Origin of the sequence: Acinetobacter sp. YH12227, from assembly GCF_013417785.1 — a bacterium.
In the GTDB taxonomy this organism is placed as follows: Bacteria; Pseudomonadota; Gammaproteobacteria; order Pseudomonadales; family Moraxellaceae; genus Acinetobacter; species Acinetobacter gandensis.
Genome location: NZ_VPDH01000012.1, coordinates 1 through 57,344 on the forward strand (window position 1 = coordinate 1; position 57,344 = coordinate 57,344).

Annotated in this window: 61 protein-coding genes (1 of these 61 running past the window's edge); 31 read left to right on the forward strand and 30 right to left on the reverse strand. The window is 39.9% G+C overall.

Annotation, left to right across the window (positions count from 1 at the left end; all coding sequences use genetic code 11):
• Positions 1-151 precede the first annotated feature (151 nt).
• The 12 genes from FTV09_RS04140 to FTV09_RS04195 form a co-directional block, all read right to left on the reverse strand.
• Complete coding sequence (locus FTV09_RS04140; protein WP_180056890.1) at positions 152-976, reverse strand: DUF4198 domain-containing protein; 825 nt, start codon at positions 974-976, stop codon at positions 152-154.
• A 145-nt stretch (positions 977-1,121) separates the two neighbouring features.
• Positions 1,122-1,775, reverse strand: coding sequence for a tRNA-(ms[2]io[6]A)-hydroxylase (locus FTV09_RS04145; RefSeq protein WP_067765127.1), 654 nt, complete (start codon positions 1,773-1,775; stop codon positions 1,122-1,124).
• 14 nt (positions 1,776-1,789) lie between these two features.
• Positions 1,790-2,515: a pyridoxine 5'-phosphate synthase gene (pdxJ, locus tag FTV09_RS04150; protein WP_180056892.1), complete on the reverse strand. Its 726-nt coding sequence runs from the start codon at positions 2,513-2,515 to the stop codon at positions 1,790-1,792.
• A 9-nt stretch (positions 2,516-2,524) separates the two neighbouring features.
• Entirely contained in the window at positions 2,525-3,241 is a 717-nt protein-coding gene (locus tag FTV09_RS04155; RefSeq protein ID WP_180056971.1) for a DNA repair protein RecO C-terminal domain-containing protein, read from the reverse strand.
• An 8-nt stretch (positions 3,242-3,249) separates the two neighbouring features.
• Positions 3,250-3,450: an NF038104 family lipoprotein gene (locus FTV09_RS04160; RefSeq protein WP_067765136.1), complete on the reverse strand. Its 201-nt coding sequence runs from the start codon at positions 3,448-3,450 to the stop codon at positions 3,250-3,252.
• Between the two features lie 32 nt (positions 3,451-3,482).
• Positions 3,483-4,511, reverse strand: a complete 1,029-nt coding sequence (era, locus tag FTV09_RS04165; protein ID WP_067765139.1) for a GTPase Era — start codon at positions 4,509-4,511, stop codon at positions 3,483-3,485.
• Complete coding sequence (gene rnc / locus FTV09_RS04170) at positions 4,511-5,209, reverse strand: ribonuclease III (RefSeq protein WP_180056894.1); 699 nt, start codon at positions 5,207-5,209, stop codon at positions 4,511-4,513. The genes era and rnc overlap by 1 nt, the downstream gene beginning before the upstream one ends.
• Entirely contained in the window at positions 5,181-5,552 is a 372-nt protein-coding gene (locus tag FTV09_RS04175; protein ID WP_180056896.1) for a DUF4845 domain-containing protein, read from the reverse strand. The genes rnc and FTV09_RS04175 overlap by 29 nt, the downstream gene beginning before the upstream one ends.
• A gap of 20 nt (positions 5,553-5,572) precedes the next feature.
• Positions 5,573-6,400 (reverse strand): signal peptidase I, encoded by an 828-nt coding sequence (gene lepB, locus FTV09_RS04180; protein WP_180056897.1) that lies wholly within the window; start codon positions 6,398-6,400, stop codon positions 5,573-5,575.
• A gap of 21 nt (positions 6,401-6,421) precedes the next feature.
• Complete coding sequence (gene lepA / locus FTV09_RS04185; protein ID WP_067765150.1) at positions 6,422-8,239, reverse strand: translation elongation factor 4; 1,818 nt, start codon at positions 8,237-8,239, stop codon at positions 6,422-6,424.
• A 178-nt stretch (positions 8,240-8,417) separates the two neighbouring features.
• Positions 8,418-8,885 (reverse strand): thioesterase family protein, encoded by a 468-nt coding sequence (locus tag FTV09_RS04190; protein ID WP_180056899.1) that lies wholly within the window; start codon positions 8,883-8,885, stop codon positions 8,418-8,420.
• A 120-nt stretch (positions 8,886-9,005) separates the two neighbouring features.
• Entirely contained in the window at positions 9,006-10,388 is a 1,383-nt protein-coding gene (locus tag FTV09_RS04195; protein ID WP_180056901.1) for a Do family serine endopeptidase, read from the reverse strand.
• A gap of 227 nt (positions 10,389-10,615) precedes the next feature.
• Here FTV09_RS04195 and nadB point away from each other — a divergent pair, with 227 nt between their 5' ends.
• Positions 10,616-12,262, forward strand: a complete 1,647-nt coding sequence (gene nadB, locus FTV09_RS04200) for an L-aspartate oxidase (protein WP_067765154.1) — start codon at positions 10,616-10,618, stop codon at positions 12,260-12,262.
• 53 nt (positions 12,263-12,315) lie between these two features.
• Here the strand turns inward: nadB and FTV09_RS04205 are convergent, their stop codons facing one another.
• The 6 genes from FTV09_RS04205 to pabC form a co-directional block, all read right to left on the reverse strand.
• The gene (locus tag FTV09_RS04205; RefSeq protein WP_180056903.1) at positions 12,316-13,182 is read right to left on the reverse strand and encodes a histone deacetylase; all 867 of its coding nucleotides are present in this window, start codon (positions 13,180-13,182) and stop codon (positions 12,316-12,318) included.
• Between the two features lie 11 nt (positions 13,183-13,193).
• Positions 13,194-14,159, reverse strand: a complete 966-nt coding sequence (locus FTV09_RS04210; RefSeq protein WP_180056905.1) for a hypothetical protein — start codon at positions 14,157-14,159, stop codon at positions 13,194-13,196.
• A 195-nt stretch (positions 14,160-14,354) separates the two neighbouring features.
• Entirely contained in the window at positions 14,355-14,774 is a 420-nt protein-coding gene (locus FTV09_RS04215) for a PaaI family thioesterase (RefSeq protein ID WP_067765746.1), read from the reverse strand.
• Between the two features lie 68 nt (positions 14,775-14,842).
• Positions 14,843-15,448: a dTMP kinase gene (tmk, locus tag FTV09_RS04220; protein WP_180056914.1), complete on the reverse strand. Its 606-nt coding sequence runs from the start codon at positions 15,446-15,448 to the stop codon at positions 14,843-14,845.
• A gap of 9 nt (positions 15,449-15,457) precedes the next feature.
• Positions 15,458-16,420 carry an endolytic transglycosylase MltG gene (gene mltG / locus FTV09_RS04225; RefSeq protein ID WP_373687690.1) on the reverse strand — a complete coding sequence of 321 codons (963 nt, stop codon included), beginning with the start codon at positions 16,418-16,420 and terminating at the stop codon, positions 15,458-15,460.
• A 91-nt stretch (positions 16,421-16,511) separates the two neighbouring features.
• Positions 16,512-17,321, reverse strand: coding sequence for an aminodeoxychorismate lyase (gene pabC / locus FTV09_RS04230; protein WP_180056924.1), 810 nt, complete (start codon positions 17,319-17,321; stop codon positions 16,512-16,514).
• 160 nt (positions 17,322-17,481) lie between these two features.
• Between pabC and FTV09_RS04235 the strand changes: the two genes are divergently transcribed.
• From FTV09_RS04235 to FTV09_RS04270, 8 genes are all read left to right on the forward strand, one after another.
• Positions 17,482-18,489, forward strand: a complete 1,008-nt coding sequence (locus FTV09_RS04235; protein WP_180056926.1) for a sulfate ABC transporter substrate-binding protein — start codon at positions 17,482-17,484, stop codon at positions 18,487-18,489.
• A gap of 176 nt (positions 18,490-18,665) precedes the next feature.
• Positions 18,666-19,679: a sulfate ABC transporter substrate-binding protein gene (locus FTV09_RS04240; protein ID WP_180056928.1), complete on the forward strand. Its 1,014-nt coding sequence runs from the start codon at positions 18,666-18,668 to the stop codon at positions 19,677-19,679.
• Positions 19,680-19,712: 33 nt separating this feature from the next.
• Positions 19,713-20,318, forward strand: coding sequence for an alpha/beta hydrolase (locus tag FTV09_RS04245; protein WP_067765174.1), 606 nt, complete (start codon positions 19,713-19,715; stop codon positions 20,316-20,318).
• Positions 20,319-20,404: 86 nt separating this feature from the next.
• The gene (cysT, locus tag FTV09_RS04250; protein WP_067765176.1) at positions 20,405-21,238 is read left to right on the forward strand and encodes a sulfate ABC transporter permease subunit CysT; all 834 of its coding nucleotides are present in this window, start codon (positions 20,405-20,407) and stop codon (positions 21,236-21,238) included.
• Entirely contained in the window at positions 21,235-22,122 is an 888-nt protein-coding gene (gene cysW / locus FTV09_RS04255) for a sulfate ABC transporter permease subunit CysW (RefSeq protein ID WP_067765178.1), read from the forward strand. The genes cysT and cysW overlap by 4 nt, the downstream gene beginning before the upstream one ends.
• Positions 22,123-22,133: 11 nt before the next feature.
• Positions 22,134-23,195 carry a sulfate/molybdate ABC transporter ATP-binding protein gene (locus tag FTV09_RS04260; RefSeq protein ID WP_180056930.1) on the forward strand — a complete coding sequence of 354 codons (1,062 nt, stop codon included), beginning with the start codon at positions 22,134-22,136 and terminating at the stop codon, positions 23,193-23,195.
• Between the two features lie 54 nt (positions 23,196-23,249).
• Positions 23,250-24,173 (forward strand): CysB family HTH-type transcriptional regulator, encoded by a 924-nt coding sequence (locus FTV09_RS04265; RefSeq protein WP_067765182.1) that lies wholly within the window; start codon positions 23,250-23,252, stop codon positions 24,171-24,173.
• A gap of 148 nt (positions 24,174-24,321) precedes the next feature.
• Positions 24,322-25,545 carry a transport of long-chain fatty acid gene (locus FTV09_RS04270; RefSeq protein ID WP_180056932.1) on the forward strand — a complete coding sequence of 408 codons (1,224 nt, stop codon included), beginning with the start codon at positions 24,322-24,324 and terminating at the stop codon, positions 25,543-25,545.
• A gap of 74 nt (positions 25,546-25,619) precedes the next feature.
• Here the strand turns inward: FTV09_RS04270 and carO are convergent, their stop codons facing one another.
• Positions 25,620-26,327, reverse strand: a complete 708-nt coding sequence (gene carO / locus FTV09_RS04275) for an ornithine uptake porin CarO (protein ID WP_180056940.1) — start codon at positions 26,325-26,327, stop codon at positions 25,620-25,622.
• A gap of 375 nt (positions 26,328-26,702) precedes the next feature.
• On the opposite strand from carO, the gene dapD reads away from it, so the two are divergent.
• The 5 genes from dapD to FTV09_RS04300 all read left to right on the forward strand — a co-directional run bounded on the left by dapD (position 26,703) and on the right by FTV09_RS04300 (position 30,056).
• A complete protein-coding gene (dapD, locus tag FTV09_RS04280; RefSeq protein WP_067765188.1) occupies positions 26,703-27,524 on the forward strand; it encodes a 2,3,4,5-tetrahydropyridine-2,6-dicarboxylate N-succinyltransferase in 822 nt (273 codons plus the stop codon).
• A gap of 113 nt (positions 27,525-27,637) precedes the next feature.
• Positions 27,638-28,348, forward strand: a complete 711-nt coding sequence (gene queE / locus FTV09_RS04285) for a 7-carboxy-7-deazaguanine synthase QueE (protein WP_067765191.1) — start codon at positions 27,638-27,640, stop codon at positions 28,346-28,348.
• 26 nt (positions 28,349-28,374) lie between these two features.
• Positions 28,375-29,046: a 7-cyano-7-deazaguanine synthase QueC gene (gene queC, locus FTV09_RS04290; RefSeq protein ID WP_180056942.1), complete on the forward strand. Its 672-nt coding sequence runs from the start codon at positions 28,375-28,377 to the stop codon at positions 29,044-29,046.
• 13 nt (positions 29,047-29,059) lie between these two features.
• Positions 29,060-29,467, forward strand: coding sequence for a hypothetical protein (locus FTV09_RS04295; RefSeq protein ID WP_074383343.1), 408 nt, complete (start codon positions 29,060-29,062; stop codon positions 29,465-29,467).
• A gap of 133 nt (positions 29,468-29,600) precedes the next feature.
• The gene (locus FTV09_RS04300) at positions 29,601-30,056 is read left to right on the forward strand and encodes a peroxiredoxin (protein ID WP_180056944.1); all 456 of its coding nucleotides are present in this window, start codon (positions 29,601-29,603) and stop codon (positions 30,054-30,056) included.
• Between the two features lie 99 nt (positions 30,057-30,155).
• On the opposite strand, the gene FTV09_RS04305 is transcribed toward FTV09_RS04300, so the two are convergent.
• Positions 30,156-30,767: a LysE/ArgO family amino acid transporter gene (locus tag FTV09_RS04305; protein ID WP_180056946.1), complete on the reverse strand. Its 612-nt coding sequence runs from the start codon at positions 30,765-30,767 to the stop codon at positions 30,156-30,158.
• Positions 30,768-30,906: 139 nt separating this feature from the next.
• Between FTV09_RS04305 and FTV09_RS04310 the strand changes: the two genes are divergently transcribed.
• The gene (locus FTV09_RS04310) at positions 30,907-31,824 is read left to right on the forward strand and encodes a LysR family transcriptional regulator ArgP (RefSeq protein ID WP_180056948.1); all 918 of its coding nucleotides are present in this window, start codon (positions 30,907-30,909) and stop codon (positions 31,822-31,824) included.
• A gap of 8 nt (positions 31,825-31,832) precedes the next feature.
• On the opposite strand, the gene FTV09_RS04315 is transcribed toward FTV09_RS04310, so the two are convergent.
• Both FTV09_RS04315 and FTV09_RS04320 read right to left on the reverse strand, forming a co-directional pair.
• A complete protein-coding gene (locus FTV09_RS04315) occupies positions 31,833-32,405 on the reverse strand; it encodes a YceI family protein (protein ID WP_067765749.1) in 573 nt (190 codons plus the stop codon).
• 89 nt (positions 32,406-32,494) lie between these two features.
• Complete coding sequence (locus tag FTV09_RS04320) at positions 32,495-33,064, reverse strand: nicotinate-nicotinamide nucleotide adenylyltransferase (RefSeq protein WP_067765211.1); 570 nt, start codon at positions 33,062-33,064, stop codon at positions 32,495-32,497.
• A gap of 106 nt (positions 33,065-33,170) precedes the next feature.
• Between FTV09_RS04320 and FTV09_RS04325 the strand changes: the two genes are divergently transcribed.
• Positions 33,171-33,971, forward strand: coding sequence for an enoyl-CoA hydratase-related protein (locus tag FTV09_RS04325; RefSeq protein ID WP_078192396.1), 801 nt, complete (start codon positions 33,171-33,173; stop codon positions 33,969-33,971).
• A gap of 94 nt (positions 33,972-34,065) precedes the next feature.
• The gene (locus FTV09_RS04330; RefSeq protein ID WP_180056950.1) at positions 34,066-34,839 is read left to right on the forward strand and encodes a nitroreductase family protein; all 774 of its coding nucleotides are present in this window, start codon (positions 34,066-34,068) and stop codon (positions 34,837-34,839) included.
• Between the two features lie 208 nt (positions 34,840-35,047).
• Here FTV09_RS04330 and FTV09_RS04335 read toward each other — a convergent pair whose 3' ends face one another.
• Complete coding sequence (locus FTV09_RS04335; protein WP_180056952.1) at positions 35,048-35,365, reverse strand: NGG1p interacting factor NIF3; 318 nt, start codon at positions 35,363-35,365, stop codon at positions 35,048-35,050.
• Positions 35,366-35,380: 15 nt separating this feature from the next.
• Entirely contained in the window at positions 35,381-36,262 is an 882-nt protein-coding gene (locus FTV09_RS04340) for a LysR family transcriptional regulator (protein ID WP_180056954.1), read from the reverse strand.
• A gap of 156 nt (positions 36,263-36,418) precedes the next feature.
• Here FTV09_RS04340 and FTV09_RS04345 point away from each other — a divergent pair, with 156 nt between their 5' ends.
• Complete coding sequence (locus tag FTV09_RS04345; protein ID WP_180056956.1) at positions 36,419-38,161, forward strand: FAD-dependent monooxygenase; 1,743 nt, start codon at positions 36,419-36,421, stop codon at positions 38,159-38,161.
• A gap of 41 nt (positions 38,162-38,202) precedes the next feature.
• Here FTV09_RS04345 and FTV09_RS04350 read toward each other — a convergent pair whose 3' ends face one another.
• The 5 genes from FTV09_RS04350 to FTV09_RS04365 form a co-directional block, all read right to left on the reverse strand.
• Positions 38,203-38,658 (reverse strand): hypothetical protein, encoded by a 456-nt coding sequence (locus FTV09_RS04350; protein ID WP_067765226.1) that lies wholly within the window; start codon positions 38,656-38,658, stop codon positions 38,203-38,205.
• Positions 38,659-38,728: 70 nt separating this feature from the next.
• Complete coding sequence (locus tag FTV09_RS18030) at positions 38,729-38,857, reverse strand: KGW motif small protein (protein ID WP_252513551.1); 129 nt, start codon at positions 38,855-38,857, stop codon at positions 38,729-38,731.
• 275 nt (positions 38,858-39,132) lie between these two features.
• A complete protein-coding gene (locus FTV09_RS18035) occupies positions 39,133-39,621 on the reverse strand; it encodes a hypothetical protein (protein ID WP_257222803.1) in 489 nt (162 codons plus the stop codon).
• A gap of 162 nt (positions 39,622-39,783) precedes the next feature.
• Positions 39,784-43,620 carry a phosphoribosylformylglycinamidine synthase gene (purL, locus tag FTV09_RS04360; protein WP_180056958.1) on the reverse strand — a complete coding sequence of 1,279 codons (3,837 nt, stop codon included), beginning with the start codon at positions 43,618-43,620 and terminating at the stop codon, positions 39,784-39,786.
• 388 nt (positions 43,621-44,008) lie between these two features.
• Positions 44,009-44,899, reverse strand: a complete 891-nt coding sequence (locus FTV09_RS04365; protein WP_081410319.1) for a M20/M25/M40 family metallo-hydrolase — start codon at positions 44,897-44,899, stop codon at positions 44,009-44,011.
• Between the two features lie 358 nt (positions 44,900-45,257).
• On the opposite strand from FTV09_RS04365, the gene FTV09_RS04370 reads away from it, so the two are divergent.
• From FTV09_RS04370 to pal, 10 genes are all read left to right on the forward strand, one after another.
• Positions 45,258-46,598: a deoxyguanosinetriphosphate triphosphohydrolase gene (locus FTV09_RS04370; protein ID WP_067765238.1), complete on the forward strand. Its 1,341-nt coding sequence runs from the start codon at positions 45,258-45,260 to the stop codon at positions 46,596-46,598.
• Between the two features lie 110 nt (positions 46,599-46,708).
• Positions 46,709-47,311, forward strand: a complete 603-nt coding sequence (ruvA, locus tag FTV09_RS04375; RefSeq protein WP_067765241.1) for a Holliday junction branch migration protein RuvA — start codon at positions 46,709-46,711, stop codon at positions 47,309-47,311.
• A 225-nt stretch (positions 47,312-47,536) separates the two neighbouring features.
• Positions 47,537-48,544: a Holliday junction branch migration DNA helicase RuvB gene (ruvB, locus tag FTV09_RS04380; protein ID WP_067765755.1), complete on the forward strand. Its 1,008-nt coding sequence runs from the start codon at positions 47,537-47,539 to the stop codon at positions 48,542-48,544.
• Between the two features lie 98 nt (positions 48,545-48,642).
• Positions 48,643-49,290, forward strand: a complete 648-nt coding sequence (locus tag FTV09_RS04385; protein ID WP_150923016.1) for a hypothetical protein — start codon at positions 48,643-48,645, stop codon at positions 49,288-49,290.
• 216 nt (positions 49,291-49,506) lie between these two features.
• On the forward strand, positions 49,507-49,914 hold the full coding sequence (gene ybgC, locus FTV09_RS04390) for a tol-pal system-associated acyl-CoA thioesterase (protein WP_067765246.1): 408 nt from the start codon (positions 49,507-49,509) through the stop codon (positions 49,912-49,914).
• A gap of 27 nt (positions 49,915-49,941) precedes the next feature.
• Positions 49,942-50,640: a protein TolQ gene (gene tolQ / locus FTV09_RS04395; RefSeq protein WP_180056961.1), complete on the forward strand. Its 699-nt coding sequence runs from the start codon at positions 49,942-49,944 to the stop codon at positions 50,638-50,640.
• Positions 50,640-51,089: a protein TolR gene (gene tolR / locus FTV09_RS04400; RefSeq protein WP_180056964.1), complete on the forward strand. Its 450-nt coding sequence runs from the start codon at positions 50,640-50,642 to the stop codon at positions 51,087-51,089. Before tolQ ends, tolR begins: the two co-directional genes overlap by 1 nt.
• A 3-nt stretch (positions 51,090-51,092) precedes the next feature.
• Positions 51,093-52,385, forward strand: coding sequence for a cell envelope integrity protein TolA (gene tolA / locus FTV09_RS04405; RefSeq protein ID WP_180056965.1), 1,293 nt, complete (start codon positions 51,093-51,095; stop codon positions 52,383-52,385).
• 444 nt (positions 52,386-52,829) lie between these two features.
• Positions 52,830-54,113 carry a Tol-Pal system beta propeller repeat protein TolB gene (tolB, locus tag FTV09_RS04410; protein ID WP_171256694.1) on the forward strand — a complete coding sequence of 428 codons (1,284 nt, stop codon included), beginning with the start codon at positions 52,830-52,832 and terminating at the stop codon, positions 54,111-54,113.
• An 85-nt stretch (positions 54,114-54,198) separates the two neighbouring features.
• Positions 54,199-54,768, forward strand: a complete 570-nt coding sequence (gene pal, locus FTV09_RS04415; protein WP_067765258.1) for a peptidoglycan-associated lipoprotein Pal — start codon at positions 54,199-54,201, stop codon at positions 54,766-54,768.
• A gap of 76 nt (positions 54,769-54,844) precedes the next feature.
• Here pal and FTV09_RS04420 read toward each other — a convergent pair whose 3' ends face one another.
• Positions 54,845-55,042, reverse strand: a complete 198-nt coding sequence (locus FTV09_RS04420; RefSeq protein WP_067765259.1) for an NF038105 family protein — start codon at positions 55,040-55,042, stop codon at positions 54,845-54,847.
• A 184-nt stretch (positions 55,043-55,226) separates the two neighbouring features.
• Here FTV09_RS04420 and FTV09_RS04425 point away from each other — a divergent pair, with 184 nt between their 5' ends.
• From FTV09_RS04425 to FTV09_RS04435, 3 genes are all read left to right on the forward strand, one after another.
• Positions 55,227-56,201 (forward strand): class 1 fructose-bisphosphatase, encoded by a 975-nt coding sequence (locus FTV09_RS04425; protein WP_180056967.1) that lies wholly within the window; start codon positions 55,227-55,229, stop codon positions 56,199-56,201.
• Positions 56,202-56,257: 56 nt separating this feature from the next.
• Positions 56,258-57,034: an RNA methyltransferase gene (locus FTV09_RS04430; protein WP_067765262.1), complete on the forward strand. Its 777-nt coding sequence runs from the start codon at positions 56,258-56,260 to the stop codon at positions 57,032-57,034.
• Positions 57,035-57,193: 159 nt separating this feature from the next.
• Positions 57,194-57,344, forward strand: the start of a protein-coding gene (locus FTV09_RS04435) for an RNA polymerase sigma factor (protein ID WP_067765268.1). Its footprint extends 464 nt past the window's final position; 151 of the gene's 615 nt are visible here — the first part of the coding sequence; the start codon lies at positions 57,194-57,196; the stop codon falls past the right edge of the window.

Below are 57,344 nucleotides of genomic sequence, written 5' to 3' on the forward strand. Positions count from 1 at the left end.
AAAGTGAAGGTAGGGTTTGTTTTAATGTTAAATCTAGATTCTGAGATAAATTCATAAAAAAAGAGCGTATTTACATACGCTCTTTTTACAGCATTTTAACTTTTTTTGCTTAACTGACTGGCATTACTTCAACATGAAGGGCTTTTTTTGTTTAAATCACATTAAAACTCAACGTATATTTATAGCATTTCAAATCATTTCCTTTGTTTTCAAAAGGCTGTTGATAGTCTATTTTTAATAAATATTGACCTTTATCGGCAATATTAAAATTTAACATTCCATCTTTGTCAGTCTTCAATGTTTTATAAACTTTGGCTTCGCGACTAAAATCAGTTGTTTGAACCAAAATTTCAACAGCCAAGTCTGCTATTGGTTTCTTTTGATCTAAAACTTTAAATTGTGCAGCTTGATCCTGCTGTATAGCATTCGGATGAGTGATAAATTGCACATCAAACCCATCATGTAAATGATGAACGACTGCATTTGTAGTTGCTCGACGCGACACAAAAGTTTCAATAATTTCTTCAGTTTGAACCGTCTTAATTTGTGCTTTCTTGGTTAAATCTGCGCTATAAACAACATTTGCATTCACAGCTTTATTCATATCACGTGTGCCATTAATCAAGTTTTTCCATTGCTTTTGATCTAATGCAAAACGTGCCGTACTACCCTGCTTTATACCACGAATGCGATAAGTACCATCTTGCTTGTTCTCTAAGCTGTAGCTACTTAAAGTCTGAGTCTTCGCCCAATCCGTATCATTTAAATGTATTTTTTCGCCTGAAGGCGTATGTATATGAAAGTTAAAATTTTTAATCGCAATTTCTGAAACAAACGGATTGTCATAAAAACCTGACACGATTGCACTATGATTATTAAACGTCTGATAGCTTAAAGGTGCAACATAAGGATAATGTGCATTTACTTGCCCCATAGAAAATAATGCCAAAGCAAGTAAAGAGATTTGTAGTTTCATAATGACTAAAAATTAAAAAATTTACTGATTCTAAATTCCCTACCAGTAATTGTAAATGATTCTTATTTTTAATTACTTTAAGTGTATAAAAAATCCTCCATTAAGGAGGATTTTTTAATTCACCAACAAAGCTAAAAAGCACACTTTAAGCAGCTTGAGCCGGCACACCACTATGAAAACGGAATAATTCGTCAGGCGAACTAATCAAGTTTTTTTCTACTTCACGAATATGTTCGATACGCATTTGAATATCTTCTTTTGGATTTTTCAACTTATTGGTCGTTGCAACATCCATCGCCAGCGCAAGATAATCCTCATAATGACGTGATTCAGATTTCAGTAAGTAGCGATAGTAACGCCCTAACTCTTCATCGACATGTGGTGCAAGCGCATAAAAACGCTCGCAAGAGCGTGCTTCAACAAAAGCGCCGATCACCAATATATCTATCAGTGCTTCAGGCTCATAAGTGCGAACTTCTTTACGCAAACCACCTGCATAGCGGCCTGCACTAATTGCAGTCCACTCTTGACCACGCTTCGCCATCAATTCTAAAACTTGCTCATAATGCAACATTTCTTCACGCACCAGTTGCGCAAGCTTTATTTGCAAATCCGAAAAAAAGCTATAGCGAAACATCAAGTTCATTGCTGTACTTGCTGCTTTCTTTTCACAATTGGCGTGATCCTGCATGAGGATATCCAAGTTGTTCAGCGCTTCATCTAACCACGCTTTAGGTGTTTCACAGCCCAAGAAGCCAATGACTGGCTTCATCAGAGCATCGTAATCAATATTCGACATAGACTTTACTTAAATTAACGTGCAGCTTTAATTGCAGCTTTCATTTGCTGTACAGCTTGCGCCAAACCAATAAACACTGCATCCGCAATAATGGAATGACCAATATTCAATTCATGAATTTGTGGAATTTTGGCAATAGCAGTGACATTTTCCAAATTTAAACCATGGCCTGCATTGACAATTAAGCCTTTAGCAGCAGCATATTCCGCACCAGCGATAATACGCTCAAGTTCATGTTGCTGTGCTTCAGCCGTTTCAGCATCCGCATAAGCACCTGTATGCAATTCGATAGTAGGTGCACCACAAGCAATTGCGGCATCAATCTGCGCAATATCAGCATCAATAAATAACGACACTTCACAGCCAATTGCAGCTAGCGCCTGCGTTGCTTGTTTGACATCTTCGAAATGCCCCACAACATCTAAACCACCTTCAGTCGTCACTTCCTGACGTTTTTCAGGAACAAAACAAACATGATGCGGTTTAATTTCCTTAGCGAATTCCACCATTTCAGGTGTCACAGCCATCTCAAGATTCATATGGGTCTTAAGCACTGGACGCATACGACGTACATCATCATCTTGAATATGACGACGATCTTCACGTAAATGCAACGTAATACCTTCTGCGCCAGCTTGCTCACAAATCAGTGCTGCATTCACAGGATCTGGATAAGTCGTTCCACGCGCCTGACGTAAAGTAGCCACATGGTCAATATTCACACCAAGTAAAGCAGCCATAATAATTTCCTAATGACGTTGAATTTGAGAATTTTGAATCCACAACTGACGGCTTTTTAACGGCCGATCTCCCAACAGAGACGTGATCATTTGTCGATAGAGCTTAGAGAGTAATTGTAACTGTTCAGGGCTAAATTCCCCACCCTTTTCATAATTACACATACTTAAAATATGTTGCCCCAACAATGAGGCACGAGATGCTTTTATAATTGGCTGGAAGCCATCATTTAATTGAAAATGATAGTGTTCATTTGGCTGTATTTCCTGTTGATTTGCATCCATAGAATAATCTAAAGGAAAACCGAGTTCTTCAAGCAATTCATGCTCGAACTGCCTTAAAATCTGTTTTAAAAATACATCCGGCTGAGCCTGCTCAGACATTATCTGTAATTGAGCAAGCGTTTTCGCATATTGTAAAAATGTTTGCGGCATTTCAACTTCAAGTGGACAAAGTCGAAGTAAAACCTCATTTAAATAAAAACCAGAAAAAAACGCATCGCCATAAAAAAATATAGGCTTATTTACAATTTCTAGTTTACTGAAGTTTTTCAGTTCAGACTTACCCGATGCCTGCACACAAATTGGTTGGTATTGGGGTGGCGGAGTTTGTCGCAAAATGCCATCCACACGGCCATGCTCCTGTGTGAACAAATGCACAATGTGACTTTTTTCGCGGTATTTACGATGGTGAATTAAATAACCATGCAGTACTTCATTACGCATGATTTAAATAGTTAATCCTTATTTTTTTTCTTATCAGATTCTTCTTCATTTTCATCATCCCCATCGGGAATGACCGCACCTACAACTGCTGCTGTACCTTTGACAACACCCTTTGTCGTTTTATAAGCCACTTTGACAGGAACAGTAACGATCTTATGAATACACCCTTGTAGAAACAAAACACATGCTACAACAGCCAAGACTTTCATCATTACTCTTCCCTCAAAGTTTCTATGCTTAGTGATTAGATATCACTATAGCCCAAGCTTTTCAATGCACGTTCATCATCAGACCAACCACCTTTAACTTTTACCCAAAGTGTCAGCATGATCTTTTGTTCGAACATTTTTTCCATATCAACACGCGCATCCATGCCAATTTTCTTCAGCTTAGCCCCCTTTTCACCAATCACAATTGCCTTTTGACCAGAGCGATCAACAAAAATAGTCGCATCGATATAGGTACATGCAGCTTTAGGACGACCCGTTTTCGGGTTAACTGTTGCTTCTTCCGTCTTAAATGATTCAATTTGAACGGTTAAATCATAAGGAAGTTCCTCACCCAATTGACGCATGATTTTTTCGCGAATAATTTCAGAAGCAAGGAAGCGCTCTGAACGATCCGTTAATTGCTCAAGTGAATACAACGGCGGTTGGAACGGCAAATATTTTTCAATTGTGCTACGCAAATGATCCAAATTCGCACCACGAAGTGCTGAAACTGGAACAATTTCTGCAAAATTCATCAATTTTGCGCGTTCTTGTATTAAAGGTAATGCATGGTTTTTGTTTTCTAGCGTATCAATTTTATTGATCACTAGAATCACAGGCATATCAGCATTTTTTAGCTTTTCAAGGACCAAATCATCATTCTGTGTCCATTTGTCTGCATCAATTACAAACAGAACTAAATTCACGTCGCGAAGTGCTGAGTGCGCTGCACGATTCATCATTTTATTGATGGCACGTACTTCTTTTTTGTGCATCCCTGGAGTATCTACAAATACTGCCTGAGATTTTTCACGTGAATCAATACCCACAATTTTATGACGTGTGGTTTGTGGCTTACGCGAGGTAATCGAAAGTTTTTGACCCAAAATATGGTTCATTAAGGTCGACTTACCTACGTTTGGACGACCGACGATCGCTACAAAACCACTCTTAAAATCTGCCGGAATTTCCGTGCCTTGTGCACTAAAGAACTGGCTAATTAAATCGTTACTGTCGCCTTGCGACTCGTGATCAGCATCAACGTGATCGGAATGAGTAGTCATTAAGACTTTTTCTCCAAAATTTCTAAGATTTCTGCCGCTACTGCTTGCTCAGCAAAGCGACGGCTTGATCCTTCACCGTATTTAACAGGCAGACCCACCACGGTACATTCCACTTTGAAATGTTGATTTGGTGCGTCACCCTGAATATCTACAACCTCGTAAACCGGGAGAGGTTTTTTACGTGCTTGTAAATACTCTTGTAAACGTGATTTAGGGTCTTTCAGTTGATCAGTAGGTTCAATATGATCTAAATATGGAACGTACCATTTCAAAACAATAGGTTCTAAAATTTTGAGATCCTGACAATCGACATAGATAGCTCCAATGATCGATTCTACTGTATCCGCCAGTATAGACTCACGATGATGACCGCCAGATTTCAATTCACCTGTGCTTAGAATTAATTCTTGGCTCAGTTTTAAATCATTGGCGATTTTACCTAGGGCTTCCTGACGAACAAGCGTCGCACGCATACGCGTTAGACGCCCCTCGTTCTCATGCGGATAAGCATGATACAAATAATTGGCAATTATCATTCCCAACAATGAGTCGCCTAGATATTCTAGACGTTCATAATTGGTTTTATGGCTCACCGATCGGTGGGTCAAGGCCAGTTGTAACAATGCAGGTTGTTTAAACTGATAACCGATACGACTTGCTAAACGAGCTTCATTTAGCTTGGACTGAGCTTTGATCAAAACTTTTCTCGAACTTCAACACAATATCAATATTCAATAAGAAAGGTTTTCTAATTTCATAGTCTTTAGTTACCACTAGACCATTATCATTAGATACCTGTGCAATATCCTTAAAGTTTAAATCACGCACACCATTCATATCTAGACGCTGAGACATCTGAGATTCAAATTTAGATGGCGCAATATTTTTAGGACTACTCTTCATTAACTCTTCAATTTCGCTGTTAACCAAGCGGTCATCAACATACGGTCCCCAAACCGCAATTAAAGCCTTTGCTAAAAAAGCAAAACCAATCACCGCAATTAAAATTGCGATATAAGACGTTCCCCGTTGATGTCTCATTTTATTTTCCTGATGTAAGACTAATCAATGCTACCATTACGACTAAATGAAGGTAGTTTTAAACCAGGTTCCTTATGCATCCACTTATAAAAAGCACGTCCAGTTAAATTTTCTTCAGGTACAAAACCCCAGAAACGACTGTCAGCACTTTGATCACGATTATCCCCCATCGCAAAATAGTGACCTTCAGGAACCTTAACTTCCCAATATAAACCATTTTCAGTCGAATATTTACCATTTTCAACATAGTTGATAAATGGTGCTTGACGGGCAACATTCACCCCTTCAAGTTCACGCATGGTAAATGTATGCGTACCCATCGTTTCTTTGTGATAAATCGCAGTAGGCGTATCTAAAGTATCTTTTTCACGGCTAAATTCAACTGGAACTTTTGCTACTTTTTGACCATTAATACTGAGCTGTCCATGATCATAAACAATATGATCGCCTGGCAAACCTACAACACGTTTAATGTAACTAATGGTTGGTTGTGGCGGGTAGCGAAATACGATGACATCACCACGTTCAGGCTCACCCACATCAATAATTTTTTTATTGATAATTGGCAAACGAACACCGTAGTCAAATTTATTCACCACAATAAAATCACCGGTTTCTAGGGTTGGAACCATAGAGTCAGATGGAATATTAAAAGGTTCATATAAGAAAGAACGTAAAATTAACACCACGGCCAATACAGGCCAGAAATCATAAGCCCATGTGATAATGACATTTTCATTGCCTTTACCTTTTGTCTGTCGTTGTTTCCAGACCAATTTATCCAACAGCCACACCAAGAAAAAGATGACTGTGACAGGTACAAGGATCAAATTAAAATCAAAATCCATGAGCTCATTTACCTCTTTTTATTATCTGTCTACTTTCAATACAGCAAGGAACGCTTCTTGCGGGATTTCAACACTACCCACTTGCTTCATACGTTTCTTACCTTCTTTTTGTTTCGCTAAGAGTTTTTTCTTACGCGATACGTCGCCACCATAACATTTCGCCAATACGTTTTTACGCATTGCTTTGACAGTCGAACGAGCAATGATTTGTGCACCAATCGCAGCCTGAATCGCCACATCGAACATTTGACGTGGAATTAAGTCTTTCATTTTTTCCACAAGTGCAATACCGCGATGGCGCGCATCTTGACGATGGCAAATCATGGCCAAGGCATCAACCTTATCACCATTAATTAACACATCTACCTTAACCAAAGATGAAGACTCAAAACGCACAAAGTTATAATCCAATGATGCAAAGCCACGTGAGCAAGATTTCAATTTATCAAAGAAATCCATGACCACTTCAGCCATTGGAATTTCAAAGGTAATTGATACTTGGTTCGCCATAAACTTCATATCTTTTTGAACACCACGGCGCTCAACACACAAAGTCATGACATTACCTAAGTATTCTTGAGGCACTAAGATATGACACTCTGCAATCGGTTCACGTAAGTCTTCAACCGTTGAACCATCAGGCATTTTAGATGGGCTGTCGATATAAATGGTTTGACCATTTTTCATAACTGCTTCGTAAATTACGGTTGGTGCAGATGAAATAAGATCTAAATCGTATTCACGTTCCAGACGCTCTTGTACGATTTCCATGTGCAGCATACCTAAGAAGCCGCAGCGGAAACCAAAACCTAAAGCATCCGAACTTTCAGGTTCAAAGAATAAAGCCGAGTCATTAATTTGTAATTTATGTAATGCTTCACGGAATGGTTCGAAATCGCTTGCATCAATTGGGAACAAACCTGCATAAACCTGCGGCTTCACTTTTTTGAAACCTGGTAAGCTTTCAACTTCTGGTGTTGTTGCAAGTGTGATGGTATCACCGACTGGTGCACCAAAAATATCTTTAATACCAGCAATAACGAAGCCTACTTCACCCGCTTCAAGCACGCCTGTTTCAGTATGTTTTGGATTGAAGATACCTACAGATGTAATAATGTGCGTTTGGCCTGTTGATTTCATCAACATTTTGTCGCCTTTACGCACACGACCTTCTTTCACACGTACTAAAGAAACCACACCTAAGTAGTTATCAAACCAAGAGTCGATAATCAAAGCTTGTAACGGCGCTTCACGGTCGCCTTGCGGTGCAGGAATGACATTGACTAGTGTTTCAAGCACACCTTCAATCCCCAAACCTGTTTTTGCCGAACAAGTTGGTGCTTCAGTTGCTTCAATCCCGATAATGTCTTCAATTTCTTGAATCACACGCTCAGGCTCTGCTTGCGGTAAATCAATCTTATTTAATACTGGAAGAACTTCCAAGCCCTGTTCGATCGCGGTATAGCAATTTGCTACTGATTGAGCTTCTACACCTTGCGCAGCGTCAACAACCAATAGCGCACCTTCACACGCAGCCAATGAACGAGATACTTCATAAGAGAAGTCAACGTGTCCTGGTGTATCAATAAAGTTGAGTTGATACTCTTCACCGTTTGGATGCGTGTAATACAAGGTAACAGACGCAGCTTTAATCGTAATACCACGTTCACGCTCAAGCTCCATAGAATCAAGAACCTGTGCTTGCATTTCACGATCTTGTAGACCTCCACAAGTTTGAATAAATCGGTCCGCTAGCGTCGATTTACCATGATCAATATGCGCAATGATCGAGAAATTACGAATGTTTTTAATATCAACAGATTTTTTAGCTTGCGCCATGGGCTACCTTGAAAAAAATAAAGCGCTATGCAATCAATATTTAATGCATAGCAAAAGCCGAATAGAAATTGCGAAGGATTATAGCAGATGGATTTTTCAAAGTATCGAAAATAATTCAAAGCTTTTAGAGAGAGCATCATTCTGCAAAAATGATGCGGCAAAATACGTATTGTTTAGGTTATTCAGCTTTATTTCCACCATCATCATACTGACTAAAATCCATAGGATTTTCTGTAAATGCTAAAGGTTGATAAGCTTGAGTAAACGTCGGAGACATACGCTTTGGACGCCCTGTTGCAATTTCTACACACGCCCACTGGGTGTTGGCTGTAAATAAAATCGCTTTGTCTTTAGGGCGATAAAATACATATTGACGGAAAGAATACAATGAATTGATATCATTCAACCATGTCCGCAAAATGATTTCTTCACCTTCAAATGCTGCTTTACGGTATTGCACATGATGTTCAACAGCCACCATGGCATGCTTCAATTCAATATATTCTTTTAAGCCTAAACCCAAAGCTTCAATATGTGCTGTTGCGACATCTTGCATCCAACTGACATACACCACGTTATTTACATGATTTAATGTATCGATATGTTCAGCTTGAACTGTAATTTTTAAATCAAAGATATCGCTCATAGCGTCCTGCAAATTTTAAACTATGTCCCACAGTCTACTCATTTTTATCTAAGGGTAAATTGCAAAAACACTAAAGTTAAAAAAACCACTCGCTTGGAGTGGTTTTAATTTAGTAACTCATTACTGAATGCGCATACCAACAATGGCGCTTTGCCCTTCACGGATTAACGAAACACGTGCAATACTGCCATTTTTCAAATCAGAAACTGCTTTAACAAAGTCTTCAGAGTTATTCACGACTTTGTTATTAATTTGAGTGACGACATCACCCGGCTGGATACGCGCTTGTGCTGCAATACCACCTGCACGAACATCCTGAATGAGCACCCCACCTTTTAATTTTAAGCGAGATGTTTCATCTGCTGTCAGATTGCGAATTGACACCCCTATCACAGGTCCTTTACGTACAGGAGTCACTTCAGCTTTGGCTAGTGTATCATCCGGTGCTGTAATTAAAGTTGCAGAAATATTCTGACGCTTATCATCACGTAACACTTCTAATTGAATTTTTTGGTTCGGCCCTACGCGGTTTAGGTAATTGAGTAATTCACCGGTACGTGAAATTGGGGTGCCATTGAATTTTAAAATTACATCACCCGCTTTAAAACCGGCTTTGGCAGCAGGTGAATTTGGCGCCACTTGCGTAATCAATGAACCTTCAGGTTTTGACAAATTATAAGATTCCGCCAAATTGCGATCGACATCTTGCAACATCACCCCCAAATATGCACGCGTCACTTTACCGTTTTTCTTCAACTGATCTGCTACATCCATCGCAACATCAATCGGAATAGAGAATGACAAGCCCATATACCCCCCCGTACCACTAAAAATACGAGAGTTCACACCAACTACCTCACCCGACTGATTAAAAAGCGGACCACCTGAGTTACCTGGGTTTAAAGCCACATCGGTCTGAATAAACGGAACTGAAGTTTCCCCCATCATGTTACGCATTTTTGCACTAACAATACCCGCCGATGCCGAATAATCAAAACCAAACGGAGAACCAATCGCAAGTACAGGCTCACCCACACGCAAGCGATCAACATTGCCTGTGCGAAGTTCAGGGAAATTATTACCATTTACTTTTAATAATGCAACGTCGGTACGCTCATCGCTCCCAACGACCGTTGCATCAATCTCACGACGGTCATTCAACACAATCGTAACTTTAGACGCATCCTCAACCACATGATGATTTGTCAATAAATAACCATCTTTACTGATAAAGAATGCACTACCGTAACCTGTTTTTTCTTGTGGTGCTTTTTGTTGTGGAATAATGACCTGATTACCAAAGAAGCGGCGTAAAATTTCAGGAACCTGCTGTTGTAATAGTTCTTCTTGGCTTAACTTTTTAACAACATTTACACTCACAACCGCAGGGCTTACCTGCTCGACTAAATTCGAAAAATCCACAGGGCCAGCAGCTTGTGTCTGTGCTGTTGCAACCGTAAATACTGCTGCATACAATCCTTTTTGTAAGTACGATTTGTTCATTTTTAGCATTCACCCAATTGTGCTTATCATTTGAAATATGTTTGTTTTTATCACAAAGCAAGTCTTTGCTTCGTAATAAAATGTTGGATCAATTCTTAAGAATATTATCTTAATTATTCCTTAAATATTACACATCTATGAATATTTTTCATTATTCTTAAACATTCATGCCCTTGCCTTTTTGATCAAAAAACGTTGTGATGATCGGATATTTTTAAAATTAGCTGATGGACATGTCTAATTTAAACACTACACATCATTTTGATGTGATTATTGTGGGAAGCGGTGGTGCAGGCCTGAGTTTGGCACTTTCACTGCCAGATCATTTCAATATTGCAGTACTCGCAAAATCGACCCTGACCGATGCCAGTACCTATTTTGCCCAAGGCGGCGTAGCGGCAGTACTCGATAAAACTGATTCGATTGAACAACATATTGATGACACGATGATTGCAGGTGCGCATCTATGTGAATTCGATGCAGTTAAACAAACGGTCAAAGGTGGAAAACCTTCAGTAGATTTTTTACTTAATCAAGGTGTGCAATTTACCTTAGATGAACAAGCACAATTACACCTTACTCGTGAAGGCGGTCACTCTCAGCGACGCATTATTCATGCAGCAGATGCCACAGGTCGTGCTATTTCCACAACATTGGTTGAACGTGCACAAGAAAAAGCCAATATCCATATTTTTGAAAATTTTATTGCGATCGATTTAATCACCAGTCAAAAGCTGAATCCACACGCTGAAAATCGTGCCCTTGGCCTGTATGCACTGGATGAAAGTAATGAAAAAGTACATACCTTCCTAGCACCATTTACAGCACTTGCTTGTGGTGGAGCCATGAAAGCATATTTATATACATCCAACCCCGATATTGCGACTGGTGACGGTATTGCCATGGCCTATAGAGCAGGTTGCCGTGTTGCCAATATGGAGTTCAACCAGTTCCATCCAACCTGTTTATATCACCCGCAAGCACGCTCTTTCTTAATTACAGAAGCCATGCGCGGTGAAGGTGCATATTTACGTCTACCAGATGGTGAGCGCTTTATGCTACGTTTTGATGAACGTGCTGAACTTGCCCCACGGGATATTGTGGCGCGTGCGATTGACTATGAAATTAAACGTCTTGGTATTCGCCATGTATGGCTAGACATTACCCATCAACCCGCGGAATTTATTACAGAACACTTTCCAACACTGTATGCACGCTTACTCGAATTAGGTATCGATATTACCAAAGAGATGATTCCTGTAGTTCCTGCAGCACATTACACTTGTGGCGGTGTCGTTGTCGACGAGAACAGTCAAACTGACATTTCAGGTTTGTATGCGATTGGCGAAACGTCCTATACCGGACTTCATGGTGCCAATCGAATGGCCAGTAACTCTTTACTTGAATGCTTTGTTTATGGCATGAGCGCAGCAAAACATATTCAGGAAAATTTTAAAGCAGATCAACCAATATCTACAATACCGGCATGGGATGATTCACAAGTAACCAATCCAGATGAAGATGTGGTGATTTTGCAAAACTGGGATGAATTACGCCAAACCATGTGGAATTACGTCGGTATTGTTCGTACTACAAAGCGCCTCCAACGTGCCCTACACCGCATTGAAATGCTTAAGCGTGAAATCACCGAGTACTATCAAGATTATCAAGTCAGCAAAAACTTAATTGAATTACGCAATTTAGTCTTGGTATCAGAAATGATTGTTCGCTGTGCCATGGAACGTAAAGAATCACGTGGCTTACATTTTACTTTGGATTATCCAGAACAAGCAGATGAACTGCGTAAAACAGTGTTAACACCACCTGATTTCACGGTTGATTGCCCTGTAGTAAATACTGAGTTAGTCTCTTAAAACTTTTAAATCAAAAAAGAAGCCGCACATTATGTCGGCTTTTTTTGATTTTACTATCCATAAATATGTAGCGCAGCTTTGAAAGTTTCTAAGTGCAGATTTACCAAATCATCCATCTTCTGATAGCCCCCAGCCAATACAAACATCAACGGTATATCTGCACGTTTAGCCAAGTTAAAGACCATTTCTTCGCGTTTTTGTATCAAAGCGGTGCTAAACCATGATGAACCAAAAGGGTCAGCTTGATGACAATCCATCCCTGCTTGATAAATAATTAAATCTGCACCCCATGCTTTAGCTTGCTGTATTCCTTCATGTATAGCCAAAGTATATTGTGCGAAATTTCCACGATCTTTATGCACATGCCGTGTTAAAGAACGTTCATAAGTAGGACAACCAAAATGTAGCCCATAAATACTAAAATTAAAAAGGTTCTCTAACCGTCTTGTAAACTCAGCTGTGCCATTCCCCCCATGTTGATCGCAATCGAGTACAAAGATTTTTTTATTCGGATTCTGCTGTGCCACCAAAGCCAAACCATTGAATGTGCAAAATGATCCGCCATATTCATACACTGCATGATGAAAACCCTGTGCAACATTTGCTGCAATGCCTTTTTGCAAAGCCATTTCTGCTGCCATCAACTGCCCTGCATTGATTCTCAGCACTGCATCGCGAAGCTGAATATTCCAAGGCTTAAAACCTGAAAAAGTCGCAAGCTTAGTGGGCTGCCCTGTCATAAAAGCGTCCACATAAACAGGATCATGCACTTGGCTTAAAATTTCAGCGTCAATACACTCAGGTTCGTGTATTCGGATGTTCTGCCATTGTTCTAAATATGTTCCAACTGCTAATAATTTTTCCATACTATTGGTATGGGTATGAGCAAAATATTTTGGCGAAAAGCATACATCTAACATGATGGAAATACTCAAAGTTGCGCTATCGCCACATCTATTAATTGCTGAAGCTCAGTCGTACCTGGACTATACAGACCATTATCCACTTGCTGCTGAAAATGCGTGCTGAATGCACGTTTTCGATTTTGTGGCGACACGGCCAAAGTCGTTAAGCGTAAAAACCACCAACCAGAAATGGCCTGATAAGGAATCACAAAACCTTTAAACTCACGATTTTGTCGTTTTTCAACTAATTGTTCAGCATCATAACTCACGGAAAAAAGTGAACCCGCTGGAATACGAACACCATTCATGAGTACAGGTTTCAAACTGATACAAGAATGGTTATCGCCCATATTTAATTTTTCCATAAATATGGGCTGACCGTGTTCATCTATAAAAATATTAATTTCACCGTTACGTAATACACGTCGATGTGCGATTTTAAAAAAGAAATTTTCAGCCATTGGACATGAGCCAACTTTTGGCTTATCAACCAGTGCTTGCACTTCAACAATTTGGTTTTCAATCGGGGATTTTGGCAAAATCACATCTTCAATCAAGGCACAAATAAGCTGACTTTCTTCTAAATTTGCATGTTGCTGGATTTGACGCAAACTTTTTTGGAGACGTAATTCTTTCTCTAAAACATCGCAAAATTCTGTAGCTTGTTCAGATTGATTCAATTGCTGAATATTTTGATTCAAATCCAGATTACGCCAACTTGACAAATCTACATGATATGCACGACTTTGATCTAAAATTTTGCGTAAACCGTGCGTGTCATATTGATCAAAAAGTTTAAGATCTTGAAATTCATGTGATACGCGCGGCACATTAATATATTCAGCTAACACACGTGTGGCTTGGGTATAGCCACAGCCACGTCGTTCAGTTTGATGTGAGTAATGCTCATTCAACATTTCTGTCAATTTTTCTGACAAAGGATATGCATGATCCTGAAAGAGCCGAACAACTTCATGTGCAGTAGCAGTCATGTATTTAACCAATCAAGTCTGTGATTCAATTATAGATTTAAAACAACACTTATGAGTTGATTGATTTCTACTAAGCTTTTGAAATTATGCAAATAAAAATACACTACGCAGAAAATTCACCAACCAATGCACAATTTATTTAGACAGACTGCTGCATTTTAATCCAATCTAATGGATCAACTGCATATTTTCAGTTCAATATCGCTGCGGAGGAATCGAATAGCTACCGGTAATATGAGCCACAGGCTCTTCAACACCCTCTGAATAAACCAATACCTCACCATAAATGATGCTTTTACCGACCTTAAGTAATCGACATTCTCCCCGCAAGTCTTTATTCGCCTCAGGCTTTCTTAAAAAGTTAATATTCATACTTGTGGTGACTGCAAGTCCGACAATTCCAATCTCTGCAAGTATTGCCACATACAATGCAAAGTCCGCCAAAGTCATCATAGTCGGGCCTGAAACAGTATTGCCAGGCCGCAAATCTTTTTCAGTCACATGCCAAATTAAAGTGGCAGCCTTTTCACCAACTTCTACGATAGTGCAATGCTTTAAACTTGGTGCAAATTCAGTTTCAAGGAAATTAATAATCTCCTGTTTTGTAGCATGCATAAAAAATCATCCATAACTTTTGCTATGAATGATTTTTAAATCAAATGCCTAACAAATACTATGGCATTTTAGATCTGCTGTAGATGCGATAATGCCTGTTGGAAAACATGCTCAGGTGTTTGGGTTGCGTCAAGGCGTTTCATTCGTTCAGGGTGCGTTTGATGAATCTCCGCAAAACCTGATCTTACTTTCTCAAAGAAAGTTGCTTTCTCTTGTTCAAAACGGTCTAAAGCACCACGCTCTCTTGCTCTTAACATTCCTGTTTCTATCGGTGCATCAAGCCAAAAAGTAATATCGGGTATACGCGCAACAAAACTTGCATTTAAGACGTTGAGTTTGTCACGATCTAAGCCACGTCCTGCACATTGATAAGCAAAACTCGAATCGGCAAAACGATCACATAAAACGATTTTACTTTCTGCCAATGCAGGTAAAATCACGCGCGCCAAATGCTGCGCACGTGCAGCATACATAAGCAACAATTCGGTATCATCACTCATTGCTTCATCATGATTGACGGCTAAAAGTAATGCACGAATTTGTTCAGCCATAGGTGTACCACCCGGCTCACGTGTAAGTACGACATTTTTACCCAAATTTTGGAAATGATCATGTAATTTACGAATGAGTGTAGTTTTACCCACACCTTCCGTGCCTTCAAAGCTAATAAACATGCTCACTCCTTAGTTTTTCGCACGAATTACAGATAAATATTCTTGTACCGCGCGGTTATGGTCTTGCAAATTACTGCTAAATTTATGGCCGCCATTTCCTGTTGCAACAAAATATACATTGTTAGATGAATCAGGATGCATTGCAGCTTCAATGGCTTTTTGACTCGGCAAAGCAATCGGTGTTGGTGGTAAACCATTAATCGTGTAAGTGTTATAGGCTGTTGGTGTACGTAAGTCCTGACGCGTTATATTACCGTTGTACTTATCGCCCATACCATAAATCACAGTTGGATCTGTTTGCAAACGCATCCCTTGTTTGAGACGACGCACAAATACACCAGACACTTGTTCAAGCTCACTATCAATACTGGTTTCTTTTTCAATAATCGACGCCATGATCAAGGCTTCATATTTATCTTTATACGGTAAATCATTAGCACGATTTGCCCAGGCTTGATCAAGCGATTTCATTTGACGTTGGTACAAATCTTTTAAAATTTTACGATCAGACTCACCTTTGGCAAAGAAATAAGTATTCGGAGCAAATAAACCCTCTGGGTGTGAATATGGAATACCCAGTTCCTGCAAAATCTTTGAATAAGGCAGATTGCTAATGTCATGCGTTACCAATGGATCACTTTTCAATGCATCAATCAGTTGCTTAAAGGTCGTCCCTTCAATCACTAAAATACGATTCATTTGTGCATTTTCAGAGTTCGAAATCAACTCCATCACTTCACGCACACTCATACCTTCATTAATTTCATACACACCTGCTTTTAAGGTGTCATTAATCATGATTTTTTGATACAGCTTTAAAATGATCGGGAAACTTACCTGTTTGTCTTTTGCAAGACGGTCGATAAAACCTGAATAAGTGTCACCTGCTCCAATGGCTAACATCTGTTTTTTACCTTCAACAGGATATGCTTTAAACAGACTTGACCACAGTAGCATGGCAAGCAAAAGCATAATGCCAGCCAAAACAACAGAGATAGCTTTCAAAGGAAAACCTGTCTTCACAGGCTTTTTCTTATTGGATTTTTTCGAGGCAGCGGACATATTAATGTATCTGATTTAATTGAAGCGTCTGGAAAAGTTCAATACAAGTTTGAACATCTAATTCAACCCCATTCAGAGTTGATGCAATTTTCATTGGACTCAGTGCATTACAGAAGAATACGCTTTTAAAATCAGCAATTTCATCCATATAAATATAGCGCTGTGTACAATTTATACCATGTTGTTGCATACGTTTCAGAATTTCTGCCCGCATGACTCCATGCACACCATTATAACCAAGTTCAGGCGTGATCCATCCTTCATTTGTATGAATAAAACAATTGCTGCTCACACCTTCAACAACTGAACCCTGTACATCGGTCACCAATGCTTCTAACCAGCCCTTTTCATCTAGTTCGGCTTTGAGCATGACTTGTTCTAAACGGTTTAAAGACTTTAACCCGACCAAATTAGGCATTGTTAAACCGATCGCTTGTTGAAGTATGCCACTGTCAAAAATATCATAATCAAAATCATCTAGCTTTTTAGGATAATAAAACACCCATACATCAGCAGGATGATCTGGCAAGCTATAACCACGCTGCCCCTCACCACGACTCAGCACGATTTTAATTGTGCCATTGACCGTATCACTTTTGCGTAGCAATTTTAGTGTTTTTTCAATTAATTCCAAATTGGCATTTAGCTTTAAACGTTCATTACTCAGCTTTAAACGTGCTAAATGTAATGGCCACAGTTCAATCTGACCTTGACGAATACGTGCTGTAGTAAAGCAGCCGTCACCATAATGAAATGCTCGATCAAGCAAATCAATATGTTCAATTTGCTGTGTATTTTTAAAACACTGCATAGCGCGTTATCCCAATTCATTCTGCCTAGTTTAAAAAATTACGAAGACAAATGTATTTCTTTTTTGGTCATATTAAATTCTTTTTTTATTATTTTTTCTGCATAAAAACTACAGATATTCTTACTTCATTAAATAAAACATGTACAAAAATGAGGCACACATGAACATTGCAAAACTAAAAATTGGGGTATTGGCTGCGTTAATTTCGACAACAGCATTCAGCGTATCGGCCAAAGATTTCTTAAATGTCTCTTATGACCCTACACGTGAGTTGTACGATAACTTTAATAAAGACTTTGGTGCATATTGGAAAAAGACCACAGGACAAGACATTAACTATAAACAATCACATGGCGGCTCAGGTAAACAAGCACGTGCTGTCATTGATGGCTTAGATGCCGATGTAGTCACACTTGCACTTGCTGCCGATATTGATGAAATTGCAGCACGTGGCTTAGTGGCTAAAGACTGGCAGAAAAAATTCCCACAGAACTCGACACCTTATACCTCAACTATTGTCTTCCTTGTGCGTAAAGGCAATCCAAAGGCTATTAAAGATTGGGGCGACCTGATCAAGCCAGGTGTTGACATTATTACACCAAATCCGAAAACCTCTGGAGGTGCGCGTTGGAACTATTTAGCTGCATGGGCTTGGGCTAAACACCAACCTGCGGGTAACGATAGTAAAGCTCAGGAATTCGTTCGTCAGATTTATAAACAAACCAAAGTACTTGATTCAGGTGCTCGCGGTGCAACGACAACATTTGCTGAACGCGGCATTGGTGATGTATTACTGGCTTGGGAAAATGAAGCACATTTGGCTGTGCGCGAACAACCCGGTAAATTTGAAATCATTACACCATCTTTATCGATTTTAGCTGAGCCACCAGTGGCAATTGTTGAAAAGAATGTGAAAAAAGACGGTAATGAAAACTTAGCCAAGGCATATTTGAACTATCTATATTCACCTGCAGGTCAAACCATTGCCGCACAAAATTACTATCGTCCACGTAATGCAGCAGTTTTAGCGAAATATAAAAATGTATTTAAACCTTTAAAACTCGTCACGATTGATAAAGAGTTTGGTGGTTGGGGCAAAGTACAAAACAAACATTTTGAAAATGGCGGTATTTTCGATCAAATTGTAAAAACCAATAATTCAAAATAAGTTAAGCATTTCACTAAAGCATCGATCTTTTACATTAGGTCGGTGCTTTTTTACACCCACACTCTTTATTATCTTTTTTATTCATATTAAATTCGTTTTTAATTATTTTTTATGCATAAAGATTGGCGCTATTCTTCACCCATGTTACAGATAAAGTAAAAATTATTGAGGTTCACATGAGTATTTCCGCAAAGTTAAAATTGGGTGTTCTTGCTGCAGTCATTTCGACGGTTTCTTTTGGCGCAGCAGCAAAAGATTTTTTAAACGTATCTTATGACCCGACGCGTGAATTGTACGAGAGTGTGAATAAAGACTTCAGTAAATATTGGGAAAGCCGTACAGGTCAAAAAATTAATTTCAAACAATCACACGGTGGTTCAGGTAAACAAGCACGTGCTGTGTTAGATGGTTTGGATGCCGATGTTGTGACGCTTGCCTTAGCTGCTGACATTGATGTTTTAACTGAAAAAACCAAACTTCTCCCAGCAGATTGGCAAAAGAAACTACCACACAACTCAACTCCTTATACATCAACGATTGTTTTCCTTGTCCGTAAAGGCAACCCAAAAGCGATTAAGGACTGGGGCGATCTTGTGAAACCGGGTGTGGGCATTATTACCCCAAACCCAAAAACCTCCGGCGGTGCACGTTGGAACTATTTAGCTGCATGGGCTTGGGCTAAACACCAAGCAGGCGGTAGTGATGCAACAGCACAAGAATTTGTTCGTAAAATTTATAAAAATACCAAAGTCCTTGATTCAGGTGCACGTGGTTCAACGACAACATTTGCTGAACGAGGTATCGGTGATGTTTTATTGGCTTGGGAAAATGAAGCGCATCTAGCTATTCGTGAACAACCAGGTAAATTTGAAATTGTGACTCCATCACTTTCAATTTTAGCTGAACCGCCTGTTGCGATTGTTGAAAAAAATGCCGAGAAAAAAGGCAACTTAAATTTAGCCAAAGGTTATTTAAACTTCCTTTATTCACCTCGTGGCCAACAAATTGCAGCTCAAAACTTCTATCGCCCACGTGATGCAAAAACATTGGCACAGTACAGTAAAGTTTTTCAGCCTTTAAAACTCGTTACGATAGATAAAGAGTTTGGTGGTTGGAAGAATGTACAAAAAGCACATTTCGAAAATGACGGTGTATTTGACCAAATCGTAAAAGCCAACAACGGTAAATAAACCCACCGCATTGACTGAATAAGGAGCATTGACATGACACATACAGTAATTGTCCCTGGTGTAGGCGGAAGCGAACATGCACATTGGCAATCATGGTTACAGCGTCAACTGATGTCATGCTCTCGTGTTCAACAAAAAGACTGGAATCACCCTGTACTTAAAGACTGGATCAAACAATTTTTAAAAACTGTTCGTCCACTGCAAGGTGATATTCAAATTGTGGCTCATAGCTTTGGCTGCTTAACCACAGTAGCTGCACTTGCGCTGCACCCTGAACTAAATCAAAAAATTAAAAATTTAGTTTTGGTTGCACCAGCAAACCCGGCTCGCTTTGGTGAAAATGGTTTCGCACGTAATAGTGCGACAGACTACAAAGCGTTCTTTCATCAGTTAAGTATTCGTGTACCCGCAACCATGTTGATCAGTGAAAATGATCCTTGGCTAGCATTTGACGATGCCAAGCAACTTGCTGACGCTTGGAAGTTATATCCGGTCAATATGGGTGCTGTTGGACATATTAATGTTGCATCGGGTTTTGGCCCATTCCCTGAAATTTACAATTACTTAATTTCAGAAAATTCTATGCAACATATCAATATAACTGATGATCACAAGTATTTATTTAAATTTGCTTTTTAAGCACTGCTAACTATGCTTGTCGCGAATTCATTTTTTAAATTTTTGCTGACCTCTACTGTCAGCCTTTCTCTTTTTGAGGAGTAATCATGTCGCAGCGATCCCGAGTGCTGCCAGGATTTGGTCTTTCTCTAGGCTTTACCCTAGCGTATTTGTCATTAATCGTTCTCATCCCACTTTCAGCGGTATTTATTAAATCGCTCGGTATTGGTTGGGATGGACTTTGGGACATTTTGAGCTCAGAGCGAATTTTGAAGTCTTTACAGTTAAGTTTTAGTGCCGCAATTATTGCTGCACTAGTCAATGTGGTATTTGGCTTATTACTGGCTTGGTGTTTAGTACGTTACAACTTTCCAGGTAAACGTATTGTCGATGCATTAGTAGACTTACCTTTTGCTTTACCCACAGCTGTTGCAGGTATTGCATTAACTTCACTATATGCACCTACAGGTTGGATCGGTCAATATCTTGAACCGATTGGTATTAAAGTTGCTTATACCCCTATTGGTATCACATTGGCACTCATCTTCATTGGTATCCCATTTGTCGTTCGTACCGTTCAACCCGTTCTAAGTGACTTGGAAACTGAACTTGAAGAGGCTGCATCTGCACTCGGTGCAAACCGTTTTCAGATTGTGACCAAAGTGATTTTGCCAATTTTATTCCCTGCTCTATTAACCGGTTTTGCCTTAGCATTTGCTCGTGGCGTGGGTGAATATGGTTCTGTAATCTTTATTGCTGGTAATCAGCCATTTAAGACTGAAATTGCGCCATTGATGATTATTTCTCGCCTAGAAGAATATGACTATGCAGGTGCAACCACCATCGCTGTTGTCATGCTAGTAATTTCATTTGCGATTTTGTTCTTGATTAACTTAGTACAAGCTTGGGCAAGTCGCCGCACAGGGAGAACTGCACGATGAATGTCAACAGTAATGCACTTGCGGAAAAATTACAGTCACGCGATGCGACCCGTGAACCTACGTGGGTGCGCTATACCTTAATTATCATTGCGCTGATTTTCTTTCTAAGCTGCCTCATCTTGCCATTAATTTTGGTTTTTGTTGAAGCATTTAAACAAGGTGTTGGCGTTTACCTACAAGCTTTAGTACATCCTGATACCTTGTCAGCGGTTAAACTCACCTTACTTACTGCAGTGATTGCCGTACCACTTAACGTAGTTTTTGGTGTAGCTGCCGCATGGACTGTGGCGAAATTTAATTTCCGTGGTAAATCGATTTTAACCACCATTATTGATATGCCATTCTCTGTTTCACCTGTTATTGCAGGTTTAATGTTGGTATTGATATTCGGTACGCAAGGCTGGCTTGGTGGCTGGTTAATGGATAACGACATCAAAATTTTGTATGCGGTTCCAGCAATTGTTCTAGCAACTGTGTTTATTACTGTGCCTTTTGTTGCACGAGAGCTCATTCCGTTGATGGAAGCACAGGGTACAGAAGAAGAAGAAGCTGCCATTGTACTTGGTGCGTCTGGTTGGCAAACTTTCTGGAAAGTGACCTTACCGAATATCAAATGGGGCTTAATCTACGGCGTGATTCTGTGTAATGCACGAGCAATGGGCGAGTTTGGTGCTGTATCTGTGGTTTCAGGCCATATCCGCGGCGAAACCAACACTTTACCGCTACACGTAGAAATCCTTTACAACGAATACACTTTTAGCGCTGCCTTTGCTGTGTCATCTCTACTGGCACTCCTTGCGATTGTGACCCTTATTTTAAAAACATGGGTTGAGATTCGTCAGGAAAAACAAGACAAGCGTAAAGAAGATTCACAAGTTTCTTAAGGAATGACCTCATGAGTATTCAAGTAAAAAATATTGAAAAACACTTTGGTGCATTCCATGCACTTAAAAATATCTCTTTAGACTTCCCAGATGGTCAATTGGTTGCCCTACTTGGTCCATCAGGCTGCGGTAAAACCACACTGCTTCGTATTATCGCTGGTCTAGAATCTGCTGACGGCGGTCAAGTCATTTTGGAAGGTGAAGATGCAACGCAAGTTCATGTCCGTGAACGTGAAGTTGGCTTTGTATTTCAGCATTATGCCTTGTTCCGCCACATGACTGTGTTTGACAACATCGCATTCGGTCTTCGTGTTCGCCCACGTGCAACGCGTCCAACTGAAGCTGACATTAAAAAGCGTGTAACTCGTTTGCTCGATCTTGTACAACTTGGTTTCTTGGCAGACCGTTATCCTGCACAGCTTTCAGGCGGTCAGCGTCAACGTATTGCGCTTGCTCGTGCATTAGCCGTTGAACCTCGCGTATTACTACTCGATGAACCATTTGGCGCGCTTGATGCCAAAGTTCGTAAAGAATTACGTCGTTGGTTACGTACCTTGCACGACGAACTACACATTACTTCAATTTTCGTTACACATGACCAAGAAGAAGCGCTTGAAGTTGCAGACCAAATCATTGTGATGAATAAAGGAAATGTAGAACAGATTGGTTCCCCGCGTGAAGTTTATGAAAAGCCTGCAACACCGTTTGTATTTGATTTCTTAGGTCAAGCAAACCGTTTTGAAGGTCAAAGTTCAAATGGCGTGATTCAAATTGGTGAAGACCGAGTGCGTTTACCACAACCTGAAAACGCGCCACAAGGTAATGTTATTGCGTTTGCTCGTCCTGATGAGTTACGTATACATGCACAACCGCAGGAAAATGCCATCCAAGCGACCTTTATCCGTGAATTATGGATCGCAGGTAAAGTGATTGCTGAGCTGAATGACCGTCAAGGGAACTTGATTGAAATTTCATTGACACCTGATGAAGCAAAAGCACATCAGTTCCGTCCAAATCAAACGGTATGGTTAAGTGCAACTGCATTGCACTTATTTGAAAATCAAGTCGCATAAAGACGAAAAGATGGGGCAATTACCGCCCCATCCTCTTTTAAGGTATAAAAGATTATGAATTTCCAACAATTAAGAATTATTCGAGAAACTGTACGTCAGAATTTTAATTTAACTGAAGCATCTGCTGCACTTTACACCTCGCAGTCTGGTGTAAGTAAACACATTAAAGACCTAGAAGATGAACTAGGCGTACAATTATTTATTCGTAAAGGTAAACGCCTACTTGGTTTAACTGAACCAGGCCAATCCTTACTCGGTATCGTTGAACGCATGTTGGTCGATGCAGACAATATCAAACGTCTAGCAGATGACTTTAACAAAGTCGATGAAGGTACACTGACCATTGCGACAACGCATACGCAAGCGCGATATGTCTTACCACCTATCGTGAATCAATTTAAAAAAGAATTTCCCAAAGTTCATCTGATTTTGCAACAAGCAAGTCCTGTTGAAATCACTGAAATGTTGCTTCAAGGTGAAGCCGATATTGGTATTGCAACAGAGTCTTTAACCACCGAAGATAACCTTGCAAGTGTGCCTTATTATAATTGGCAGCACAGTATCATTACACCACAAAATCATCCACTTACGCAAAAATCAAATATTACAATTGAAGATTTATCTAATTACCCAATCATCACCTATCACGGTGGTTTTACGGGTCGTTCAAAAATTGATAAAGCTTTTGAAGAGTCAGGCTTTGATGTTGATATCGTCATGTCAGCGCTTGATGCCGATGTCATTAAAACTTATGTCGAGCTCAACATGGGTGTTGGTATTGTCAATGATGTCGCTTATGACACCGAACGTGATTATCGACTTAAACAAATTCCAACCGACATCTTTGGTGTAAATACAACTTGGATTGCCGTACGCAAAGGTCATTTACTGCGTGGCTATGGTTATGAGTTTATTTCTCTGTGCTCACCCGATGCAGATATCAAAGCACTAAAAAGAGTCGCATATCCTGAAGATTAAGACTTTAAAACAATAGTGAGGGCGTACTGCCCTCTTTTTTATGAATTTTTTTGAATACCCATGACATTTACATGGCTTTTTTTAAATATTTGATTAAAATATAAACTGAAAATAATAAATTTAAAACTTTTGTGACAGCCAGGGCTTTATGAAAAATAAAATATTTTATTTTGCGGTGACGTTGGGTGTACCTTTTCAATTTGTTCAGGCAGCTGCGCTTGAACAAATGGATCAAAACATTTCAGCCTTCCTCGAGCCTAATAATTATGCAGAAATCAACCTTGCGATCTTTGATGCCAAAGTTGATGGCGAGGTACAATATAAAGAATATATCGCTGAATTAGGCATTCAAGAATTTTCTACCGGCAACCTCGTACAGCGTGAATACACAACAAAATTCGCATTAAAATTTCAACTACACGCTAAAATTTCGACGGGCTTAATTTACGAACAACCATTTAAAACTGATGTTAGTTACGTCTATAGCCCAAGCTTAGCCGATGGTTCCAGAATTGAAATCGAAGCTGCTGATATCAATTTTAGCACTCACAACTTTACTGGTCTCTTAGGCTACCAACCCACTAAAAATTGGAACTTTTATACTGGTTTAAGTGCTCAATCATTTAAAGGAAATTTAAAAGTCTCAGGACAACAATACGACGCCCTGAATGGCTATGATGTTCACTTTAAGAATGACAATGGTTTGGGATGGCTCGCTGGGCTCAGTTATCAATATCCTGAATATGCAATTAAAACCAGCTTAACCTACCGCTCTAAAATTACACACAAGAATAGAACCAGTGAATCCACATTGTATTCCAATGGTCCTATTACACTGAGCCCTGAATTTCACACAACATTTGAAACACCGCAATCGGTGAATTTAGAACTACAAACGGGACTAAGTTCCAAAAACATTGCCTATGGCAGTGTACGTTGGGTTAATTGGCAGGATTTTGTTATTCAGCCACCGCAACTCACAGCTGTACTTCATTATGCCTCGCTTGATCCGCGTTATGCTGAATTAGCAAAGCTTAAATTGATTGACTATAAAAAAGATCAGTGGTCGGGAAAAATTGGGTTTGCTCATCAATGGAACCCTTCTTTACTTACTGGATTAGAGTTCGTTTGGGATAATGGCACAGGAAACCCAGCATCAACATTAAATCCAAGTGATGGTTACCGTGGTATAGGTTTGGGCAATATGTTGAGGTTTAATGCTGATACATTCATTGCAAGTGGACTTTATTATTTGAAATTTTCTAAACCATCGATACCCACTAGTCCAAGTTCTTCTCACATCTCTGGTTTATCAAGTGTAGATGATAATGATGCGTTTGTTTACGGCTTGAAAATTGGCCATCATTTTTGATGTTGAAAAATAGAAAATGTAACAAAAAAACGAGCCGAAGCTCGTTTTTTTTGTTAGATGTGTTTTATGAAAACTTACCAGTGATAGCTTACACCAACTTTACCCACTGGAAGCCATTCGTATTTATCATCTTGTTCAACTTTACGTTCATGATCAGCAAGGATTAATGGATCATCACCAACACCTGTTAAGTTGGCTGTTGGGTTACCTGTATAATATGCACCTACTTCACCAAAAACGCCCCAGTTTTTATTCAGCTTTGGAGCAAAACCTAAACCAACGTACGGTGCAATATCGTTATCGTAAGAAACTGTACCATTTACACGTGTAAAGCTCGTATCTTGACCACCAATTTCAATTGGTGTATCACCTCTACGACGTTTGTCAAGTGTATACTCAGTATCTACATAACCTACACCCGCAGCTACATATAAACCTTGTGCCCATGGATTTGCACTCGCACCCCAAGGACGAATTTCAGCATTTAAGTAAGCGAGTTTATTGTCCATATCCATGTCGTATTTCACGCCATCAACAGACAAATCATCAGACCAAGAAATGTCACCACCGTTATAACCTAATGCAAGGCCAACGTAAGGATTAGCAGTCCAAAGTAATGCACCACCATAGCCAGTCGTACCTACTTCTAAACGAGCACCTGTCGGAATTAATTGATTTTGGTCAAATGCATAGCCATCGTGAACAACTGATGTGTCAGCCATTACTGAACCAGCAGAAGCTGCAAGTACTGCTGCAATAGTCAATAAACCTAATGATTTCATGTGTTTCTCCTCAAAATAAACTGTTTTTCAGATTTCGTTCAATCTTGTTATATGGCACATCTTAAATGAATGGTCGCTCAACTTTTATGCAGAATTACTGACTTTTTGTTAACTTTTGATACAATTTGAATTTAATGTTGATTAATAATAGTTTTTTTATTTCTGCATGCCATAATTTTAAGAGACTTCGAAATTTTGGCTGTATATTTTGTGTATTTTTTCTACAATTCAATTTACATTGATAAGTACATCACCTTTGTTTTTTAGTATTTCGTCTGTGTTTAATTATTAATTCCGATCTTTAGCTGTTTTTTCATCTATTTTTGACACGTTTTAGTGTAAAATCTTGGAAAATTTTTTTCTGGATGGAAGAACATGTCTCAGCTTTCGACAATCATTGAACAAGCGTTTGAAGACCGTGCGAATTTCACAGCAGCGGACTGCTCAGCTGAAATCCGTCAAGCCGTTGAAGAAGTTATTGCCGGCCTTGATAATGGTTCATTACGTGTTGCTGAAAAAATTGATGGTGAATGGGTTGTTCACCAATGGATTAAGAAAGCCGTATTGTTATCATTCAAATTAAATGACAACAAACCAATGGAAGCTTGTGATCTACGCTTCTATGACAAAGTTGATACTAAGTTTTCTGATTGGACTGAAGAACAATTTAAAGCTGCTGGTGTACGTGTAGTTCCACCTGCTGTTGCGCGTAAAGGTTCATTCCAAGCGAAAAACGTTGTATTGATGCCTTCTTATGTAAACATCGGTGCGTATGTTGACGAAGGTACTATGGTTGATACATGGGCAACCGTTGGTTCATGTGCACAAATTGGTAAAAACGTTCACTTATCTGGTGGTGTTGGTATTGGTGGTGTTCTTGAACCACTTCAAGCGAACCCAACAATTATTGAAGATAACTGCTTCATCGGTGCACGTTCTGAAATCGTTGAAGGTGTAATCGTAGAAGAAGGTTCTGTAATTTCTATGGGCGTATTCATTGGTCAATCTACTAAGATTTATGACCGTGAAACTGGCGAGATTCATTACGGTCGTGTACCTGCTGGTTCTGTAGTTGTCTCTGGTAGCCTTCCATCTAAATGCGGTAAATACAGCTTATATGCAGCAGTAATCGTGAAAAAAGTTGACGCGAAAACTCGTGCGAAAACAAGCTTGAACGATTTGTTACGCGAAGACTAAGTCTTAATTTATCCGGAGCATTTATGTTCCTAGGAGCTTTAAACGCTCCTCGTCTCTACGATTAGAAATGATCGTAGAGATTTTTTGTTTTTTTATATCTGGTTAATTTTGCTATGAGTACCCTTCGATCTTCCACTATTCCTGTTTCTGATCCGTCTGCGGGTTTACGTATCACGGAGATTTTCTATTCATTGCAAGGTGAAGCCAATACTGCGGGCTTACCAACAGTCTTTATCCGTTTAACCGGTTGCCCATTACGTTGCACCTATTGCGATACCACCTATTCGTTTGAAGGCGGTGAACGCCAATCATTAGAAGAAATTATTCAAACCACGTTAGATTTTAAAACGCCTTATATTTGCGTGACGGGTGGTGAGCCGCTTGCTCAACCGAACGCATTACCATTAATGACGCGTCTTGCCGATTTAGGCTGCGAAGTCTCATTAGAAACCAGCGGTGCTTTAGATGTCTCTAAAGTTGATCCGCGTGTTTCTAAAGTTATGGATTTAAAAACCCCAACTTCGGGTGAAGTTGCACGAAATTTGCTTAGCAACTTCGATCATCTAACTCAACACGACCAAATCAAATTTGTGATTTGTAACCGTGAAGACTATGAATGGTCAAAACAGCAAGTTGAACAATATAAACTCAACGAAAAAGTGAGCACCATTTGGTTCTCCCCTGCATTCGCAGTAGAAAAAGGTGCGGTTCGTTTACCTCAACTTGCACGTGATTTAGCACAATGGATTTTAGAAGACCATCTCCCTGTTCGCTTTCAATTGCAGTTACATAAATTGCTTTGGAACGATGAAACTGGTCGTTAAGTTTTAAAAAATTTGGAGTAATGCATATGCGCCCTCGTGCCATAGTTTTATTGTCTGGCGGTTTAGACTCAACTACATGTTTAGCTTGGGCTCAAGCACGCTATGAGTGTATCGCATTGAGCTTTATGTATGGTCAACGTTCAACGACTGAACTTGATGCTGCTCGTGTATTAACTCAGCAAGCTGGTGTAGAACATCGTGTCATTAATATTGATTTGGGTAACTTAGGTGGTTCTGCGTTAACAGACCATAGCATTGAAGTACCAGATCATGAACAAACCGGTATTCCTGTAACTTATGTACCAGCACGTAACACCATTTTCCTTTCGTATGCACTTGCTGCTGCCGAGGTTTTTGGTGCAGAAGCGATTGTTATCGGCATTAATGCGGTTGATTACTCAGGCTATCCAGACTGTCGCCCTGAATTTATTGACGCATTTGCCAACATGGCTCGTCTTGCAACAAAGGTCGGTATTGAAGGAAAACCACTTAAATTTGAAACACCTCTGTTACATTTATCCAAAGCAAATATCATTCGCTTAGGCATAGAACATGGCGTAGACTACAGTCAAACGGTGTCTTGCTATCAAGCAGATGACCAAGGTCGTGCTTGCGGTAAATGCGATAGCTGCCGTCTGCGTAAACAAGGTTTTGCGGATGCAGGTGTTGAAGATCCGACACGTTACATACCGAAATAACAAGGTAGGGTTTATGAAAAATTTAAAATCAAACATTATTCTTTCTGCTGCTATCTCTGCAGCTGCATTGTTTGCTTCAGTTGCTCACGCTGACAACGACAAGCTTCAACAAGCATATAAGAGCACTAACGTTAAATCTTCGTTAATTAATGTTTGTAAAGAAGAAACTGGCAAAGGTAAAAAACTAACTGCTGCTGAAGTTAGTAAATACTGTACTTGTGCTGTTGAGGCAGATGGTCGTTTAACCAATGCTCAAAAATGGGAAATCCAAAGCACAATCAACCAGAAGAAAAGCCCTGCAACACTTGCTTTTGTTCAAAAACAAAATAAAGATTTACAAGCATGCTTCGGTCCTCAGTTAACTGGTAAATTAAAAACCTTAACTGAAGAAGCAATGAAATCTGCGCAAGCAAAAAAATAAGTTAGAAAACAAGAAAAGCCTGCAATTGCAGGCTTTTTTTACGGCTTTAACTTCATGACAAATTCTGTATGATGAATGACATCAAAACACGATAATTGCTGCCTTTAGGGCGGAATCAAAGTAAGGAACTTACATGTCTGCTTTAACTCTACCTAATCAAGTTTTTCCAACAACGACTGGTGAAATTAACCTTGCTGAACTTCATACGGAATGGTTAATTGTGTATTTCTATCCAAAAGACTCAACACCAGGTTGCACCACACAAGCTGTTGGATTTTCATGTTTAAAAGATCAGTTTGACACTTTGAACACCACTATATTTGGTGTTTCTCGAGATTCTGTAAAAGCTCATCAGAACTTCACAGAAAAACAAAATTTAAGCATTAATTTAATCAGTGATAAAGAAGAAACCCTTTGTCATCACTTTGACGTAATTAAAGAAAAAAATATGTATGGTAAAAAAGTGATGGGCATTGAACGTTCAACGTTCATTTTCCATAACGGTGAATTGATCAAAGAATATCGCAAAGTCAAAGCGGCTGGCCATGCAGAACAAGTACTTGAAGATTTAAAAAGCATACAAGCTTAAGATCTAAGGTGTCACTTCCTGAAATAGATTTTAAAAAAGGCCCGAATTTATCGGGCTTTTTATTACTTGTTGAAAAGCTAAATACAGCACACTAAATTATTAAAAACTCACACTACACAACAAAGAAATTGCAATTCCCCACATCATTAAGGCAATGATACCATCCAATATTTGCCATGAACGTGGATGTTGAAATATTGGCAATAAATATCGTGACCCATACCCCAAAGCAAAAAAGAACACGAATGATGCACTCATTGCACCAAAAGCAAAGGCCATAGAATGTGTTTGATATTGAGTCGAAACCGAACCAATTAACACGATTGTATCCAGATATACATGTGGATTGAGCCAAGTAAAAGCCAAACAAATCAGTACAATCTGTCCTAGATGCGCTTCAGACTGCCCTGCTGGATTCAAGGCCTGACCACCTTGTCGCATATGTTGAAAATGCTGCCAACCATAAAACATTAAAAATGCTGCGCCTGCATATTTCGCCCATGTAAGTAAATCAGGATAAGATCGAATCAAACCCGAAAAGCCCAGCACACCTAAAGCAATTAATATGGCATCTGACAATGTACAAATCAGGCATATCCACAAAATATGTTGGCATTTTAATCCTTGCTTTAAAACAAAAGCATTTTGTGGCCCAATTGCAACGCATAGGCTTAAACCCAGTGCAAGACCATGAAAATAAGTAGAAAACATGATTATTTACAGACATATTAGATTTTATTTGATTATCTAACTTTAAAAATTAAATTGATTATTTCTAAATTAATATCACTCAAACTAAAATAAACTTAGCTGTGAAAATGTTTTGATTTAATTGTAGCGGAGTGTAAATATGCTTAATAGTAAACAGTGTGAAGCTTTTCTTGCTGTTGCTGAAACAGGTAGTTTTGATTTCGCTGCGGAGCGCCTGTGCTTAACGGCTTCCGCAATCACTTTACGTGTACAGCAGCTCGAAAAACAACTTGGTCATTTACTGATCGTGAGAGAACGGCCTTGTCGCGTCACTTCTTCAGGTGAAGCCTTATTGCATTATTTACAACATAGCCGCTTGCTCGAGCAGCAATTGGTACAACAGCTTACAGGTAAATCTGCTGCTAACGGATTCTATCAAGTCAATATTGCAACCAATGATGATTCACTCGCAACTTGGTTACTCAGCACACTACAGCATGTCCTCATTGAAGAAAAAATTGCATTGCATTTAAAGGTCGATGATCAAAGTCAAACTCATCATCTACTGGAGGCTGGCTTAGTCAATGCATGCATCTCGACTGAACAGTATGCGATGAAAGGCTGCCAAGCTGTGCGAATTGGTTCGATGACTTACAGAATGGTTGCGACACCCAACTTTATTAATAGATGGTTTCAACAAGGCATTCATCGCGAAAGCCTAAGACATGCTCCTGCGGTTATTTATAATGCCAAAGATCATCTCCATACAGATTTAATTCAAAAACAATTTGGTCTCAGTCCACAGTGCTATCCACATCATTTCATCCCATCATCAAATGCATTTGTAGAAACAATTTTGCTTGGTTTAGGCTTTGGTATGCTGCCAGATTATCAAATTGGCAATCGACTGAAATATGGTGAATTAATCGAAATTTTGCCCGAGTTTAAGCATGAACTAGAGCTTTATTGGCATCATTGGAATCAACAATCGCTACAACTACAAAAAATCACCGAAGTCTTGGTTCGAAGTGCACATTTAAAAATGCAGAAAAGTGAGCATACACACCTTACAGCCTAGGTTAGTATTTATTGAGCTGGTTTCCATTGCCCTTTGAGTTGAATTGTGACCTGCTCACCTACACCACCCAATGCTTTACGCATGCCAAAATCGCTACGGTTGATGGTTGTTGTCGCACGTACATCCAGTAATTTTGCATTGTTCGCTGTAGGCGTTAAGGTCGTATCAAATATCACAGGCTTAGTCACACCACGTAATGTGAGGTTGCCATAGATCTGATATTTTGCATAAGCAATAGGTTTGATCGATGTACTTTTAAATGTGACCTGCTTGAATTCGGCTGCATCAAAAAACTCACTGCCTAAAATCAACCCTTTTAGGCTCGGCTTACTCAAACTTAAACTATCGACATCCAAGACCAAAGTTGCCAATCCACGTTGCGGCAATTCAGGATCAAAAACAAGTTGCGATTGAACTTGGTTAAAACGCCCCTCCACTATAGACAAACCTACTGACTTAATGCCAAAACTAATTTGGCTACTTGGCGTCAGTGTCCAGTTTGTCGCATAAAGTTGCGAACACATGGCTAAGCATAAGAATGCTGTAAAATATTTGGTTAATCGCTTTGCCGAGTTTTCCATGCGCTGCCACATCATCTACTCCTATTATAAGTCTTCTTTTTTTAGATCACCTCGTTGCGTAATGAGGGACATAAGCATAGTAACGGCTTTTAAATCAGGTTCGTTTTATCCTGAGTCAAAAATTTGTGTTGAAGTTGTTTATAAATGTCGGTGCGTTGAAAGGTTTGTAAAAACGCGATTGTCCCACCAGGAAATGCATCAGGTAAAATCTCACCACGGTAAAAAGCTTCTCTTAAAGGTGTCGCTGATATCGCACCTGCTAAACTTTCTAATTCGACCATCGGCCATTCAGGGAAGAGATTTAAATAATAAGAAGACTCATCTTTAAAATGTCCAATAAGTCCAACTTTAGCGCCCTCTTCCACGACATCTGCAACAAGAGTTTTGACTAATTTTTGCCATTTCTCACTGTTATAGACATCAATAACATGGACAAACTTAATTCGCTTTTGATCTTGTTCTGAGAAATTCGACAAGATCATTTCTTCACGTTCAGTTGCAAGAAAAGGATTCTTTAAATTTCTTTCATTCTGAGCAGATCCTAATGCCAATAACACATTTTGACTTTGCTCTAACGCAATTTTAATGGTTTCTAAATGTGCAAAATGAAAGGGCTGAAAGCGCCCAATGAAAACCAAATAATCAAATGAATATTTCATAACAAATCAAACTTTTTATGAACTGAGCAGTTGTGCCGCCAAGTGAAATATGCGACATAATGTCGGGCATAAAATCAAAATGAAACTATTAAGCAAGGATAGTACGATGACACTGAGCTGTATTCAACAACCCCATGAACATTTGAATGCGAATTTGGACAATGGCGTACTGACCTTAGCCATCAACCGACCTCAGGCGAAGAACGCGCTGTATACAGAATTATATCTGTGGATTGCAAAAGCATTAGATGAAGCTGATCAGGATACTTCAGTGCGTGTAGTTGTACTCCGTGGTCAAGATGCTGACTTCAGTGCGGGCAATGACATGCAAGATTTTATGAAATCTGCTGCTCAAAAAGGACAAGCTCCAGCTTCTGAAGGCGCACCGTTTATTTTATTAAAATCCGCTGCTCAATTTTCTAAGCCGCTGATTGCTGCGGTTCGCGGTGTTGCCATTGGGATTGGTGTTACGATTCTGCTTCATTGCGATCTAGTCTACAGCGACAATACTGCCCTATTCCAAATTCCGTTTGTGAGCCTTGGTCTATCGCCTGAAGGTGCATCGAGCAAGCTATTGGTTCAACAAGCCGGCTACCATAAAGCGGCGGAATTACTGTTAACTGCTCAGAAGTTTGATAGTGCGACAGCGCTTTCAGCAAATTTGGTCAATAGCATTGAAGAAGATGCTTATGCGACAGCTGCGAAAAAAGCAGCACAGTTATCTGCACTTCCACTAGCATCTTTGGTTCAATCAAAAGCATTAATGAAACATAATGTAGATGAAATCGTGGCATGGATTGACCATGAAGCTGAAATTTTCATGGATCGAGTAGGCTCTCCAGAAATGATGGAAGCTGTTGCAGCCTTTATGCAAAAACGTAAACCTGACTTCTCTCAGTTCAATTAATTTGTAATGGAACTAAAAAACCACTCATATTTGGGTGGTTTTTTTCATCTCAGCCCCAATCTATTTTCTAAATTAAAAAACTGGATGTTTCCACATGACTGCAGCATCACAAACTGACAATAAACCTGAAAAGAAACGCTACTACGAGCCTGCGCCTGAAGGCATCGATATCGAGAATTTTAAAAAAGTTGTACAAAGCCGTCGTTCTGTACGTAAGTTTACCGACAAGGCCATTCCAAACGACATTTTAGATGAATGCTTAGACCTCGCCTTGCTTGCACCCAATTCATCCAATTTACAACCGTGGACATTCTACGTCGTTCAAAACCCTACAAAGAAAAAACAATTAGTGAAAGCTTGCTTAGGGCAACTAGCTGCAAAAACAGCAGCGGAATTGATTGTTTGTGTCGCACGTACTGACCGTGTTGATGAAATGGCAAAACGTAATATTTCTGAATTTCCATTTCCTGAAGCCCCTGCCGCTGTTCTAAAATATTACAAGTTCATTCCCTATAACTATAAAACCGGTTACTTCAACTCACTAGGTAACTTTAAGAAAGTAGCTTTCAAAGTTGCACGCACACTCGATAAACAATTACCTGTGACTGCCTTTAATGAAGCCGATGCGAAATTATGGGCAAGTAAAACCACAGCGTTAGCATGCGAAAACTTAGTTTTAGCTTTACGTGCCTATGGTTTTGATAGCTGTATGATGGAAGGTTTTGATGAGCCAATGGTGAATAAAATACTCGGACTGAATCATCAGCAATATCCTGTGATGGTAATTGGTGCTGGTGAACGAGCAGCAGATGGCGTGTTCTTTCCTCAGTATCGTTTTGATCGTGAGCTGTTTATTCAGAAAATATAATTTGCTTTCAAAAGAATAGTCACAACCACAATTAGCTACGTGACTTTAGTTTATAACGCGTAGGTATTACGTTACTTTGAAGGATCAAAGTAACCAAAATCCCTTGTTAGACAGAAGATTCATCCTTGAATCTCTGTCTAACGGGTGACATCCATGTCACCCTTCGTGTATCTACTTTTTTCTATAACTTAAAAATTTAAAAGCATCATTAAAATTGAATATCCACCATTTGAATAAACTCAAATGCTGGCTCTTCATAAGGATGATTTACTTTTAAAGCCCTTGCGACCTCACTCGCTTTATCTTCAGGCACGATGGTTTCCACTCGCCATTCAGGGATAGACTCTAGCTGCTCCAACTCACCAATAAATGGATTTGCACCTTTTACAGGTTTAAACTGCCCTGTTCCAATTACTTGCCAAGCGCAGTGTTCATAGTTGCCTATACCGCCTGCTCCTGCTTCAAATACGGCCAGTTTAGTCGACTCTAAGTGAGACTCAGGTACATAATAAATCAGTTTTAACATTGGTTATTCCAGACGCTATTGTGCAGTTACATTATTTAAAGCACTGTAAATCATTTTCAATGCAACATTATTCGATGCATTCGGATAGGTTGCATATAAACCTAGTTTCGGTAATTCCACATCTGTTTGAATGACTTTGACCGAATCATTTAAAAATTTGAGTAAATATTCGGGCACAAAACTCAGGCCCATGCCCATATTAATCAAATTTAAATGCTGCATGACATTTGTTACCCACAGCATATAATCATGTTGATGCTGATCAAAAGGAATCAAGGCATTTAAGGTATCGTAAAAAACAGGAGAAGCATTTTGTTCACACATAATAATGGTGTGATTTTTTAACTCTTGAAGTTTTAAGATGCGATCTGATGGATGCAGATGCGCTGCACCGACTAGATAGATCTGCTCACTTAAAACCTGAATATTGGTAAAGTCGTCATGACTTAAGTGATAACGAGTAAAGCTAATATCCAATTCGGTATTTTTGAGTTTTTGGATTTGGTCTGTACACGTCAAGCTATGTAAATGAATTTTCAAATCAGGGATATGTTGTTTTAATTGCGCCAAAATACTCGGCATAATTTTCAATTCTGCGACATTTAAAAAGCCAATATGTATTTGATTATTTTTAGCTTGCGCCACGTGGCGAGCTGCTGCTACAGCTTGTTTGGCATTTTCTAGTGCTTGCTCTGCATATTTCAGAAAAGCCTGCCCTTCGTCGGTCAGTAAGACTTTACGAGCAGAACGTTCAAATAATTGCACCCCAACCTCCTGCTCTAAATCTTTAATTTGCTGACTGAGTGATGGTTGTGCTGTAAATAGTTTTTCCGCTGCCTTAGTGAAACTCTGTTCTTTCGCCACCGTCACAAAATAACGTAAATGTCGTAATTCCATTCACTTCACTCCACACACTCACTACATCACCTGTGTCATGCAGTCAAAATACCAATAGATCTATAGTTTATATGAATATCCATTCTACTCGGAAAATCATTTGCCTAGACTGCGGACTATTCCAAGTTTGCGCTTCACATACACATGGAGTTTTGTATGACACAGCAATTCGATACCGATGTTCTGATTATTGGCACAGGGCCTGCAGGTTCTACTTTAGGTTTGGCCTTGGCAAATTATGGCGTAAAAGTTCAACTTTGTACTCAATTTAATTGGTTAGCCAACAGTCCACGTGCGCATATTACCAATCAGCGTGCTATGGAAGTGTTACGTGATTTAGGTATTGAAAAACAAGTCCTAGAAATTGCTACTCCATGGGAGCAGATGGGTGAAAGTCTCGTAACTACCAGTTTAGTTGGTGAAGAAATTGCACGCCTCAGTGCTTGGGGTACAGGTGATGAACGTCACGGTGATTACATCAAAGGTAGCCCTTGCCCTTTAGTAGATTTAATTCAGCCCAAAATGGAAGCATTATTAGTTAAAAATGCTGCTGAACGTGGCGCAATATATAATTTCAATACTGAATATTCATCCCATGTGCAAGATGAGCATGGTGTAACAGCAACCTTTTTAAATCGTATTACAAATACTGAATTCAGCTTACGTGCCAAATATTTGGTCGGTATGGATGGGGCAAAATCCAAAGTCCTTGAACAGCTTGATTTACCCCTTGAAGGGGTGATGTCTCGCGCAGGTACAGTCTATGTCACGTTTAAAGCTGATCTTTCCAAATATGTGCAACACCGCCCTGCCATTTTGCAATGGATTGTCAATCCTGAAGCCAGCTTTGGTGATCTGGGCATGGGCTTACTCCGTGCCATTACACCGTGGAATGAATGGATCATGGGTTGGGGCTTTGATATTTCCAAAGGTGAACCACAAGTCACCGAAGAACAAGTTCGTGCTCGACTCAATACCTTTGTCGGTGCTGAAGTTGAAGATGTTGAAATTCAAAAATTATCCTATTGGTATGTAAACCAAACATGGGCAACTGAATATTCAAAAGGGCGTGTATTCTGCGGTGGTGATGCGGTACATCGTCATCCACCATCAAGTGGTTTAGGCTCAAATACCTGTATGCAAGATGCTTTTAACCTCGGTTGGAAACTTGCATACGCAGTTAAAGGTTGGTCACTACCATCGCTACTTGATTCATATACGCTTGAACGTGCACCTGTTGGCAAGCAAATTGTCGCGCGTGCCAATCAATCACGCTTTGACTATAAATACATGAAAGATGTTTTCGGCTTTGAACAAGGTGTGACGACGCAAAAACAAATGTTGGAACGAATCTTCGCTGAAAATGAGCAAGGTGCTGAAATTCGTCAAAAACTGTTCCATGCTTTAGAAATTAAAAACTTTGAGTTTAACGCGCAAGGTGTAGAGCTAAATCAGCGTTATACGTCCAATGCAGTGATGGGTGAATCTGAACCTGAAGTATTTGAAAAAGATCAACAACTGTACTTACAAGCGACCACACGTCCAGGTGCTAAAGTACCGCATACATGGTTGATTAATACCAAAGGCCAAAAAATTTCAACTTTAGACATCACAGGCAAAGGTCGTTTTACCTTAATTACGGGCTTGTCTGGCAAAGGCTGGAAGCAAGCTGCCGAAGCTTTGGATTTGCCTTATTTGGATGTGATTCAAGTTGGTTCACGTGAGTATCGTGATGTATATGGTACTTGGAATGCTAAATCTGAAATTCATGAATCAGGTGCAGTTTTGGTTCGTCCAGATGGTTATGTGGCATGGCGATATCAAGACAGTACAAATGCTGCTTTTGATTATGAAAATACGTTAAAGGCTGTGTTAAAACAGATTCAATTGGCTGTTTAATCAATAAAACCACCTTCGGGTGGTTTTATTAATTCAATATTTTAGGATTTTTCTTTCCTACAATGTTGTTGTTTTTCTACACCTTTTTCAGCTTTATCTAACAACAATACTAAATTTTGTGTTCGATGATTTGAACCTTTTGGTACAAAACTATTTTGACTATATCCATTTTTATAAACACAAATCGACCAACTATATTTTGCTGGGAATATATGAATAAATTGCAAACTTTTCTTTGCAGAAAATGTAGCAATTCCGTCCTGTGTTTTTTTAAATGTAGATTCAGTAAAAGACTTGCCTTGCCATGTTGTAAGATTTAAAAATACTTCTGCATCGTCCAACTTTTCATTTTGCTCATTGATAACAGTTATATTAATTTTCGGATGCTTCGTTTTTAAAATAGGAAAGCACCCACTTAGCAATGTTGACGGAAACATAAAGCCTAAAAGTAAAAATATTTTTATATCTTTTAATAATACAAATTGTTTAAAGCTCATTATTAATTTTTGCAGTTTTTTAATTATGCATTAGTTTACATAAAAAACCGCCCCACGGCGGTTTTAAATATTACATCTGCAACGCATAACCCAAAACTAAAAACACTAGCTGTAAACACACAATTACACCAAAAATCTTCCAGCCCTTTTTACGCAACGCTGACTTATCAACTGCCGAATATTCCACTATTTTAATCATGTCATCACCTCATCATGAGTGTTGATACTAAACTTATTTAGTTATCCATCTTTCTTTTATCTTGCTGTCTTTAATCTTGCATAGTTATTGTGCATAAAATACACACTAGCATGTTTCCACAAATATAAAAGCAAAATCTAAACCAAGTTCAGTATGGGAGACTGCAAAAATTGCAGACACAAAAAACCACCAAATAGGTGGCATAATAATGAGGCATCTTAACCAATGTTTTTAAATTTTTCCATAAGGTAAATTTTAGCAATTGTTTTCAATCGTTATTTATCACAATAATTGTCTCTTGGCATGATCATAGACGTACCATCTAAGGCTTTAGAAAAAGCCAACTTTTCACGAAAGCGATGTTTGGTATTGCTAGTGACAGCCCCAATGCTTTTCACAACATTCGATGAGACTTGATTCTCGTGCGGAAATACATCGTAGATACAAGAAATCGCACGTGCGACTTCAAAATTTAATCTTCGTACACGAATCATGTCAGTTTTATCCACCAACAATACAGCTTGTGACTGAAAGGCATATTGTTGAACTGCCTTACGTTGTTCAGGCTGATGAAAAGTCCGCATAATATACTCATCTACATCATCACGAATGCCATTTTGATTCAGGTCTGGACCTTTTAAGTCTAGATCACGATTGAGTTTCGGTAACTGCCCTATTTCTTTGGCAGTATCAATCCGATTCAAATTTTCTCGCCACATATACCACTCGCAGCCTGCCAATAAGCCAACAAGAGATAATGTCATCATCTTTATCATTATTTTCTGCATAAGGTAGAGTGTAATAAATGTTATCAGCCATATCTTAATATAAAGTGAAACAGCTCTGCTAAAACGTGAATATTAAAACAAGATAAATTAAAGACATAAAAAAGCCACCCGCAGGTGGCTTTTTAAATCTATGGTCAATTAACCAATAAATTTACGTGCATTACGGAACATACGTAACCAAGCACCGTCTTGATCCCAATCTTCAGGCTTCCAAGAATGCTGAATCGCTCGGAAGTTACGTTCAGGGTGTGGCATCATAATTGTTGCACGGCCATCTTTCGAAGTCACACCAGAAATCGCTTCTGGTGAACCGTTCGGGTTCAATGGGTAGTGCTGTGTTGGATTGCCTTGGCTGTCTACATAACGCAAGATCACTTGATCACCTGCATTCAATGCAGCAATGTTCTCTGCACTAGCAACCACACGGCCTTCACCATGTGCAACAGCGATTGGAAGAATCGAACCTTCCATACCTTCAAGCAATACAGAATTTGATTTTTCTACACGTACGTTTACAGCACGCGCTTCAAACATTTCAGAAGTATTGCGGTGGAAGCGAGGCCAAGCTTCTGCACCCGGAATAAGTGGAGCAAGCTGAGACAGCATTTGACAACCGTTACATATACCTAGAGAGAATGTTTCGTCACGGTTGAAGAATTTCTCAAATTGGTCACGAAGTTTCGGGTTAAACAATACAGATTTCGCCCAGCCGCCGCCTGCGCCCAATACGTCACCGTAAGAGAAACCGCCACACGCTACTAAACCTTCAAAGTCATCAAGACTGATACGACCAGCAAGCAAGTCGCTCATGTGTACGTCTACAGTGTTGAAGCCGACTTTGTCGAATGCAGCAGCCATCTCTACATGACCATTGACACCTTGTTCACGCAGAATCACCATGTTTGGACGGCGTTCATTGATGTACGGTGCTTCGATAGGCTCGTTCAAATCAAATGTTGGTTTTGCAATTAAACCTGCATGTGATTTGTCAGCGATTAACGCATATTCTTGATCCGCAGTTTCTACGTTATCACGCAGACGTTGGATTTGATGTGACACTTCAGTCCATGCTTGCTGTAATTCAGCACGGTCTAAGCTCAAACCATTTACAGTTAAAGTATCTGTATCGTTTACAGTACCTACTACTGCAATTGCATCTTTAATTGATGATGCAGCGACTTCAGCTTCTAATGCAGCCCAATCCGCTTTGCTGATTTGAAGAACTGCACCAATTTCTTCTGCAAACAAGCTTGCAGTAGATTGATCTTCAAGTGCTACACCTAGGCGTGAAGCGAACATCATTTCTGCAACAGTTGCCAATAGACCGCCATCACCGATGTCATGGTAAGCCTTGATTAGACCACGGTTGTTCCAATCTTGAACCAACGCAAAGAATGCTTTGAAGTCATCGAAGCTATCTACGTCAGGCGTAACCGAACCAATTGCTTTATAAACCTGAGCAAGGATCGAACCGCCTAGACGGAACTGACCTTTAGAAAGATCGATACGTACAAGTACAGACTCGATATTTTTAAGTTCAGGTGTCAATGTTTTGCGAACATCCGTCACAGGTGCAAATGCTGTGATCACGCCTGACATTGGTGAAGTGACAGATTTGTCTTCGCCTTCGTCATTCCAAGTGGTACGCATAGACAATGAGTCTTTACCTACTGGAATTGCGATACCTAGTGCAGGACACATTTCCATACCGATGGCTTTTACGCCTTCGAATAATGCTTGGTCTTCGCCTTTTTGACCTGCAGCCGCCATCCAGTTTGCAGACAATTTAATGTCACTGATCTGGTCGATTTTTGCAGACATGATGTTTGAAATAGATTCAGCAACCGATAAACGCGCTGACGCAGCAGGATTTAACAATGCAACGGGTGGACGTTCACCCATTGCCATTGCTTCACCTGTATAACCTACAAGGCTTGTTGTTGTCACTGCAGCATCTGCTACAGGTACTTGCCAACGACCTACAAACTGATCACGTGCAACCATACCTGTAATAGAACGGTCACCAATAGTAATTAAGAACGATTTAGATGCAACTGTTGGATTCTTAATAACACGGTAAATCGCATCTTTAAGATCTGTTACTTTAGCAGCATCAAAATCATCGCCTTTACGTTCAATTGTTTCATATGAACGGCTCATGCGTGGTGTACCGCCAAGCATCACTTGCATTGGCATATCCACAGCTTTGTTTTCAAACAATGGATCTTCAACGGTTAAATGGCGCGCTTCAGTCGCTTCACCCAATACCGCAAACGGACAACGCTCACGTGCACAAAGCGATTCGAACAATTCTAAAGAACTTGGACGAATGGCCAGTACATAACGTTCTTGCGCTTCGTTCGACCAAATCTCCATTGGAGACATGCCTTTTTCCAATGATGGAATTTTACGTAGATCGAGTACCGCACCCAATTCGTGGTCATTTACCAGTTCAGGCATTGCATTTGAGATACCGCCCGCACCAACATCATGTACAGATACGATTGGGTTATGGTCTTCCATGCGCCAGCAAGCATCAATCACTTCTTGGCAACGGCGTTCCATTTCTGGGTTTTCACGCTGTACAGATGCGAAGTCTAGGTTTTCACCCAGCTTACCGCTGTCTACAGAAGACGCTGCACCGCCACCTAAGCCGATCAACATTGCAGGACCGCCAAGTACGATTAAAAGATCGCCCGGTTGGATTGCATCTTTTTCTACATGGTCAGGACGGATGTTACCGTAACCGCCGGCAATCATAATTGGCTTATGGAAGCCTTTTACGTCGCCATTTACATTTTGTTCAAATGTACGGAAGTAACCATTTAAGGCAGGACGACCGAATTCGTTGTTAAACGCAGCACCACCCAATGGGCCTTCAATCATAATTTGAAGCGGAGATGCCATACGAGACGGCTTGCCGTAGTTTTCTTCCCAAGGCTGTTCAAAGCCCGGAATGTTCAAGTTAGATACCGTGAAGCCAGTTAAGCCTGCTTTTGGCTTACCACCACGACCTGTTGCGCCTTCGTCACGGATTTCACCGCCCGAACCTGTTGCTGCACCAGCAAATGGTGCAATCGCTGTCGGATGGTTATGGGTTTCCACTTTCATAAGAATGTGAGCAGCTTGGCTCTTATACTTATAAACATGGTGACCTGTTTCAGCATCTTGCTTTGGATAGAAGCGTTGTGTGTCAAAACCCACAATTACAGAAGCGTTATCTTTATATGCCGACAATACATCTGTAGGTGATTCTTTATAGGTGTTTTTAATCATTTGGAACAATGACAATGGTTGAACTTCACCATCAATTGTCCATTCAGAACCGAAAATTTTGTGACGGCAATGCTCTGAGTTCGCTTGGGCAAACATCATCAATTCGATGTCATGCGGGTTGCGACCCATTTTTGTGAATGCATCGGTTAAATAATCGATTTCTTCATCAGAAAGCGCAAAACCAAATTCAGAGTTAGCTTTCACCAACGCTTCTTTACCTTGACCCAAAATATCAATTGAGTTTAAAGGCTTTGGTTCAGTTTCAGAGAAAAGTGCCGCAGCATCTTCAATAGCATTGAAAACGCTTTCTGTCATGCGATCATGTAATGCTAGTTTTACTTCATCAGAAACAGCATTTACACCCTTCAAAGTAAACAAAACACCGCGTTCAAGGCGATGAACCGGTGTATTACAGTTGGCAAAAATGTCTGTTGCCTTAGACGACCACGGAGAGATGGTTCCAACACGTGGCGTCACTAATATTTGGACTTCGTCACTTGCTGCTTGGTGCAATTCAAAAGATTGACCATCGTTGAGAAGCTGTAAAGCGGATTGCTGTTGTTGCTCGTTGAGCGCTTGGTCAAAAAGGTAAACCCATTGACTTTCAATTGATTGAACAGAACTAATTGACGTTAAACGTGATAATAGTTGAGTTTTCTTAAATGAAGAATGTGCAGGTGCACCGGCAACGATAAACATGCTGATTTTGGCTCCACGGGATGATCGAAAAGACCATGCCACAATGTGACTTGAGAGAGCGCATATTCTACTGTGTATTAGTTAAATCAGCTAGATGTGAAAGTGAAATTGTAGTGCTTATATCGGGAAGTTTAGGCAATAATGCTTTTATTTTTAAATAATAAAATTGAATTTAGTCGCACAGATTAACACAAAATTATCTGATTTTTTCATTTCACCCTAAGAATAATATTCAAACTAGAAAAATGTTTTATTTTTCAACAACAACTCACTTTTTAATCAAGCTTTAAAACCATATTTGAAAATGAATTTCAGGTCTAAATGTGTGAGATTTAAACCTGAAATTCATAAAAGACTAAAATCATTTCACATTTGAAATTGAAACATTTTATTTATTCAAATCTGACAATAGATGTTGAATTACATTGAGGGCTAAGTTCAGTGAGTTTACATCTACACCATCAATCGTATCGCAAGCCTTGTGATAGCACGGTGCAAATTCGAGTTCATCACCTTTCATTTGCTCATTAAATAAAATTAGTGAAGTAACGGGAACTTTCCCTAAAAATGGCAAAGTATCGCTTGCTGTTAAAGTCGTTACATCATCTTTAATCTGAATATTATTGGTTTTAAAATATTGACGCATTCTTTCTTCTAATGCAGCATCCTGCGGGTGCTTAGGTAATTGGCTCATGCTGTCTAAGATTGGCTGATAATCACTTTGTGCAAGTCCATTGGCTTTAAACTGTGCCGCCATTTCTGCAATTGATGAATGGTCACCATCGGCAATCATGATATTCGGATTCTTTGTTCCCACCATATCAACATTGATATAGGCTTGAATGCCTTGAAGCTGTTTCTCACTGAGTGATTTCACAAAAGCTTGTGAACCTGCAATACCAACCTCTTCCGAATCCCAAAAGGCAAGATATAGTGTGTGTTTAGGTTTTACCTTTTGCTTCGCATAGTCTTGTAATAATGCTAACAATACTGCAACGCCTGAAGCATTATCATTAATCCCAGGCCCCATTTTCACCGAATCATAGTGCGCGCCGACAATCACAGCGGTATCTTTGGATTGCCCTTCAATCTCAATCACAATATTTTGCCCAACGGTCTTTTCTCGATTTTCAAATGGCAACATTTGCGCGTGCAAGCCTGCTTTCTTGGCTTGTTCAAGAATATATTGTGCGGAAGCCAATCCACCTGCTGTACCTACTGCACGATTGCCACCATTTTGTTCAGCAATTTCTTCAAATGTTTGTAAATGATGCATCATGCTATTTTCTGATGCAGCAGCATTTTGGTTTGGCTGCACTTTCGTTATATTTTTTTCTGTATTGAAACTTGTACAACCTGACAAAAAAAAAATGTCACGCCCAAACTTAGTGCAGTCAACGTAGGAAGAAATTGTTTTCTATACATTTAAATTATTCTCATTAAAAATTAAAAAATGGCATAAAAGGTAAAATTTGCCCATCTATACTAACAGCCCATTTTTAAATTTCTGTTTTGTTTTGCATTTCATTAAGGTAAATCACTCATACATCTTTTAAGACAAGTTGTGTCGCCCCAGACTAGTGCTTTTCTGCTAAGTTTGGCATTATTCAATTCAAGTAATAATTGAATAATGATAAATGACTCAAATGCGTTGGCTTGAACTTCTTTCTACAGTTCGTATTGGTAGCAATAAACACAGTTCTGAACAGGCACGTAGCCCTTTTCATAAAGACTATGACCGCATTATATTTTCGCAGAGTTTTCGACAGCTTAATCGCAAGACCCAAGTTCATCCTTTAACTCAACACGATGGTATTCACACCCGACTTACGCATTCACTTGAAGTGTCTTGTATCGGGCGTTCACTCGGCATGTTGGCTGCGGAAAAAATTAAAGATGAATTGCCAATGTGGATTTCGCCTGCCGATGTTGGCGCGATTATTCAAGCCGCTTGTTTAGCACATGATATTGGCAACCCGCCTTTTGGGCATGCTGGTGAATATGCCATTCGCGAATGGTTTGATGATGCATCACATACAGACTTTTTAAAAGATTTAAGCCCAGAAGAAGAAGCCGATGTTCGTCAGTTTGAAGGTAATGCACAAGGCTTACGTTTACTGACTAAAATTGACTATCACCCGAATGATGGTGGTATGCGCCTAACTTACGCAACCTTAGGGGCTTACTTAAAGTACCCATGGCTATCCAAAACCATTGCATCACAAGGAAATACGCCTGCCAGTCAGCGTGCCAAGTTTGGCTGTTACCAAGCCGAAAAAGACATCTTGCAGCAAATTGCAGAACAACTCGGCTTAATTCAACTCGGTGAATATCATTATTGCCGTCATCCTCTGACTTATTTATTAGAAGCAGCGGATGATATGTGCTATGCCCTGATTGATTTGGAAGATGGCATTATTCTCAATATGTTGAGTTATAACGAAGTTGAGCCAATTTTCCTTGACCTGATTGGTGATTATGGTATTCCTGCCGAACTTGCAATGACGGATACCACATGGCAGCAGAAAATTGCCGCTTTGCGTGGCCGTGTGATGAAGCGTTTGGTTGAAGAAGTAACGACAGCTTTTGCACGTCATCATAATGAAATTTTGTCTGGCCAACTTAAAGGCAGTTTATTGCAATATTGCAGTGAAGATATTGAAATCGGGATTAACCGTGCAAAAGAACTGGCTCGTGATAAAATCTTTGAACATCCGCATAAGGCAGGTTTGGAAATTATTGCACACCAAAGTTTGCAAAATATTTTGGATGCCTTTATTCCACTGACCACACCCAATAAAACTTTGAGCTTTAAAGAGCAACGATTGATGTCTATTTTGCATCGTTCAGGAGCACATTTTGGTATGTCGCATTATGACAATATTATGCAAGTACTCGATATCATCTCTAAGTTTTCAGATCATCAAGCCTATAATTTAGCGCAAGAGTTACAAGGGAATAAAGTTGGTTTCTTTTAAAGCTGAAAAAATGTGAAGGCTAGTAATTCGCTGGCCTTCACGCTAATCTCACAACAAATTGAAATTGAGCAAATAGCTCAGACTAAACTGAAATAAAGTGAATAAATGACATGATCGGATGCTTAATTGGCGAAGTGCTAGCATTGGAAGCACCAACAGTATTACTTAATGTAAATGGCGTAGGCTACGAAATTGACACTCCGCTTTCTACATTTTGCCAACTACAAAAAGGTCAAAAAGTTACGCTCTGGACACATCTTGCAGTACGTGAAGATGCACAACTGCTTTATGGTTTTAGTAACCCACAAGAAAAATTAATTTTCCGTACTTTACTTAAAGTAAATGGTGTTGGGCCCAAAATGGCGCTTGGCATTCTTTCAACGTTAAGTGTCGAAATGCTGATTCATACAGTTGAAAATGAAGATGTAAATACTTTAGTCAAAGTACCAGGTGTGGGTAAGAAAACCGCAGAACGCTTGATGATTGAACTTCGTGACCGTTTTAAAGCGATGTCATCTGGCACAGTACCAAGCAATTCAACTTCGGAGCAAATCCAATTTACCGGTAATTCTGCCGTTGCGGAAGCTGAAGCAGCATTGCAATCACTGGGCTACAAACCACTAGAAGCACAAAAATTAGTGAATGCTGCCAAAGGTGACTTCACCGAAGCCAGTGATATCATCCGCGCTGCCTTAAAGTCGATGAATAAGTAAATACCTATTAAACGCAAGCCAACACTGGCTATGCTAAAGGCGACATGGATGTCGCCTGTTGAGTTGGGATACACGACGCATCCTCAACTCAACAAAAGATTTTTTTTACTTTTGATCTTTCAAAAGTAAAATAATGCCTACACAATGGTAGCAAAATACAAATCAAGATTTGAGGCTGTGCATGCAGCATCAAAATGCTCAGCTCAAGAGATTAGTTTATTCAATATGCAAGACCGTCTTATCAGTGGTTCAGAAAAACCCGAAGATCACTTTGATCGTGCTATCCGCCCTGCCACACTCAAAGACTACATCGGGCAACCCGTTGTCCGCGAACAAATGGAAATTTTCATTGGCGCTGCCCGTGGCCGTGGTGAAGCACTCGATCACACACTTATTTTTGGCCCACCAGGTTTAGGTAAAACGACGCTTGCCAACATCATTGCACATGAAATGGGTGGCAATCTCAAGTCAACCTCTGGCCCAGTACTTGAGCGTGCCGGCGACTTGGCAGCCATGCTGACTAACCTTGAAGAAGGTGACGTACTGTTTATTGACGAAATTCATCGTCTTTCACCTGTGATTGAAGAAATTTTATATCCAGCCATGGAAGACTATCAGTTGGATATCATGATTGGTGAAGGACCAGCTGCCCGTTCTATCAAGCTCGACTTACCTGCATTTACATTAGTTGCAGCAACCACACGTGCGGGACTACTCACCTCACCTTTACGTGATCGTTTCGGGATTGTGCAACGTTTAGAGTTCTATTCCGTAAAAGATCTGACTCATATTGTGACTCGTTCAGCAAACTTAATGGATGTACCGATTACTGAAGATGGCGCACTGGAAGTTGCACGTCGTGCACGTGGTACGCCACGTATTGCCAACCGTTTATTACGCCGTGTTCGAGATTATGCCCAAGTCAAAGGTACAGGCGAAGTGACCCAAGAAATGGCGCAACGTGCTTTAGATATGTTGAATGTCGATAAAGATGGTTTAGACACTTTAGACCGTCGTTATCTTTCAATGTTATTGGAACGTTTTGACGGCGGCCCTGCAGGTGTTGAAGCTTTGGCTGCAGCTATGGCTGAAGATTCAGGCACATTAGAAGATGTGATCGAGCCCTACCTCATTCAGCAAGGCTATGTCATGCGTACTGCACGTGGACGTATTGCCACCAACATGGCGTATTTACAGTTTGGGATGACACCACCAGAGCCGAAAGATAAGTAAACGATAATTCACTGAACGACTTCAGGGAGTTAAATGCTCCCTGCATATTTATTTAAATTTTTAAAATAAATTCAATCCACTACAAACAATAAACTAAAATGATAAATCTTGAGAATAGAATAATTAACAAAATTAATAGCGATTACATTCAAAACCTACCATTAGACAGTGCCATTGAACACATTCCCAGAGAACAACCTATCAGTTCATTTAGCCCAAAACAAATGAGTGATTTTGAAAGCTTATTCCACACAGAATACAATTATTTTATCACTGTCGAATGTGAAAACATTCTTAGCAAAGAAACCATAGAAGTAAGTGAAGATAATATCTTAACTATTAAACAATCGCCTTCTGCATATCGTATAAAAAACCTGAGCTTCAACTATACTTCTGCCCTCATTTTTATTGGGACGTACTATCACGACGACGTACAAGCTTTGGTCAAGGAAAACTTTAAGCCAGCAAAAATTAATACGTTGTATTTCAGCTTCTCATTCTTTGCTTTAGTCATACTCGTTTATGTGTTTTTCTGGATAGATCTACCTAATAAACTTTTACTCATGTTAGTTATTGGCCTTGGCTTTTGCTGCTTAACGTATATGTATGAATCTTTAAAAGCATTACTTCCAAAGCAACAGAAAAAGAAAATGGAAGAAACTCACTTTCATATTGCAGGATATTTAGCAGCTCAACTACAAGATTTTGTCGATGCAAAATTTAAATTAGATGAACAAACAAATTAAAAGCAGTCTCTTTTTTAATCAATAATTACAACTACGAAAGTTAAAGATTTACGTGAGTTGAAACCTTGTGCCATTGGACTGATGACTCACGGTGCTAAACTGCCCGTCATTGAAGCACTTGACGAATCATTGAATTATCGCCATTTTTAAATGCTCTAATTCTTTGCTGAAGTGCAGACCAATATTTTTCAGATTTTATAAAGACGGAACACTCTCATGGCGAATAAATTCGAATTCAACATTCGTGTATATATTGAAGATACAGATGCAGGTGGCATTGTTTACCACGCAAATCATATTCGCTTTATGGAACGTACCCGCACAGAATGGCTACGTGCTTCAGGTGTAGACCATTATTGGCATCAAAAAGATTACAACTTTGTCGTTCATAAAATAAATGTGAAATATTCACGTCCTATATTAATGGATGACCTAATTACTGTTACAGCAAGTGTAGTTTCGTGTAAGGCTACGTCATTTGTGTTGCAACAAAATATTTATCGTGGTGATATTATGCTGGCATCAGGTGAGGTAGAATTGGCATGTATCAGTGCAGAGATGAGACCCCGTCGCCTTCCTGATGAAATACGTGAACTGATTCTGAAAGAATTGGAACAAGATTAAAAAAATTATTTGGCACATGTAGTAACTATGGCAACTCAACTAGAATCAACACTCAAAGTTTCAGACCTCATCTTACAAGCAAGTCCTGTCGTACAACTGGTAATGCTCCTGCTGCTCTTAGCTTCGTTATTCAGTTGGTATCTGATTGCCAAGTTACACATGAGTTATAAAAAAGCGCAGGCCGATGATGAACATTTCCAAAAAATCTTTTGGTCTGGCGCCGAACTCAACACTTTATACAACAATGCCCAACTCAACTCGAAACGTGTTGGCCTTGAAGATATCTTCTATCAAGGTATGGGCGAATTTTTCAAACTAAAAAAACGCAGTGCGACATCAGAACAGTCAATTGAAGGCACTGAACGTATTTTACGTGTGGGTTTAAGCCGTGATCAAGGTCATCTTGAAAATGGTCTAGGTGCCCTTGCCAGCATTGGTTCAGTTGCACCTTATGTCGGTTTATTCGGTACCGTTTGGGGCATTATGAATGCTTTTATCGGCTTGGCTGATGTTGACCAAGTTACACTTGCAACGGTTGCGCCAGGTATTGCTGAAGCTCTGATTGCGACTGCCATCGGTCTATTTGCTGCAATTCCAGCGGTATTAGCCTTTAACCATTTTACAGCCAAAGGCGAAGCAGTTTATAACGACCGCGCGCTGTTTGCCGAAGAAATGGTTGCGTTATTACAACGTCAGTCTGTAGGTTCAACTCAGGACAATGACTAATGGCTATTCAACGTTCTGGACGCTTTGAGCGCATTAAAAAACCTTTAAAAAGTGACATGAACGTCGTGCCGTACATCGACGTTATGTTAGTTCTTTTGGTGATTTTTATGGTGACCGCACCAATGATCACCACTGGTGTCAAGGTCGACTTGCCACAGGCAAATGGCACGCCTATGCAAGCGGAAGATCGCCCTGCGATTGTTACACTTGAGGCGGATGGCACGATCACTCTCAAAGATAAAAATCATCAAGATGATGTACTCACACTCGATGAACTAAAATCTGTTTTAACGGCTTCGCAAAATGAAGCGAACGAACAGAAAAAGCAAATGAGTGTGCTCATTAACGGCAGTGAATCTCGTCCCTATGGTGAAGTCATGAAGCTCATGTCAGCACTTCAAGATGCAGGTTTAACACAAGTAGGTTTACTGACTGAGCCATTAAAATAATTTATGAAAGATTTCAAAAAGCCGCCTTTTAAACAAAAAGCCGTTGCGATTGGTTTCACACTAGGTGTGCATGTCGTCGCTGTGGTTGGCTTACTTTATCTTGGCATGAGTAAACCACCTGAGCCTCCTAAAAAAATAACCACTGTTTTGGTAAAACCGGAAGATTTAAAACCTGTAACACGTGAAGTCACTGAGTTTGATGAAACCGCACATGAAAATGTAACTGAACAAATCACGCAAACAGTAGAACCTAGCGTTGAACCTGCACCTGAAGTTCCAACATCTGCTCCACCAAAGCCGACTGAAACACCTAAAGCGGATCCACAGATTGCAGCACAACAAGCACTTGCCGCAGCAAAAGCACAGCAGCTTGCTGAACAAAAAGCTGCGGACAATGCTAAACGCGCTCAAGAAAAGGCTAAAGCTGCTGAAGCGGCTAAATTAAAAGCTCAACAAGATGCCAAAGTAGATGCGGCTAAAGCAAAAGCAGATGCCACAGCGAAAGCCAATGCCGACGCAGCAAAACGTAAAGCAGATACTGATGCCAAAGCCAAGGCTGAAAAAATCCGTGCAGATGCGTTAAGAAAAGCAGAAGCTGACAAAGTCAAAGCTGCAGCAATGGCAAAAGCCAATGCTGATGCAAAAGCTAAGGCCAATGCAGACGCAGCAAAACGTAAAGCGGATGTAGATGCGAAAGCCAAGGCCAATGCGGAAGCTGCAAAACGTAAAGCAGACGCTGATGCGAAAGCTAAAGCCAATGCGGAAGCTGCAAAGCGTAAAGCAGATGCTGATGCAAAAGCTAAGGCCAACGCAGATGCAGCGAAACGTAAAGCAGACGCCGATGCAAAAGCTAAAGCCAATGCGGAAGCTGCAAAACGTAAAGCAGACGCCGATGCAAAAGCCAAGGCAGATGCAAAGGCTAAAGCCGATGCCGAAGCACGCGAACGTGCAGCCGAAGAAGCCAAAGCTTCATCAGCTAAAAAAGCAGCTGAAGAAGCCGCACAGAAAAAGGCTGAAGCGAAGAAGATTGCATCTACTGCAAAGAAAGATTTTGAAAATAAAATCCGTCGTGCATGGGACACACCTTCTGACTCTGCGGGTAAATCGGCAACTGCTCGGGTGACATTATCAGAAAGTGGTTCAGTCCGATCAGTAATCGTAAACTCGAGTGATCCGGACATGAAAGCCAGTATTGAAGCGGCGGTTCGTGCTGCAGCACCGTACCCAATGCCAAGCGACCCTGATGCTAGACGTGAAGCACAAAGCTTTACCTCTACATTTAGATCTTCAAATTAACTTTGATAAATCCCTGCATTGATTGCGGGGATTTTTTTATATTTCTTGTGAGTATGGCAAACTTTGGAAAATTTATTGATTAGATGGGTTCATTCACTGATTTTTTGAATGAAACAAATTCTATTTGGTCGACACTTTTCATAAAATGACATATACATAAGTTTTACTAGCTCAGCCTAATCAAGAGCTACTTATTTCTTCTAAACATTTGATTCAAAAATTAAATTTCAACTATATAGAATTATCATTTCCAGTTCAAAATGTGATGTTGTCTGCACCACTTTTAAGATAAACTTCAGTGAACTCGAATAAAATCTCTGCATTTTTCACAGTGTTATAACAGTTCAGTCATATTTTCATGCTTTTAATAATCCAAAATCATGCCATTATGTGACACAACCTAATACAGACAATAACTCACATTTTTAGAGTAGTTAGCGAATGATGGAAATGACGCGTAAACATCTTCTTTGCTTAGCAATTATGACCGCTTTGAGTCCAGTTTTAGTCACTCAAACACATGCACAGCTTCATCTTGAAATCACCAAGGCGCCTGAAGCAGCGCCTAAAATTGCTATTGTGCCTTTTAGCAATGACACAAATATTTATCCTGTAGTTGAAAGCGATTTGAATCGTTCAGGAAAATTTACCAGTGCGTCTAAGAACTTAGCTGCAACTGCAGGGATGAATTCTCCAAATGCAGAAGCTTGGCAGGCGGCAGGTGTTCCCTATGTTGTAACAGGAACATCAAAAACAACAGCTGACGGTTCATATGAAATTCACTACCAACTGTACGATGTCGAAAAAAAGCAATACTTATTAAATGAACTTTTGACAGTTCCAGCTTCACGTTCACGTCAAGCAGCGCATATGATCAGTGATGCGATTTATCAAGCTTTAACAGGTATTCCTGGTGACTTCAGTGGTCGTATCGCTTATGTTCTGCGTAATGCAGCAACTCCAGATCAACGCTATACCCTACAAATTGCCGACACAGATGGGGAGCAGCCACGCACCATTTTAACTTCACGTGATCCAATCCTTTCCCCTGCTTGGACACCTGATGCTAAAAAACTGGCTTATGTATCATTTGAAACCAAACGTCCTGCGATTTACATTCAGGACTTAGCAACTGGTAGCCGTGAAAAAGTGGCAAGCTTCCGTGGTTTAAATGGTGCTCCAAGCTTCTCGCCCGATGGTAAAAGCATGTTGTTCACTGCATCTATGCATGGCAACCCTGAAATTTACCAAATGGATTTACAAAGCCGTCAGCTAAAACGGATGACCAATGATACTGCCATCGACACAGAAGCGCGTTATGCCCCTGACGGTAAATCATTTATTTTTACCTCTGACCGTGGTGGCTCTCCACAAATTTATACCTACAACTTAAGTGCTGAAAGTGTAAAACGTTTAACATTCCGTGGTGCATTTAATGCCCGTGGCACTTTAAGTGCTGATGGTAAAAAATTAGCTTTAGTGCATCGTCCAAGTGGCAGTAACTATAAAGTTGCCGTACAAGACATTAACTCAGGTGTGACCAATATTTTGACGCCTACGAGTTTGGATGAATCTCCAAGCTTCTCGCCAAATGGTCAAATGGTGGTGTATGCAACACGTGAAGCGAACCGCGGCTTATTGTCAATTATGTCTTTAGATGGACGCTTCCGCATGAACTTACCAAGTGAACAAGGCGAAGTTCGTGAACCTGCTTGGGCACCAAAGTAAAATAACTGAATTGATAATTTTTTATTCAGCATTTAGCTCATAAATTTTTTATTAAACATCATAATGAATCGTCATGGAGATGAAAATGAACGCAGTAAAATTATTTGCTCTTCCTGTTTTAGCCACTGCCTTGGTCATGACAGGTTGCGCAAGCCGCAAACCTGCAGCAGATATTCAAGCAGGACAAAATCCGTCTAGCTCTACCACTGTAAATACTACAGGCCTAAGTGAAGATGCAGCGCTTAATGCACAAAACCTTGCAGGTGCCTCATCAAAAGGTGTAACTGAAGCTAATAAAGCGTATTTAGCAAAGCGCGTCGTACACTTCGATTACGACAGTTCTGAACTCAGCAATGAAGATCTTCAAACACTGCAAGCGCACGCACAGTTCCTTGTAGCGAATGCTAATTCACGTGTTGCTTTAACAGGTCATACCGATGAACGTGGCACACGTGAATACAACATGGCGTTGGGTGAACGTCGTGCTAAAGCGGTTGAAAGCTTTTTAGTAACAACAGGTGTTAATCCAAACCAACTTGAAGCTGTAAGTTATGGTAAAGAGATGCCAATCAATGCGGGTCATGATGAAAATGCATGGAAAGAAAACCGCCGTGTAGAAATTAACTACGAAGCTGTTCCACCACTATTGAAATAAGTTTATTTTCAGGATGGTAGACCTAGCAATAAAAAAGCACTCAAATTGAGTGCTTTTTTACACAAAACCAAATCCATTAGGCCTCTGTTTTTACCGATTCAGAATTTTCTTTTTCAGCGTGCATAGATTCAATCAAATCATGCTTATTGAACTTTTTATATTCTGCCTTCGACTCATAGCCACTCCACGCAGCTTTCACAGTATCCGCAGAAATATTGTCTAAATTCAATCCTTCAGTCGCGGTTGGAGTCGCATCAAATTTTTGTGTGGTCATTGTTGTGCTCCCTGTCATTGGATTTTTATACCACCTTCAACATAGCATGTTCAACCAGACTTGCAAGGGTAAAATGAAGGCAAATAGTCGAGTATGATTTTTCTTTTGCGTCGTTCTCATCTAAAATGTTGCACAATCACGTTTTTATCATTCTTGATAAATCAATATTTGGAGTTTTCCTGTCATGTCAAATCTCACCCTTTCCCAATTTTTACAACAACAAAGTGGTAATCTAACTCCTGCATTAGCACAAGTTATTGAAACAATTGGTAATACTTGCAAAGACATCGACCTTCTTTTACAAAAAGGTGCTTTGGCTGGCGTATTGGGTAGCGCGCAACACGAAAACGTTCAAGGTGAAGAACAAAAGAAACTCGACGTTATCTCTAACGACTATTTAATCGATGCTTTAAAAGTTCACCCACATGTAGGGGGGTTGGCTTCTGAAGAATTAGATGAATTCACGCCAGCGCAAGAAAATGGTGAATTCTTAGTATTATTTGACCCGCTTGATGGTTCAAGCAATATCGATATCAACATGTGTGTAGGTACAATTTTCTCAATTCTTCCAGCTAAAAATGCAGTAACACAAGCAGACGACTTCATGCAAGCTGGTGTTAACCAAGCTGCTGCAGGTTATGTGCTCTATGGCCCATCAACCATGATGGCTCTAACTGTTGGCGCTGGCGTTGTATTCTTTACATTTGACCCAGAAAGCAAAGAATTCTTATTAACAAAAGATGCAATTGCAGTTGCTGCTGACACCAAAGAATATGCCATCAATGCTTCGAACCAACGCCATTGGGAAGAGCCTGTTAAACGCTATGTAGACGAACTTCTTGCAGGTAAAACTGGTCCACGTGAAAAAGACTTCAACATGCGTTGGGTTGCGTGCATGGTGGGTGATATTCACCGTATTCTTTGCCGTAGCGGTATCTTCATGTATCCATACGACTTTAAAGATCCGAAAAAAGCAGGTCGCCTACGTTTAATGTACGAAGCAAACCCAATGAGTATGCTTATGGAACAAGCTGGTGGTGCTTCTACTACAGGTCGTGTACGCATTCTTGACATCCAACCAACTGAACTTCATCAACGTGTACCAGTGATTATTGGTTCTAAAAATGAAGTTGATTTAGTCACCTCTTATCATAACTAATATTTACCCTTTTAACGAAAGTCAGTTATTCAGCTGACTTTCGTGGATATTTTCCCATGGCCCTGATTTATCTCGAATCAAAAGACAATCCTAAAATTAAGCATCTGCGTGGCTTAATCGACCAAAATGCCTATCGTAAAAAACAAGGTCAAACTGTTTTAGAAGGCACCCATTTGGTTCTCTCTTGGTTAGATGCAAAACGACCAATTAAATCTATTTTCACCACTGAAAGTGCGATTAATCACGCCGATTTTGACCTAATTGCTGAAAAATATTTAGGTACAGTGTTTATTCTAAGTGAATCACTTTATAAAGATATCAGTACATTAGGTACTTCAATTGCTTGCCTAGCGATTGTTGACTTACCCAACTCAAGTGAAGCGCTCAACTTTACTGAAGACACCTTAATTTTAGACAATATTCAAGATCCTGGTAACGTAGGTACTTTGCTCCGCTCTGCGGCTGCAGCGGGTATTGAACAAATTGTATGTACTAAAGGTTCAGCATCGCTTTGGTCTCCACGTGTTTTACGTGCAGGCATGGGCGCGCACTTCTCAGTACATACTTATGAAAATATCGTCCTTGAAGATATTTTGCCAAAGTTCAAAATTCCTGTTTATGCTACCAGCTCACATCAGTCTGAAAACCTATATTCAAAAAATTTACGCCAGCAATGTGTATGGATTTTAGGTAATGAAGGCCAGGGTGTGTCTGAATATGCATTAAAACATGCGGAAGCAGTTGCCATTCCCCAACCTGGTGGACAAGAATCACTTAACGTCGCAATTGCCGGTTCAATCTGCTTTTTTGAGATGGTTCGCCAACGTCAGTAAAATCGTTACTTTATTTTATTAAGACGCGACCATTCAAAAAAATAGATTACACTAGAAAAATAATAATTCTTTTTGTCAACCTAACCATTATTTCCAACGTTATTTAAGTATGAATATGGAAATAATGGTGGGTGTCCAATGACAGGATTTTCCATCCCTATGGATTTAGCACCCAAACAGTCCGAGACCCAAAATAGTAGTGTTCTGAAGAGCACAGCTGAATCTCGCCTGAAAAACTTCATGAATGAAGTAACGGGACGTGCTTTAGTAATGATGGAAAGTGCAACACACGGACAACATGGCATTGCTA

What these genes read in the sequence shown, in the direction of transcription:
- FTV09_RS04140 (WP_180056890.1), bottom strand. Translation starts at nt 976, where the DNA reads ATGAAACTACAAATCTCTTTACTTGCTTTGGCATTATTTTCTATGGGG.
- FTV09_RS04145 (WP_067765127.1), bottom strand. Translation starts at nt 1,775, where the DNA reads ATGTCGAATATTGATTACGATGCTCTGATGAAGCCAGTCATTGGCTTC.
- pdxJ (WP_180056892.1), bottom strand. Translation starts at nt 2,515, where the DNA reads ATGGCTGCTTTACTTGGTGTGAATATTGACCATGTGGCTACTTTACGT.
- FTV09_RS04160 (WP_067765136.1), bottom strand. Translation starts at nt 3,450, where the DNA reads ATGATGAAAGTCTTGGCTGTTGTAGCATGTGTTTTGTTTCTACAAGGG.
- era (WP_067765139.1), bottom strand. Translation starts at nt 4,511, where the DNA reads ATGACTACTCATTCCGATCACGTTGATGCTGATCACGAGTCGCAAGGC.
- FTV09_RS04175 (WP_180056896.1), bottom strand. Translation starts at nt 5,552, where the DNA reads ATGAGACATCAACGGGGAACGTCTTATATCGCAATTTTAATTGCGGTG.
- lepB (WP_180056897.1), bottom strand. Translation starts at nt 6,400, where the DNA reads ATGGATTTTGATTTTAATTTGATCCTTGTACCTGTCACAGTCATCTTT.
- lepA (WP_067765150.1), bottom strand. Translation starts at nt 8,239, where the DNA reads ATGGCGCAAGCTAAAAAATCTGTTGATATTAAAAACATTCGTAATTTC.
- FTV09_RS04190 (WP_180056899.1), bottom strand. Translation starts at nt 8,885, where the DNA reads ATGAGCGATATCTTTGATTTAAAAATTACAGTTCAAGCTGAACATATC.
- FTV09_RS04195 (WP_180056901.1), bottom strand. Translation starts at nt 10,388, where the DNA reads ATGAACAAATCGTACTTACAAAAAGGATTGTATGCAGCAGTATTTACG.
- nadB (WP_067765154.1), top strand. Translation starts at nt 10,616, where the DNA reads ATGGACATGTCTAATTTAAACACTACACATCATTTTGATGTGATTATT.
- FTV09_RS04205 (WP_180056903.1), bottom strand. Translation starts at nt 13,182, where the DNA reads ATGTTAGATGTATGCTTTTCGCCAAAATATTTTGCTCATACCCATACC.
- FTV09_RS04210 (WP_180056905.1), bottom strand. Translation starts at nt 14,159, where the DNA reads ATGACTGCTACTGCACATGAAGTTGTTCGGCTCTTTCAGGATCATGCA.
- FTV09_RS04215 (WP_067765746.1), bottom strand. Translation starts at nt 14,774, where the DNA reads ATGCATGCTACAAAACAGGAGATTATTAATTTCCTTGAAACTGAATTT.
- tmk (WP_180056914.1), bottom strand. Translation starts at nt 15,448, where the DNA reads ATGTTTATTAGCTTTGAAGGCACGGAAGGTGTGGGTAAAACTACACTC.
- mltG (WP_373687690.1), bottom strand. Translation starts at nt 16,420, where the DNA reads ATGCTTTTGCTTGCCATGCTACTGTGGTCAAGTCTGTTTAAAGCATAT.
- pabC (WP_180056924.1), bottom strand. Translation starts at nt 17,321, where the DNA reads ATGCAGTGTTTTAAAAATACACAGCAAATTGAACATATTGATTTGCTT.
- FTV09_RS04235 (WP_180056926.1), top strand. Translation starts at nt 17,482, where the DNA reads ATGAACATTGCAAAACTAAAAATTGGGGTATTGGCTGCGTTAATTTCG.
- FTV09_RS04240 (WP_180056928.1), top strand. Translation starts at nt 18,666, where the DNA reads ATGAGTATTTCCGCAAAGTTAAAATTGGGTGTTCTTGCTGCAGTCATT.
- FTV09_RS04245 (WP_067765174.1), top strand. Translation starts at nt 19,713, where the DNA reads ATGACACATACAGTAATTGTCCCTGGTGTAGGCGGAAGCGAACATGCA.
- cysT (WP_067765176.1), top strand. Translation starts at nt 20,405, where the DNA reads ATGTCGCAGCGATCCCGAGTGCTGCCAGGATTTGGTCTTTCTCTAGGC.
- cysW (WP_067765178.1), top strand. Translation starts at nt 21,235, where the DNA reads ATGAATGTCAACAGTAATGCACTTGCGGAAAAATTACAGTCACGCGAT.
- FTV09_RS04260 (WP_180056930.1), top strand. Translation starts at nt 22,134, where the DNA reads ATGAGTATTCAAGTAAAAAATATTGAAAAACACTTTGGTGCATTCCAT.
- FTV09_RS04265 (WP_067765182.1), top strand. Translation starts at nt 23,250, where the DNA reads ATGAATTTCCAACAATTAAGAATTATTCGAGAAACTGTACGTCAGAAT.
- FTV09_RS04270 (WP_180056932.1), top strand. Translation starts at nt 24,322, where the DNA reads ATGAAAAATAAAATATTTTATTTTGCGGTGACGTTGGGTGTACCTTTT.
- carO (WP_180056940.1), bottom strand. Translation starts at nt 26,327, where the DNA reads ATGAAATCATTAGGTTTATTGACTATTGCAGCAGTACTTGCAGCTTCT.
- dapD (WP_067765188.1), top strand. Translation starts at nt 26,703, where the DNA reads ATGTCTCAGCTTTCGACAATCATTGAACAAGCGTTTGAAGACCGTGCG.
- queE (WP_067765191.1), top strand. Translation starts at nt 27,638, where the DNA reads ATGAGTACCCTTCGATCTTCCACTATTCCTGTTTCTGATCCGTCTGCG.
- queC (WP_180056942.1), top strand. Translation starts at nt 28,375, where the DNA reads ATGCGCCCTCGTGCCATAGTTTTATTGTCTGGCGGTTTAGACTCAACT.
- FTV09_RS04295 (WP_074383343.1), top strand. Translation starts at nt 29,060, where the DNA reads ATGAAAAATTTAAAATCAAACATTATTCTTTCTGCTGCTATCTCTGCA.
- FTV09_RS04300 (WP_180056944.1), top strand. Translation starts at nt 29,601, where the DNA reads ATGTCTGCTTTAACTCTACCTAATCAAGTTTTTCCAACAACGACTGGT.
- FTV09_RS04305 (WP_180056946.1), bottom strand. Translation starts at nt 30,767, where the DNA reads ATGTTTTCTACTTATTTTCATGGTCTTGCACTGGGTTTAAGCCTATGC.
- FTV09_RS04310 (WP_180056948.1), top strand. Translation starts at nt 30,907, where the DNA reads ATGCTTAATAGTAAACAGTGTGAAGCTTTTCTTGCTGTTGCTGAAACA.
- FTV09_RS04315 (WP_067765749.1), bottom strand. Translation starts at nt 32,405, where the DNA reads ATGGAAAACTCGGCAAAGCGATTAACCAAATATTTTACAGCATTCTTA.
- FTV09_RS04320 (WP_067765211.1), bottom strand. Translation starts at nt 33,064, where the DNA reads ATGAAATATTCATTTGATTATTTGGTTTTCATTGGGCGCTTTCAGCCC.
- FTV09_RS04325 (WP_078192396.1), top strand. Translation starts at nt 33,171, where the DNA reads ATGACACTGAGCTGTATTCAACAACCCCATGAACATTTGAATGCGAAT.
- FTV09_RS04330 (WP_180056950.1), top strand. Translation starts at nt 34,066, where the DNA reads ATGACTGCAGCATCACAAACTGACAATAAACCTGAAAAGAAACGCTAC.
- FTV09_RS04335 (WP_180056952.1), bottom strand. Translation starts at nt 35,365, where the DNA reads ATGTTAAAACTGATTTATTATGTACCTGAGTCTCACTTAGAGTCGACT.
- FTV09_RS04340 (WP_180056954.1), bottom strand. Translation starts at nt 36,262, where the DNA reads ATGGAATTACGACATTTACGTTATTTTGTGACGGTGGCGAAAGAACAG.
- FTV09_RS04345 (WP_180056956.1), top strand. Translation starts at nt 36,419, where the DNA reads ATGACACAGCAATTCGATACCGATGTTCTGATTATTGGCACAGGGCCT.
- FTV09_RS04350 (WP_067765226.1), bottom strand. Translation starts at nt 38,658, where the DNA reads ATGAGCTTTAAACAATTTGTATTATTAAAAGATATAAAAATATTTTTA.
- FTV09_RS18030 (WP_252513551.1), bottom strand. Translation starts at nt 38,857, where the DNA reads ATGATTAAAATAGTGGAATATTCGGCAGTTGATAAGTCAGCGTTGCGT.
- FTV09_RS18035 (WP_257222803.1), bottom strand. Translation starts at nt 39,621, where the DNA reads ATGACATTATCTCTTGTTGGCTTATTGGCAGGCTGCGAGTGGTATATG.
- purL (WP_180056958.1), bottom strand. Translation starts at nt 43,620, where the DNA reads ATGTTTATCGTTGCCGGTGCACCTGCACATTCTTCATTTAAGAAAACT.
- FTV09_RS04365 (WP_081410319.1), bottom strand. Translation starts at nt 44,899, where the DNA reads ATGATGCATCATTTACAAACATTTGAAGAAATTGCTGAACAAAATGGT.
- FTV09_RS04370 (WP_067765238.1), top strand. Translation starts at nt 45,258, where the DNA reads ATGACTCAAATGCGTTGGCTTGAACTTCTTTCTACAGTTCGTATTGGT.
- ruvA (WP_067765241.1), top strand. Translation starts at nt 46,709, where the DNA reads ATGATCGGATGCTTAATTGGCGAAGTGCTAGCATTGGAAGCACCAACA.
- ruvB (WP_067765755.1), top strand. Translation starts at nt 47,537, where the DNA reads ATGCAAGACCGTCTTATCAGTGGTTCAGAAAAACCCGAAGATCACTTT.
- FTV09_RS04385 (WP_150923016.1), top strand. Translation starts at nt 48,643, where the DNA reads ATGATAAATCTTGAGAATAGAATAATTAACAAAATTAATAGCGATTAC.
- ybgC (WP_067765246.1), top strand. Translation starts at nt 49,507, where the DNA reads ATGGCGAATAAATTCGAATTCAACATTCGTGTATATATTGAAGATACA.
- tolQ (WP_180056961.1), top strand. Translation starts at nt 49,942, where the DNA reads ATGGCAACTCAACTAGAATCAACACTCAAAGTTTCAGACCTCATCTTA.
- tolR (WP_180056964.1), top strand. Translation starts at nt 50,640, where the DNA reads ATGGCTATTCAACGTTCTGGACGCTTTGAGCGCATTAAAAAACCTTTA.
- tolA (WP_180056965.1), top strand. Translation starts at nt 51,093, where the DNA reads ATGAAAGATTTCAAAAAGCCGCCTTTTAAACAAAAAGCCGTTGCGATT.
- tolB (WP_171256694.1), top strand. Translation starts at nt 52,830, where the DNA reads ATGGAAATGACGCGTAAACATCTTCTTTGCTTAGCAATTATGACCGCT.
- pal (WP_067765258.1), top strand. Translation starts at nt 54,199, where the DNA reads ATGAACGCAGTAAAATTATTTGCTCTTCCTGTTTTAGCCACTGCCTTG.
- FTV09_RS04420 (WP_067765259.1), bottom strand. Translation starts at nt 55,042, where the DNA reads ATGACCACACAAAAATTTGATGCGACTCCAACCGCGACTGAAGGATTG.
- FTV09_RS04425 (WP_180056967.1), top strand. Translation starts at nt 55,227, where the DNA reads ATGTCAAATCTCACCCTTTCCCAATTTTTACAACAACAAAGTGGTAAT.
- FTV09_RS04430 (WP_067765262.1), top strand. Translation starts at nt 56,258, where the DNA reads ATGGCCCTGATTTATCTCGAATCAAAAGACAATCCTAAAATTAAGCAT.